The following is a 57,671-nucleotide window of genomic DNA, read 5'->3' on the forward strand; positions in this document are numbered from 1 at the left end:
TTCCTGTGCACTGCCCCCCGGCGCGCCGCCGTTGTAGATGTCGACGCGGATGTCGGACGCGGCCGAGCGCGAGCCCTTGAGGAGCTTGTCCGCCGCGGTCTTCTTCTGCTGCTGCTTCTGCTTGACCTCGGTGAAGGAGACGTCGCCTCTGATCGCCTCGAAGACCTGGGGGGCCGTGTTCGGATTGACGATGACCGTCTTCTTGACCACGCCGTCCGCCGGATTGTCGAGGACCGGCACCGTCGTGAAGGTCAGGTTCTTGGGGTTGAGCTTGCCCAGTTCCAGACCCAGGTCCTTGAGCTTGCCGATGCTGTTGATCTTGGAGTCGACGGTCAGCGCCTTGGTCGCGGCCTCCGCCACGTCCAGCATCTTGGTGGGGTTGGTGAGTGTGGAGTTGGACTTCAGCTTGCGCATCAGCGCGCTGAGGAACTGCTGCTGGAGCCCGATGCGGCTCAGGTCGCCGCCGAAGCCCACGGAATGCCGGGTGCGCACGAAGGCGAGGGCCTGCTCACCCTCGATGTTGTGCGTGCCCTTCGTCAGCTTGAGATGCGAGTCCGGGTCGTTTATGTCCTTGCCCAGACAGACCTCGACACCGCCGACCGCCGACGTCAGTGTCTTGACCGCGTTGAAGTCCGCGACCATGAAGTCGTCCGGGGTGATGCCGGTCAGCTCGGTGACCGTGCGCATGGTGCAGCTCGGTGTGCGGCCGTCCTGGCCGAGGCTCGTGTTGAAGCGGACATCCGGCGTCGCGGGGATGATCTTGGTGGAGCCGTCGGCCTGCTGCGTCGGGCAGTCCGGCACGTCCACGATCAGGTCGCGCGGGATGCTCAGCGCGGTCGCGTTCGAGCGGTCCTTGGAGACGTGGAGCAGGATGTTGGTGTCGGCGTGCCCGACGCTGCCCGTGTCGCCGTACCCCGTGTTGCCCTTGCCGGTGCGCTTGTCGGTGCCGATCAGCAGGATGTTGATGGCCTTGTCCTTCTGGAAGCCACCGGTGCCCGCGCCGTCGTCCGAGACCGACGTGATGTTGTCGTTGAGGTGCTTGATGTAGAGATATCCCGCCGCGGAGACCGCCACGAGGATGAACGCCATGCTGCCGCCGGTCCACAGCAGCACCTTCTTGGCCTTGCCCTTCTTGGGCTTCGTACGGCCGCGCCGCCGGCCCGGCGGCGGCTCCTCGGGTGCCCCCCGCCGGCGGCGCTGCCCGGGCAGGGCGTCGGGAGCGGGTCCGTCCGGTGCCGGCCTTCGTGGGCCGGGTGCCGTTCGCGTGCCTCCCTGAGGTCCCTGCGACGGGTTCGCCCGCCGCGGTCTCGGCACGGACGACTGCGGTGCGGAAGGGCTCAGTCGCAGTTCGTATTCGCCGGTGCTCGGGTTGAGTACCCATTGGTCTGCGGGGTCGATGTTCTCTGCCCGCCCACGGCCTTGCGCGTCCACGGTTGTCCGAATCCTCCGTCGGGGCCACGCGGCGCCTTCCCCCTCGAGGCGCTCGGGTCTCTTCAGTCAGTGCGCGAACCCAGATGGATCTCACGGGCATGGCACCGGGTCGCTCACACTATCCGCCCAGTTCAACGTCAAGCGACGGCGGTGACAAATTCCACTCCCATACAACCGGGCAATCTGCCCTAATTCCCAGTGAGTTCTTAGCTCACACGTCCCTCGCCTTGGTGTGCGCTTTACCCGCAGGCGTCCTGGGTGGCCGTGTTTCCCCGAAAAGTGGGCGGGGGTGTGGGAGGCCGATCGGGAAGGCCCGAGCCGGCGGCTGTCTTTCCATCGGACTTTCCGTCGCCGTACGAGTGCTCACCGTCACGGCCGTCGGCCGCCTTGCCGTTCGTGCCTGACGGCGAATCGGCGGTGACTTCCTTCGTGACCGCGACGGGCTGGTCCGCACGCAGCCGCGCGAAAAGTTCGTGCGCCTCGGGTTCGACGAGTTGGTCGCGATCGGTGTCGTACGGGTATGCGGTGCGCGGTGCCGTCAGGAACTGCACATCGTCCGTGGGAAGGTTCCGCAGCCCGTGGACGAGTTCGTAGAGCCTGCGCAGGTTCGCGAGGCCGGGGTCCGTGGTGAGGGACGACGTGGCCGCGTCCAGCATGGGATACAGCTTCACGGGATTCAGCAGGACGTCGTTGCTGCGCACCTTGCTGACCAGTGCGCCGAGGAAGCGCTGCTGGCGTTCCATCCGTTCCGTGTCGCTGCCGTCGCCGAGGCTCTTGCGGGCGCGGACATAGCCGAGCGCCTGCTCGCCGTCGAGCGTCACCCGGCCCGCGGGCAGCTTCAGGTCCGCGGCCCGGTCGTCGATCGGCTGCTTCAGGCACACCTCGACGCCGTCGACCGCGTCGACCATCTTCTTGAAGCCCTCGAAGTCGACGACCATGTGGTGATCGATCCGGATGTTCGTCAGCCTCTCGACGGTACGGATCGTGCACGCCGAACCGCCGTTCGCGAAGGCGTGGTTCAACATCGTGAAGGCCGCCTCGCTCTGGCTGCCGTCCCGCCGTCGGCAACTCGGCACGTCCACCATCAGGTCGCGGGGGAGGGAGACGGCGGTGGCGCTGCGCCGGTCGGCCGCGAGATGCAGAAGGATGGTGGTGTCGGACCGCTCGGTCCCCGAGTCCCGCCCGTAGCGGCTGTTGCCGGCACCCGACCGTGAGTCGGAACCGATGACGAGGATGTTCAGCGCGCCGGGCGCGATCACGGTGGGCCGTTCCTTCTCGTGGCGGGCGAGCTCGGAGGCGGCGTCGGTGTCCGCGGTGATGTTCGAGTCCAGCTTCTCGTACGCGAGCCATCCGGCCCCCGCGGCCCCGAACAGCAGCACGGCCAGGCCGAGGGAGCAGCGGCGTATCCGGCGCCGGCGCCGGCGGCGCCTGAGCCCGGTGCCGGTGGGGGTGGCGCCGGCGGGTTCGCGGCGGCCCGGTACGGCCGCCTTGGGTCGCCAGGGAGTGCTTTCGCTGGTCACGGGCGGATGCACCCCCTAGAGGCGTACGAGCGTGCTGGGCTCTTACGACCATGGCCCCGGGCCGGGGGCGGGGGTGGGCGGTGTTAGGCCGAACGGGGGACGGGGCGGTGCCCCGCGAAGGGTGCGCGCAGAGTGGCCGGACCGGGGCGGGACCCTGCCGGGAGTGCGGAAACGGGCGGGTGCCGGGCGCGTGCACCGGGCGGGCGCGAAGGTCTCCACCCGGTGCTCCCGGCGCCGCTCAGCGCAGCGCCGTCGCGCTGACCCGCTCGCTCTCGATCCGCTTCGCCAGAGAGTCCTCGCCGAGCCGCTCCACGTGGCGGCACAGGACCACGGAGGCCCCGACGGCCAAGGGGGCGTACAGGCCCGCGCTCAGTCCTTCCCAGGTGCCGTAGGGCAACCCGGACAGCAGACGTGAGCCGGGCCCCGTCAGGCCGAGATCGGGCGCGTCCCCACGAGCCCGCTCCACGACCTCCGCGGCCGTGTACTCCGCTCCGGCGACGATCAGCGCCGGCTCCTCCGCGGCGACGGGCGCGTAGGGCTGGAAGCGGTCGCCCTGGCTCGGCACCTCGACCGCGTAGTCGAGGAAGCCGTCCGGGGTCTGCGGGAAGCGACCGCCGAGGGGGCGCAGGGCGAGAGCGACACGCTCCCCGGGGCAGGCGCGCGCCGCGTCGAGCGTGTCGGGTCCGCTCACGACCATGTCGGCTGCGCCTGCATCGCCGCCGACATCCGCGACGACGCCCACCGACGCGCACGCGAGCAGCCACACGGCCGTCTGCCAGTGGGCGGGCAGCAGCAGTGCGACGCGGTCACCGGGCTCGGCCGCGAGATCGCCCTGAAGGAGGTTGGCGGTTTTGGCCACCCAATTGGCGAAGGTGGCCACGGAGAGTTCGACGCGTTCACCTGTGGCGTCGTCGTAGAAGGTCACCAGGGGGCGTGCGGGGTCCGCGGCGAGCGCGGATCGCAGCAGGTCGGCAGGGGTGCGGTCGGTGGCGTTCACGCGCGCAAGGGTACGCGGGGCCGGCCGGCGGGGCTCAGCGGCGGGCGGGTGAACGTGCCACCGGTTCGGACGAGCAAATCCGACGGTCCGTCAATTCCGGTATGGACATATATGTCTGACTATGTTCAAGATCAGCAGCATGCGTGGATACTTTGCTTCTTCGATCGGTGTCGCGTGCGCGACCGTTCTGACCCTGTCCGCCCCCCTTCCCGCCGCCGCCGCGGCGGCCGGGCCGGGCGTGCACCGTCCACCGTCCACCCGGCCCGTCACCGGAGCCGCGGTCCCCGGTAGCACCCAGTCGTTCCCCCTCGTCCCCCTCAACCCCGATCGTGCCGCCGGTACGGCGCCCGAGTTGGGGCTGGCCCCCAGGTCCGTGCGGTCCTTCTCACTGGTCGGTGTCGTCTGGGACGACCCGGCCGCCGAGTTGTACGGCCACGTCCAGATCCGTACCCGCGCGAGCGGCGCGGTCCGGTGGTCCGCCTGGCAGGACGTCGAGACGCACAACCACGGCCACGGCCCGGATCCGGCTTCGGACGAGGGCAGTTCGTACCGGATGCGCGGTTCGACCGCGCCGCTGTGGGTCGGCGCCTCGGACGGTGTGGAGGTGCGGGTCCGCGCGGAGGCGGGCCAGGTCGGCGGAACCCGGGTGCCCACCCTCCCCGACGGCCTGCGGGTCGAACTGGTCGACCCCGGAGCGGAGCCGGGGCAGGACGCCGTCGCCCCGTCCTCGCAGACCGACCCGGTGCAGCGGTCGGACGAGGACACGTCCTACGGCGGGAGTGCCGCGGACGCCATCGTCTCCGCCGTCGAGGCCGGACTCGCGTCCCTGAACGCCGCGATGGTCCCCGGGCCGTCCGACGGGACGACGAACGAGGCCGACGTCGAGCAGGCGGGGGAGGTGCGCGGTGGACCCTCGGCGGCCGCGAAGCCGTACGCCGCGCCGCGCCCCCGCATCGTCACGCGCAGCGGCTGGGGTGCCGACGAGAGCCTGCGCGAGTCGGGTTTCGTCTACACCGGCAGTGTGAAGGCGGCCTTCGTGCACCACACGGCCTCGGGCAACAACTACACCTGCGCGCAGGCGCCTTCCGTCATCCGCAGTATCTACCGCTATCACGTGGTGAGCAGCGGCTGGCGGGACATCGGCTACAACTTCCTCGTCGACAAGTGCGGAAACATCTACGAAGGGCGTGCAGGCGGCGTGGACAAGCCCGTGATGGGGGCCCACACCCTCGGTTTCAACACCAACACCACGGGGATCGCCGTCCTCGGCTCGTACACCGGCACCGCGCCGTCGGCCGCCGCCGTCAACTCCATCGCCGCACTCACCGCGTGGAAACTCGGCCTCACCGGCATCGATCCGCGTGGCACGACATACCTGACGTCCGGCGGTGGCAATCTCTACCCAAAGGGAGCGAACGTACGACTGAACGTGATCTCCGGCCATCGTGACGGGTTCGCCACTGAGTGCCCTGGAAAGCTGCTCTACGGCAAACTCGGCTCGATCCGTACCGCAGCGGCCCGTCTGCAGGGCCGCTGAGGTCGGGGGCCGCCGCCCGACGTCGTACCGACCACCCGCACGATGTCGTGCGGTGACCGCCACTCACCGCACGACCCCGGCACCAGCCGTACGAGTTCTTCCGCACGAAGGTGTGCGGAGGCGTCCCCACACCCAGCCGTCGAAGGACACCCCACTGTCATCGAAGGCGCCTCTAACGGTCCTCATAACGCCTTTAGCGGTCCTCATAACACGGTCTGCATACACTGGCCGGCCGATCGATCCGTTCGGCCGGTCCCGGCAGGAAGCAGAGACGACAGGTGACAGAAGCGATTCTCCTGGTCGGCGGCAAAGGCACCCGGCTGCGCCCGCTCACGGTGCACACGCCCAAGCCCATGGTCCCGGCGGCCGGGGTCCCCTTCCTCACACACCAGCTGGCGCGGGCGAGAGCGGCGGGCGTGGAGCACATCGTGCTCGCCACCTCGTATCTGGCCGAGGTCTTCGAGCCCCACTTCGGTGACGGCTCGGCCCTCGGACTCCGGCTCGAGTACGTCACGGAGGAGGAGCCGCTCGGCACGGGCGGGGCCATCCGCAACGTGGCGAGCCGTCTTCACTCGGGGCCGGACGAGCCGGTCCTGATCTTCAACGGCGACATCCTCACGGGCCTGGACATCCGCGCCCTCGTCCACACCCACCGGACGTCGGGCGCGGATGTGTCCCTCCACCTCACGAAAGTGGCGGACCCGAGGGCCTACGGCCTGGTCCCCACGGACGGGACGGGGCGGGTGACGGCGTTCCTGGAGAAGCCGCAGACGCCGGAGGAGATCGTCACCGACCAGATCAACGCCGGGGCGTACGTGTTCCGTCGCTCCGTGATCGACACCATTGCGGTGGGCCGCCCGGTCTCGGTCGAACGGGAGACCTTCCCGGACCTCCTGGCCGCCGGCGCCCATCTGCAGGGCATGGTGGACTCGACGTACTGGCTGGACCTGGGCACCCCGGCGGCCTTCGTCCGCGGTTCGTCGGACCTGGTCCTCGGGCGTGCCCCGTCGCCCGCCGTGCCCGGCCGCTGCGGCGACCGCCTGATCCTGCCGACGGCTTTGGTCGCCACGGACGCGAAGCTGACCGGCGGCACGGTGGTCGGCGAGGGAGCGTTCGTCGGGGAGGGCGCCCGGATCTCCGGCAGCACACTGCTCGCCGGCGCCGTCATCGAACCCGGCGCGGTCATCACGGACTCGCTGATCGGCGCCCGCTCCCGCATCGGTGAGCGCACCGTCCTCTCCGGCGCGGTCATCGGCGACGGCGCGGTCATCGGCGCGGACAACGAACTCCGCGACGGCGTACGGGTCTGGTGCGACGCACGGATCCCCGCGGGCGCGGTGCGCTTCTCGTCGGACCAGTAGGACACGGCCCCGGGCCGGGGCTCGTGCCCCGGCCCCTACAACCGCCCGATGTCCCCGCGCGGCATCCTCGGAGCACGTCGCGGCGGCACGCACCCGCTCAGCAGGATCAGCCGTGCCGCCCGATGCCGCTGTCCCGCATAGGGCTCCAGCAGCGACAGCATCACCTCGTCGTCCGCGTCCCGGTCGCCGGCGAGGGCGTATCCGACGATGCCCGGCAGATGCAGATCCCCGACGGTCACCGAGTCCGCCGCCCCGTGGCTGCGCTGCACGGTCTCCGCGGAGGTCCACGGCCCGATCCCCGACACCACCTCGAGCCGGGCCTGTGCCTGGGCCGGTTCCATCGCCGTCGCCTGCTCCAGGCGCGCGGCGACCCGTACCGCCCGAAGGATCGTCGAAGCCCGCTTGTTGTCGACCCCGGCCCGGTGCCACTCCCACGACGGAATCAGCGACCACGTCCGCGGCGCCGGCATCACATGCATCCGCCCCGGCGCGGGACCCGGCGCCGGTTCGCCGAACTTCCGAACGAGCAGGCGCCACGCCCGGTACGCCTCGTCCGTCGTGACCTTCTGCTCCAGGACCGACGGGATCAGCGACTCCAGGACCAGTCCGGAACGCATCAACCGCAGCCCCGGCCGACGGTGTTGCGCGAGCGCGACCAGCCGGTGCCGCGGTTCGAAGACGCCGGGGTCGTCCGATGCGCCGAGCATCTCGGGCAGTTGCTCCAGCAGCCACTCCGCACCCGGGCCCCACGCCTCCGCCTCGGCGGTTCCGGCCCGTAGCGCGACCCGCAGGGTGCCCGGGCCCACCGGGGTGAGGCTGGCCCGCCAGACGGAACCGTCCGGCGTCGCCCGGAACGTGGGATCGGCGGGGCCGCGCCGCAACGGCCCGAGCACCAGCCCCAGGTCGAGCGGCCCGGGCGGCGTCCAGGACCGTCGGCGGCCGGGGACGGTGCCCTGCCGCGGCACACCCGCGGGCACGACGACATGCCCACCGCGCGCGGTGGTGGGAGTGGAGCGCTGAGCGAATCGTCCGGCCACGGGTGACGTCCTGGTGATGCTGGGCTGTCCTACGAGGGTAGAGGGCGGGGTGCCGCGAGGGGCGGGAGTCCGCGTCATACAGGCCGGGCCGCGGCGCCGCGGCCCAGGGGTGTGCTCACCGCACTTCGATGAACGCCCGGGCGTCCCGCTCCGGCCGGGGCCTCGGCTCCTCGGCGGGGTGCCCCACGGCCACGGCGCCCATCGGCTCCCAGTTCCGCGGCAGGTCCAGCACCTCGCGGACGACGTCCCGGCAGAACATGGTCGACGACACCCAGGCCGAGCCCAGCCGCTCCCCGGCGAGCGCGACGAGCAGGTTCTGCACGCCGGCGCCGGTCGCGACCACGAACATCTCCCGCTCGGCCGCGTCCCGCCTGGCGTCGCCGTAGGTGTGGGAGCCGTCCGTCACCATGCACGGCACCACCAGGAAGGGCGCGTTGCGCAGTACGTCCCCGCGCCGGATCCGCTTGGCGATCGACTCCTCCGTCTTCCCGTCCCGCCGCAGGTCGGCGATCCAGGCGTCACGCATCGCGTCCAGCAGCCGTGTCCTCGACTCCTCGGACTCCAGGAGCACGAACCGCCACGGCGTCGTGTGGTGCGGTGCCGGAGCGGTCACGGCGGCGGCCACCGCGCGGCGCACGGCCCCGGGGTCGACGGGCTCGTCGGTGAAGGCCCGCACCGTCCGCCGCTGGGTCACCGCCTCCCGGACCGCCTCGGAGGTGCCCAGCCGGAACATGTCGTCGCGCGCGACGCGCACCATCGCGCGGGCCCCCTCGCCGTCGTCCCCGGCCACCACATGGGAAAGGCCGCGCACGACGGCGACCGGCAGCCCGGCGGCCTTGCCCTTGACCAGATCGCCGGCGGCGGCCAGTTCGTCCGCGGTGGCGACGACGGTCGCGCCGAGCGGATTGCCGTGCGCGTCCGTGCCGCCGCGCAGGTCGTCGAGGACCCGTACGCCCGCGGCACCGACGGCGACGTCGGTCAGCCCGGTGCGCCACGGCCTCCCGAAGGTGTCCGTCACGATCACGCCGACGTCGACGCCGAGTGTGTCCCGCAGCCCCTGCCGCAGGGTCCGCGCCGAGGCGTCGGGGTCCTCGGGCAGCAACAGCACGGTCCCCGCCGGGGTGTTGGAGGCGTCGACCCCGGCGGCGGCCATCACGAGTCCCTGGCGGTTCTCCACGATCCGCAGCGGCCCGCGCCGGGCCACGACGCGCACCGTCTCGGCGTCGATGGCGGCCTCCCGGTCGTCCGCACGGACGACGCGTCCCTCGGCCTTGGACACGATCTTCGAGGTGACGAGCAGGACGTCCCCGTCGACGAGACCGGGCTCGCAGGCCGCGATCAGCTTGGCGAGGTCGTCCCCGGGACGTACCTCGGGCAGCCCGGGCAGGGCCCAGATCCGGTAGCCGGGTGCTTCGCTCACGCCGTCCGCACCTCCTGCGCGAGGGCCAGCGCCTCGCGGGCCATCCGGGCCGTCGACTCGAGGTCGTTCATCATCAGCGGCACCGCGCGGCAGCGGATGCCCGCGGCCTCCACACGGTCCACGACGCCCGCGTCCACCGTGTCCACGAGCCAGCCGTCCAGCAGCCCCGAGCCGTAGTGCTCGGCGACCGCCGCGGCCGTCGACTCGACACCGACCGCCGCGAGCACCTTGTCGGCCATCCCGCGCACGGGTGCGTCGCCGACGATGGGGGACAGGCCCACCACCGGCACCCCGGCGTCCGCGATCGCCTCGCGGATCCCGGGCACCGCGAGGATCGTGCCGACGGAGACCACGGGGTTGGACGGCGGGAAGAGGACGACGTCCGCCTCCGCGATCGCCTCCAGGACACCCGGGGCGGGCTTCGCCTGCTCGGCGCCGACGGGTACCACCGCCTCGGCCGGCACGGAGGCCCGCAGCCGCACCCAGTACTCCTGGAAGTGGATCGCCTTGCGCTCGCCGTCCAACTCGACGGCGACATGGGTCTCGACACGGTCGTCCGACATGGGGATGAGCCGGACGCCCGGCTTCCAGCGGTCGCACAGCGCTTCGGTGACCGTGCTGAGCGGATAGCCGGCGCCCAGCATCTGGGTCCGCACGATGTGCGTGGCGAAGTCGCGGTCGCCGAGCCCGAACCACTCCGGCCCGACGCCGTAGGCCGCGAGCTCCTCCTTGAGGTGGAAGGTCTCGTCGGCCCGGCCCCAGCCCTGTTCCTCGTTGATGCCGCCGCCGAGGGTGTACATCACCGTGTCGAGGTCCGGGCAGACCTTCAGCCCGAAGAGGTGGATGTCGTCGCCGGTGTTGCCGATGACCGTGATGTCCGCGTCGGGCACCGCCCGCTTCAGACCACGAAGAAACCGGGCACCGCCGATGCCGCCTGCCAGAACCACAATGCGCATGGGAACCAGTCTTGCAGGCGGGCAGGACAGTGTGTGACCCGGTTGTGGAGGCTCGGCACACCCGGCGCGGCGCGGGGTCCCGTTCAGGCGGTGACCGCGTCCGCCGTCCCGCCGCGGTGGGCCGCGCACGCCGAGACCGGGGCCGCTCCGGTGCGCCGGAGCAGGGACGGAGTGAGCATCGGCATCTCGGTCAGCCCCGGGAAGTACACGTGCAGGCTCACGGCCGGCTCCAGCGTGTCGTTCACCACTTCGTGCACATATCCCGGCGCGAACACGCGTTGCGCCCCCGCACTCAACGCGCGGGTGGCGCGCTCCGTGCGCTCGGTGAGTGCGCCGTCCAGGACGGTCAGCACGCCGGACGAGTGCCCGTGGTCGTGCAGCCCGCTGCCCTGCCCGGGCACCCAGGACAGCAGCCAGACCTCGTAGCCCGGGCCGGTCTGCAGCCGGTGGTACCAGCGGGACGTGGCGTCGTACTGCACGAGGGAGGCCCACCGGGAGCGGTCGGCGGCGATGGCGCGGGCGAGACCGGCGAACTCGGCCACGGTGGAGGGGTGCTCGCGCGGCGGCTGGAGCAGATGCGGTACTTCGAGGATGTCGCCGGCGATCTGGAGGTCGCTGTCGCTGTTCATGGGTGCGGTGGTTCCTCGGCGGAAGAGTGCGGGGGGCTGGGTGTCATGTGCCGTCCGCCCGGGTCACGGGCGTGGCGCGGGCCCTGGTACGGGCGCGGGGAACAACAGCCGAGTCGTGTGGACTCAGGGGCGGCCGGAGCGGTGGGGCAGGCTCAACAGCCGGAACAGCAACAGCGAGCACGGGCAGCGCCGAGCAACCCGACGGGGCGGGTCGAGGCGGCAGCCGAGTTCGCGAGCATGCTCACTAGGACATCGGTTCACACCTTCGCTGTCAACTTCGGTCCCGGAATGTGGGAAGTGTTTCACCCCATCCGGTTCATCTGACAGATGAAAGGTTTGTGCAGGGGGAGTCAGGGACACATGGAGCGCACCGCCGGACGTGTGGACGCCGTTGCGATCTCGTGATCCGACTGTGATCCGTTTCGCTTCGCCGTTCGCGCCGGAACGAGATCGAACTTGTGGGCGTCCTTCCCTGTGGGGGCGGGCGGCTCGCGTGGACCCCCGATGGCTGTCAGGGTTTATGCCGATTTGAACACTTTCCGCAAAGCCTTGGTTCCGCAGAGTGAATAAGGGGCCCAATAGCAGATCTCGGCTTGACTGGCCCGGATCGGCACACTTGTAATTTCACTCGTGTCGTTCAGCCGAAATCGGTAACGGCTACATCACGGGGACGCGAAAGACTGACGAGGGGCGCACATGACCGAGCTGGTGCAGCAACTGCTGGTCGACGACGCGGACGAGGAACTCGGCTGGCAGGAGCGCGCGCTGTGCGCCCAGACCGACCCCGAGTCCTTCTTTCCCGAGAAGGGCGGCTCCACCCGCGAGGCCAAGAAGGTCTGCCTCGCCTGTGAGGTCCGCTCCGAGTGCCTCGAGTACGCGCTCGCCAACGACGAGCGGTTCGGCATCTGGGGCGGTCTGTCCGAGCGGGAGCGCAGGCGCCTGAAGAAGGCCGCGGTCTGACGCCCACGGATCGCGAACCGTCCTCGAGGACGTCCCGGGAAGAGCGCGAACACGGGCCGCTCGCCGGTCCTCCGGCGAGCGATGAAAGGCGCACATCCATACGTAACGAACGGCCCGGCGCCGAGGGGTTGTCCACAGGCGGCGGATGGTGATCTTGTCCAGCGGTTAGTGTGGGCCTCCGTCCGAGACGTCCCGCTGCCCCCTCGGGGCACAGGCGTCCACCGCAGTCCATCGAACCGGGGCCCGTACCTCGATGTCCGTGCACAGCCATACGGCGGCCCAACCCAACGCCGCCATGCCAGAGTTCCCGCGTCACGTGGTCACCGCGGTGCTCGTCGCCCACGACGGCGCCCGCTGGCTGCCCGACGCGCTCACCGGGCTGCTCGGCCAGGAGCGCCCCGTGCAGTACGCCGTGGCTGCCGACACCGGCAGCGCGGACGCCTCAGCACAGCTGCTCACCGAGGCCCTCGGCCCCGATCGCGTCCTGCACCTCGCCCGCCGTACCGGCTTCGGCCAGGCCGTCGAAGAGGCGAACCGCAGCGCGCCGGTGCTGAGCCCCGAAGATCTTCCCTATCTCAAACGCCCCAGCGGCTGGGACCCCGCCACCCGCACCTGGCGGGACGAGGCGTACGAGATGCCGGAGTTGCCGTACGGCGAGCCGGTGCACTGGCTGTGGCTTCTGCACGACGACTGCGCGCCCGAACCCGACGCCCTCGCCGAGATGCTCCGCCTCGTGGAGAACGAACTCGAACTGGGCCGGGACGACGTGGCCGTCGTCGGGCCCAAGCTCCGGGGCTGGTACGACCGCCGGCAGCTTCTCGAGGTCGGCGTGACCATCGCCAACTCCGGTCGCCGCTGGACCGGTCTGGACCGCCGCGAACAGGACCAGGGCCAGCACGACCACATCCGCCCGGTGCTGTCCGTCTCCACGGCCGGCATGCTCGTCCGGCGCGACGTCTTCGAGGAGCTCGGCGGGTTCGACCGGCATCTGCCGCTGATGCGCGACGACGTCGACCTGTGCTGGCGCGCCAACGCGGCGGGACACCGTGTCCTCGTCGCACCCGACGCGGTCGTGCGCCACGCCGAGGCGGCCTCCCGCGAGCGCCGCGCCGTCGACTGCGTCGGCCGCACCGCGGCCTCCCCGCACAAGGTCGACAAGGCGGGCGCCGTCTACACCCTCCTTGTCAACGCACGCACGGCACAGCTGCCCTGGATCCTGCTGCGGCTGGTGCTCGGCACCCTGCTGCGCACGGTGGCCTATCTCGTCGGCAAGGTGCCCGGACAGGCGCTCGACGAGATCCGCGGCCTGCTGGGCACGGCGCTGCGGCCCGAGCGGATCATCGCCGGCCGCCGAAGGCGCGGCCGCCCGCTGGTCGACAAGGACGAGCTGCGGCCCTTGTTCCCGCCGCGCGGAGCGACCGTCCGGGCCACCGTCGAACAGGTCGCGAGCAACCTGGTGGGTCGCTCCGACCCCGAGGTCTCCGCGGCCGGCAGGCACGGCGCGGGCCTGGAGTCCGGACCCGGCGGTGACGACGCCGACTTCCTGGAGGTCGAGCAGTTCGCCCGGCTCAAGCGCATCGGCCGCAAGCCCGGACCTGTGCTCTTCGTCGTCCTCCTGGTCTTCTCCCTCATCGCCTGCCGCGCCCTGCTGGGCGGTGGCGCGCTTGCCGGCGGAGCGATGCTGCCCGCGCCCGCCGACTCCTCCGAGCTGTGGTCGCGGTTTCTCGACGCCTGGCATCCGGTCGGTGCGGGCGGCACCCAGTCCGCGCCGCCCTACCTCGCCCTCGTCGCCCTGCTGTCGAGCATCCTGTTCGGCTCCACCGGACTCGCGGTCACGGTGCTGCTCGTCTGCTCCGTGCCGCTGGCCGGCCTCACGGCGTACTTCGCCTCGCGGCCGCTCGTCGAGTCGCGGCTGCTGCGTGCGTGGGCGTCCGTCGCCTACGCCTTCCTGCCCGCCGCCACCGGCGCGCTGGCGGGCGGCCGCATCGGCACGGCGGTCCTCGCGATCCTGCTGCCGCTCATCGCGCGCGCGGCCGTCGCCGCCGCAGGGCTCGCCCACGCCTCGGGCGCCCGCGGCAGCTGGCGCGCCACCTGGGCCTACGCCCTGCTGCTGACGATCACCACCGCGTTCACCCCCATCGTGTGGCCGATCGCCCTCGTGCTCGGCGTCGCGCTGCTCGCGGTGCGCAGGAGCGACATCGCCGCCTACGGCCTGCGTTTCCTCGTCCTGCTGGGCACCCCGCTGCTGCTCCTCGCCCCCTGGTCGCTGTCGCTGCTGCCCTTCGGCTTCTTCAAGGAAGCGGGTCTCGACTACGGCGGGAGCGCGGCCTCCGCCTCCGACCTGCTCGGTGCGAGTCCGGGCGGTCCCGGCACCGTCAGCGGGCTGATGCTGATCGGCATCGTGCTCGCCGCGCTGGCCGCCCTGATGCGCTCCGAGCGAGCGGCCGGCATCCGGACGGCGTGGGCGGTCGCGCTGGTGGCCCTCGTCTTCGCGGTCCTGTCCAACGGCTCCGCCTGGGCCGGACCCGCGACCCTCGTCTACGGTCTGGCCCTGCTGTCCGCCGCGGTCGTCGGCGCCGACGGCGCCCAGGAGCGCGTGGCCGAGCAGAGCTTCGGCTGGCGTCAGCCCGTCGCCGCGCTCATCGCGTTCGCCTCCGCGGCCGGTCCCCTGCTCATCGCCGCCGGCTGGATGATCCGCGGTGCCGACGGGCCTCTGGAGCGGCGCGACGCCGTGCAGGTGCCCGCATTCGTGGCCGAGGAGGGCGGCACCTCCGACCAGGCCCGGACCCTCGTCCTCGACAGCCCGTCCACCGCACGCGTCGGGTACACACTGGTCCGCGGTTCCGGCGCCCGCCTCGGCGACGGTGAACTCGCCACGCAGGACGGCGAGAACAGAAACCTCGACAAGGTCGTCGCCAATCTCGTCGCGGGTTCCGGCGCCGACCAGGCCGACGAGCTCGGCGGCTTCGCCGTGCGTTACGTCCTCGTCCGCAAGGGCGCTCCGCGCGAGATCAGCCGGGTGCTGGACGCCACGCCCGGCCTGACCCGGCTCAGCCAGCAGGACGGCAGCGCCCTGTGGCGGGTGGACCGGCAGGTCTCCCGGGCGGCGATCGTGAGCGGGTCCGCCGCGCCGGAGGCCGTCCCGGCCGGACCCGTCGACATCCACTCGAAGATCCCGTCCGGTGCCGAGGGCCGCGTGCTGCGGATCGCCGACACCGCGGACGCCGGCTGGACCGCGACCCTGGACGGCAGGCCGCTGACCCGCACCACGGTCGACGGCTGGGCCCAGGGCTTCGAACTGCCCTCCTCCGGCGGCACGTTGGACGTCACGTACGACACACCCATCGGCCACACCGCATGGCTGTGGGCTCAGGGCGCGCTCGCCGTCGTCGTGCTGGTGCTGGCGCTGCCCGGCCGCCGCCGCGATGTCGACGACGACCTCCCCGAGGAGCAGTTCGTGCCCGCCCAGGACACCACCGGCGAGGGCCGCCGTGCCCGCCGGCTGCGCGCCCAGGCCGAGGCGGAGGAACAGGCACAGGACGCCGACGCGCCACCGCCGCCTGAGGAGGAGCAGCCCGCGGAGGTCCCGCAGCAGCCGGTGTACGACGAGTGGGACACGGGCGGCTACGGGAACGGCGAGTACGGCACCTACGGCGGCGAGCAGTACCAGGGCGTTCCGCAGCAGTACGCGCAGGGCACCTACGAGCAGCAGCCGTACCAGGCCGACCCCTATCAGGGTGCCCAGTACGACCCCTACGCCTACGGGAACCCGGCGCAGTACGACCAGACGTACAACCAGGGCTACGCCATGCCGTACGACCCGGCGCACGGCACCGACCAGGAGCGCCCCGACGGGAGCCAGCAGTGAAGCGCACGACCCTGTCCCTGATCGCCGGCACGACCGCGCTCGCCGCGGTCACCGGCTTCGCGGCGCTCACGGCTCCGTCCGCGTCCGGCAACGGCGCCGCGAAGCCGGCTGCCCGGCTGCCCGTGGAGCAGACCCGGCTGCTGTGCCCCGAGCCGAGCACCTCCGACATCGCCGACACCACGTACACGTCCTTCACGCCGGTCGCGCAGGGCACGGACGGCGGCGGCAAGGCCGAACTCGTCGCAGCCGGCGAGCAGTCGGGGGACACCTCGGGCTCCTCCCAGAGCGGCAAGGGCGGCAAGGACGGAAAGAGCGGCAAGAGCAAGAAGAAGTCCGATGCGCCCACCGTGACCCCCAAGGCGCCCGGGACACCGGTCACCGGGGACGGCTCGGGCTCGGACACGCCCGCGCTGATCGGCACGGCCACGGGCCGGTTCGCACCCGGCTGGACGGTCCAGGAGACGACCCAGGTCGCCGCGGGCACCGGTCGTGGGCTGCTGGGCACCAACTGCACCGCCCCGGACACGGAGTTCTGGTTCCCGGGCGCCAGCACCGCCGCCTCCCGCACCGACTACGTGCACCTGACCAACCCGGACGACTCCGCCGCGGTCGTCGACATCGAGCTGTACGGCAAGGACGGCAACCTCAAGTCGGTGGTCGGCGAGGGCATCACCGTCCAGCCGCACTCCACCGAGCCGGTCCTGCTGTCCACGCTCAGCGCGGCCAAGGAGAACGACCTCACGGTCCACGTCAGCGTCCGCAGCGGCCGGGTCGCCGCCGCCGTTCTGGCCCTCGACGACAAGCTGGGCGGCGACTGGCTGCCCGCCTCCACGGACCCGGCGAGCTCGCTCGTGCTGCCCGGCATCCCCAAGGACGCCACGGACGTCCGCCTGATCGCCTTCGCGCCCGGGGACGCCGACGCCGATCTGAAGGTGCGTCTCGCCTCGCCCTCCGGGCAGATCACCCCTGCCGGGAACGAGACGCTGCACGTGAAGGGCGGCATGACCACGGCGGTGGATCTCGGCCCGCTCACGCGCGGCGAGGCGGGTTCCCTGGTGCTGTCCGCCGGCGACACCCCCGTCCCGGTGGTGGCCGCCCTGCGGGTGGTCCGGGGCAAGGGCGACAAGCAGGAGTCGGCCTTCATCCCGGCGACCGCCCCGGTCGGTACGCGTGCGTCGGTCGCGGACAACAGCGCCAAGGGCAGCACCCTCGCGCTGACCGCCGTGGGCGGCTCCGCCACGGTCAAGGTGACCGCCTCGGCGGGCAGCGAGGGCGGCACCGCGGCGACCAAGGAGTTCACGATCAAGGGCGGTACGACCCAGAACGTGGAGGCGCCCGTGCCGAGTGGCCTCAAGGGCACCTATGCGCTCACGGTCGAGCCGGTCTCGGGCGGGCCCGTCCATGCCGCCCGCATCCTCCAGACGACCATGGAGGGCGTGCCGGCGTTCACGGTGCAGACCCTTCCCGACGACCGGGGGACGGTCGCGGTGCCGCAGGCGGACGAGGACCTGTCGGTGCTGCTGAAGAAGTGACGGCGGGGCCTGCGGGCCCCGGCAGCCGGCCCGGCCCCGGTACGGCCCTGGATCAGTCCTCGCCGTAGCGCGGGTCGACCGTCTCCGGGGTCAGCCCGAGCAGCTCCGCCACCTGCTCCACCACGACCTCATGGACCAGGGCGGCGCGCTCGTCGCGGCCCTTCGTCCTGATCTCGACCGGGCGGCGGTAGACGACCACGCGCGCCCGGCGGCCCTCGCGGGCCGGGATCGTGCCCCCGAGCGGGACCGCCTCGTCGTCCCAGGCGCCGGGGGTGCCGTCGAGCCGCGGCACCTCCAGGACGAGGAAGTCGATGTCGGCGAGCTGCGGCCAGTGCCTTTCCAGACGCTCCACGGAGTCCTGCACCAGGTCCGCGAACACCTCGGCGCGGCTCGCCGAGAGGGGAACCTGGGGCGGGGCCACGGGGCCGCGCATGCCTCTGCCGTGACGATCGCGGCGGCGGGGCCCGGGTGCGGCGTCGCGGGGCGTTACAGGGGTGTCCATCACTGTCGAAGCGTAGTCCCAGCGGGGGCGCCGCGCCCTGCCCCACACACCTCGTGGCCCCCCGATGCCGATCTGTCCAACCGGCTCGCCGCGGCCGGGGTCACGAAGGTGTCCCGAGGCGCACCTCGTGTCGCATGATGACCATTCCAGCCAAGCTTGGGCTCGATTCGGTATCTCCCATGGACCGCCGACCTCATGAGAATTGTCGAGGTTTGCACTAAGTGGTGACCGGTTCCCCGGGCGCCCGGCGGCCGCACGCGGCGGGTCCGCGCAGGTCAGACCGTACGAGACGAGAGGGTCTGTGGGCCGCCTCACAGCACGACACGGTGGAGTGACCTGGGGGAGAGTCGTCGCGGCCCGCTCAAGAGTGCGGTACCGTCCAACGTCGTGAGCCCTGTACGTCGCTGTTCGCGCACCGCTTGCGGCCGTCCTGCCGTAGCGACGCTGACGTACGTCTACGCCGACTCGACCGCGGTCCTCGGCCCGCTCGCCACCTACGCCGAACCCCACTGCTACGACCTGTGCGCCGAGCATTCCGAGCGCCTGACCGCACCGCGCGGCTGGGAGGTCGTCCGCCTTCTGGACGGCTCGACCCCGGCCCGCCCCAGCGGCGACGACCTCGAAGCACTCGCCAACGCCGTACGGGAGGCCGCCCGTCCGCAACAGCGCGCGGCCGAGGCGGGCGGCGGCGGTGGCCGTACGGCGGATCCGATGGAGGTCGCGCGGCGCGGCCATCTGCGGGTGCTGCGCTCGCCGGACAACTGACCGGCCCTCGCCCGGCGTTCCGTCTCCGGCGACAGCTCCCCGTGCGCGGTGCCGACCGCGCCGTTCTCCCGTCCCCGCCTCCCCGGGGATTGCGTGTCCCCCGGGTTCCGGTGCCGATGCGCCCCGGTGTCGGGTGAGCCTTGGTGTGAACTCCGTGGGAACTGTTCGCCAGGGAGGCGGACCGCTTCGCCCGGCCCCGGTCCCAGCGGGTAGTTTGGGGCCCATTGTTCAGACCTCAGGAGGGTTGGTCGTGGCTGCTGATCTGTCGCAGATCGTGAAGGCGTATGACGTACGCGGTGTCGTTCCCGACCAGTGGGACGAGTCGCTCGCCGAGCTCTTCGGGGCCGCCTTCGCACAGGTGACCGGTGCGGGAGCCATCGTCGTCGGCCATGACATGCGTCCCTCGTCCCCGGGGCTGTCGCGGGCGTTCGCGCGCGGTGCGGCCGCACGCGGCGTGGACGTGACCGAGATCGGGCTGTGCTCGACGGACCAGCTGTACTACGCGTCGGGGGCGTTCGGGCTGCCGGGCGCGATGTTCACCGCCTCGCACAACCCGGCGAAGTACAACGGCATCAAGATGTGCCGCGCCGGCGCCGCCCCGGTCGGCCAGGACACGGGCCTGACCGAGATCCGCGAACTGGTCGAGCAGTGGCTGGACTCGGGCGCACCGGAGCCCGCGCAGACGCCGGGGGCGATCACACAGCGCGAGACCCTGGACGACTACGCGGCGTACCTGCGCTCCCTCGTCGACCTGACGTCCATCCGCACCCTGAAGGTCGTCGTGGACGCGGGCAACGGCATGGGCGGGCACACCGTGCCCACCGTCTTCGCCGGGCTGCCGATCGACCTGGTCCCCATGTACTTCGAACTGGACGGCACGTTCCCCAACCACGAGGCCAATCCGCTCGACCCGGCCAACATCGTCGACCTGCAGAAGCGGGTACGCGAGGAGGGTGCCGACATCGGCATCGCCTTCGACGGCGACGCCGACCGCTGCTTCGTCGTGGACGGGCAGGGCAACCCGGTCTCCCCGTCCGCGATCACGGCTCTGGTCGCCGCGCGGGAACTCGGCAAGAACGGCGGCAAGGGCACGGTCATCCACAACCTGATCACGTCGTGGTCGGTGCCCGAGGTCGTGCGGGAGCACGGGGGGACGCCGGTCCGCACGCGCGTGGGCCACTCCTTCATCAAGGCGGAGATGGCGCGCACGGGCGCGATCTTCGGCGGCGAGCACTCGGCGCACTACTACTTCAAGGAGTTCTGGAACGCGGACACGGGCATGCTGGCCGCCCTGCACGTGCTCGCGGCGCTGGGCGGCCAGGACCAGCCGCTCTCCCGGCTGGTCGCCGAGTACGACCGTTATGTGGGCTCCGGAGAGATCAACTCCACGGTCGACGACCAGAAGGCCCGCCTCGCGGCGGTCAAGGCGGCCTACCAGGGCGTCGAGGGCCTGGAGTTGGACGAGCTGGACGGACTGACCGTCTCCGCCGCCGACTGGTGGTTCAACGTCCGCCCCTCCAACACCGAACCGCTGCTCCGCCTGAACGCGGAGGCGAAGGACGAGGCGGCCATGGCGAAGATCCGGGACGAGGTACTGGCGATCATCCGCGGCTGACATCCGGGGCCGCCGGCCTCCCCTCCTGCGCGGAAGGGAGGCCGGACCTGCCCAACCACCGCATGCAGGCCCCCGCAGCGGTAGTCTGACCAGGCACAGCGCCTCCGCCCGAAGGGACCTTTCATGCCGCTCGAAGCCGGCCTCCTGGAGATCCTCGCCTGCCCGGCGTGCCACGCCCCCCTCAAGGAGGAGGAGAGCGAGCTGGTCTGCACCTCGCAGGACTGCGGCCTCGCCTACCCGGTGCGGGACGGCATTCCGGTCCTGCTCGTCGACGAGGCCCGCCGCCCCGCGTAACGGCCCGCCGATCGGAGGCTGTCGCCCATGCTGGACGAAACGCTGCTCGACGACCCCGAGGCGCTGGCGCGTGCCGACCGGCGCGCACTGCTGCGCGGCGCCGCCGAGGCCGGTGCGCGCGTGCGTACCGCCGTACGGCACGCCGTCGAGGCGGGGGTCAACGACCTGAAGCCCGACGGCCGTCCCCGCGCCCTCCTCATCGCGGGCCCGGGCACCGCCTCCGTGGGCGTCGCCGAACTGCTCGGCACCCTCGCGGGCGCCGCCTGCCCGGTCACCCGGATCCACCCCACGGGCGTCGCCCCGGCGGCCGGGGCCCTGCGCTGGGACCTCCCCGGCTGGGCGGGCCCCGTGGACCTGCTGCTGATCGCCACGCCCGACGGCACCGAGCCGGGCCTGTCGATCCTCGTCGAGCAGGCCTACCGCCGTGGCTGCACGGTCGTCGCCGTCGCCCCCGACCGCTCGCCGATCACGGACGCGGTGGTCGGTGCCCATGGCCTGTTCGTCCCGATGGCCACCGCCCCGTACGAGCAGGACCAGCCCCTCACCGCGTCCGCGCCGGGTGTGCTCTGGGCCCTGCTCACCCCGCTGCTCGCCCTCCTCGACCGCACCGGGCTGCTGTCCGCTCCGGCCGACGCCCTGGGGAAGGTGGCCGACCGGCTCGACCAGGTCGCCGAGCGCTGCGGTCCGGCCATCGCCACCTACAGCAACCCCGCGAAGAACCTCGCCGCCGAGCTGGCCGAGTCCCTCCCCGTGATCTGGACGGAGGGCGTCTCCGCCGCACCGGCCGGCCAGCGCTTCGCCGCCGCGCTCGCAGAGCTCGCCGGCCGCCCCGCGCTCACCGCACAACTGCCGGAGGCGCTCGGCTCGCACAGCGTCCTGCTGTCCGGCGCACTCGCGGCCGGAGCCGACCCCGACGACTTCTTCCGCGACCGCGTCGAGGAGGCCCAGGCCCTGCACGCCCGCGTGGTGCTCCTGCGTGACCGCCCGATCGGCGGCCTGAGCGCGGCCCCCGCCGCACGCGAACTGGCCCTCAGCCACGACACGGCGATCAGCGAGCTCGAACCCGAGGACGGCAGCGAACTGGAGACCCTCGCCGAGCTGATCGCCATCACCGATTTCGCCGCTGTTTACGTGGCGCTCGCCTCAGGGGCCTGACCTGGGCTCACGCCTGCTGGACCAGCGCCGCCGAACAGTGCACGTACGGAGAAAAGACACCCATGGATCGCCTCGAGAACACCGTCCGCCCCTACGCCTGGGGCTCGACCACCGCCATCCCCCGGCTCCTGGGCGAGGAGCCGACCGGTGAGCCGCAGGCGGAGATGTGGATGGGCGCCCACCCGGGCGCGCCCTCGCGCACCCCGCGCGGCCCCCTGAACGAGGTGATCGACAAGGCGCCGGAGGAGGAGCTGGGCAGCAGAACCGTCGCCCGGTTCGGTCCCCGGCTGCCCTTCCTGCTGAAGATCCTCGCCGCGGGCGCCCCGCTGTCCCTCCAGGTGCATCCCGACCTGGAGCAGGCGAAGGAGGGCTACGCCGATGAGGAGCGCCGCGGCATCCCGGTCGACGCCCCCCACCGCAACTACAAGGACGCCAACCACAAGCCCGAGCTGATCTGCGCGCTCACCGAGTTCGACGGGCTGTGCGGCTTCCGCGCGCCCGACGAGGCCGCCGAGCTGCTCGCGGGCCTCGGCGTGGACTCCCTCAAGCCCTATGTGGACCTGCTGCACGCGCACCCCGAGGAGGACGCCCTGCGGGAGGTCCTCACGGCCGTCCTGAGCGCCGACCCCGAGGCCATGGCCCACACGGTCGGCGAGGCGGCGACCGCCTGCGCCCGCCTCGGCGGTGCCTACGCCCCGTACGCCGACATCGCCCACCACTACCCCGGCGACCCGGGCGTGATCGCGGCCATGCTCCTCAACCATGTGCAGCTCCAGCCCGGCGAGGCCCTGTACCTCGGCGCCGGCGTCCCGCACGCCTACCTCAACGGCCTCGGCGTCGAGATCATGGCCAACTCCGACAACGTCCTGCGCTGCGGACTGACCCCCAAGCACGTCGACGTCCCCGAGCTGCTGCGCATCGTCCGCTTCGAGGCGAGCGACCCGGGCGTGCTGCGCCCGGAGGCGTCCGACGACGGCGAGGAGGTCTACGAGACCCCCATCGACGAGTTCCGCCTCTCCCGGTACGTCCTGGCGGAGGGTGCCGCCCCGCGCGAGCTGACCCGTGCGACCCCTCAGATCCTGCTGTGCACCGCGGGTACCGTTCGCGCCGGGGAACTCCTGCTCGCCGCCGGCCAGTCGGTCTTCGTACCGGCCGGCGAAACGGCCGAGGTGTCCGGCGCCGGCACGGTCTTCCGGGCCACGGTCGTCGCCTGACCCGGGCGGTGGGCCGTCGTCATGCCGGTCCGGCGCAGTGCCGCCCGACCCGGCTGCAACAATGGCCCACCGGCAAAGGACGGGCAAAGCCCAGGGCGGCGTACGCAAGGATGCGAGGGTCCGGGGTGGGACGGCTACGAAGGGACAACGCGAACATATGAGCGCGTCAGGCGGCACCAGGGCGATCGTGGCGGCACTCGGCGCCAACCTCGCGATCGCGGCATCGAAGTTCGTGGCGTTCGCCTTCAGTGGCTCATCGTCGATGCTCGCCGAGGGCGTCCACTCGCTCGCCGACTCCGGAAACCAGTTCCTGCTGCTGATCGGCGGCAAGCGGGCCCAGCGTGAGGCCACCCCGCAGCATCCCTTCGGCTACGGACGCGAGCGCTACATCTACGCCTTCCTCGTCTCGATCGTCCTGTTCACGGTCGGTGGCATGTTCGCCATCTACGAGGGCATCGAGAAGATCAGCCACCCGCACGAGGTCGAGCACTGGTACTGGCCGGTGGGCGTGCTCGTCTTCGCGATCATCGCCGAGGGGTTCTCCTTCCGTACCGCGATAAAGGAATCCAACGAACTGCGCGGCAAGCTGTCCTGGGCGCAGTTCATCCGCCGGGCCAAGGCGCCCGAGCTTCCGGTCGTCCTCCTGGAGGACTTCGGTGCGCTGATCGGTCTGGTCCTCGCCCTCGGCGGTGTCGGTATCTCGCTGCTCACCGGCGACGGCGTCTGGGACGGCATCGGCACCGTCTGTATCGGCGTGCTGCTGGTGCTGATCGCCCTCGTGCTCGCCGCCGAGACCAAGTCGCTGCTCCTGGGTGAGGCCGCGGGCGCAGAGGTGGTCAAGGAGATCGAGGCCGCGATCGTCGACGGCGACACGGTCCCCCGCATCATCCACATGCGCACGCTCCACCTCGGCCCCGAGGAACTGCTGGTGGCCGCCAAGATCGACGTCAAGCACGACGACACGGCGGCGGAGATCGCCTCCGCGATCAACGCCGCCGAGGCCCGCATCCGCGCCGCCGTTCCGATCGCCCGCGTCATCTATCTGGAACCCGACATCTACAGCGAGGCGGAGGCCGCCAAGGGCGCGGATCCCGATGCGACGCCCGGCGGCCCGGGCCAGTCCGCGGGTCACTGAGTCGGCCGCCGTGACGGCACGGGATCCGGACGTCTTTGGAGGCGGACTGGGGAGCCCGGGGCCGCCCGGTGTAGCTTGGGAGCCGAGCCAGACGTCGCTGCTGATGGCGGTCGGGCGGTCCCTCCGGGGACCGGCCGAGGGAGAGAGGGCCTCCGACGGACTGCGCTGCGCGCACGTGGGCATGCCTGTGTCCTCTTCGGGCACCCCTGTGTCCGCCGCCGCGCAGACCAGCCGTACCCACCTCGCCCCAACCCCGAGGAGCAGCTCGTAATGACGACTGTCGACAACCGACAGGACTTCAAGGTCGCCGACCTCTCCCTGGCCGAGTTCGGCCGCAAGGAGATCACCCTCGCCGAGCACGAGATGCCCGGCCTGATGGCGATCCGCAAGGAGTACGCCGAGACGCAGCCGCTGGCCGGCGCCCGCGTCACCGGCTCCCTGCACATGACCGTCCAGACCGCCGTGCTCATCGAGACGCTGGTGGCCCTGGGTGCCCAGGTCCGCTGGGCCTCCTGCAACATCTTCTCCACCCAGGACCACGCGGCCGCCGCCATCGCCGTCGGCCCGAACGGCACCCCCGACAACCCCCAGGGCATCCCCGTCTTCGCCTGGAAGGGCGAGACGCTGGAGGAGTACTGGTGGTGCACCGAGCAGGCGCTGACCTGGCCGGACAGCCCCACCGGCGGCCCGAACATGATCCTCGACGACGGCGGTGACGCCACCCTCCTCGTCCACAAGGGCGTCGAGTACGAGAAGGACGGCAAGGTCCCGGCGATCGACACCGCCGAGTCCGACGAGCACCGCGTCATCCTCCAGCTGCTCCACCGCACCCTGGGCGAGGCCCCCCAGAAGTGGACCCAGCTGGCGTCCGAGATCCGCGGCGTCACCGAGGAGACCACGACCGGCGTCCACCGCCTGTACGAGATGCAGCGCGACGGCGTCCTGCTGTTCCCGGCGATCAACGTCAACGACGCCGTCACCAAGTCGAAGTTCGACAACAAGTACGGCTGCCGCCACTCCCTGATCGACGGCATCAACCGCGCCACCGACGTCCTCATCGGCGGCAAGACCGCCGTCGTCTGCGGCTACGGTGACGTGGGCAAGGGGTGCGCCGAGTCCCTGCGCGGACAGGGCGCCCGTGTGATCGTCACCGAGATCGACCCGATCTGCGCGCTGCAGGCGGCCATGGACGGCTACCAGGTCACGACCCTCGACGAGGTCGTCGACAAGGCCGACATCTTCGTCACCACGACCGGCAACAAGGACATCATCATGGCCGCGGACATGGCCAAGATGAAGCACCAGGCGATCGTCGGCAACATCGGCCACTTCGACAACGAGATCGACATGGCGGGTCTCGCCAAGGTCCCCGGCATCGTCAAGGACGAGGTCAAGCCGCAGGTCCACACCTGGACCTTCCCCGACGGCAAGAAGATCATCGTCCTGTCCGAGGGCCGCCTGCTGAACCTGGGCAACGCCACCGGTCACCCGTCGTTCGTGATGTCCAACTCCTTCGCGGACCAGACGCTGGCCCAGATCGAGCTGTTCACCAAGCCCGACGAGTACCCCACCGGTGTGTACACGCTGCCCAAGCACCTCGACGAGAAGGTCGCCCGGCTCCACCTGGACGCGCTCGGCGTGAAGCTCACCGAGCTCCGCCCCGAGCAGGCGGCGTACATCGGCGTCGACGTCGAAGGCCCCTTCAAGTCGGACCACTACCGCTACTGATCACGGACGCCGCCGGCAGGCGCGCACGCCACCGACCGGCGGTGTGCGCGCACCAGCGACGCGCCACGGGGTGAGCACGTCCGTGCACTGACGCGCCCCACCAGCAGCAGGTACCGAGGCAGGCCCCCGCACCCCCGTGCCGGGGGCCTGCCCCTTTGGTCCGACCAGGCAGACTGGCCGGACCAGCCCGTCACGACCCAGGACGTCCATGCCCCGCGGCCGATATTCGCTTCACGACCCGCACGACCACACCCTCCTCGCCGAGGAACACTTCCACTGCGCGCCCGGCCCGTCCGGATGGCGCTATGTCTCCCAGCTGACGTATCCCTCCGGCGACCACGCCGGCTCCGTCGACCTCGCCCTGGACGAACTCGGCCGTCCCATCCGCCTCGAACTGCACGCCGCGAGCTGGCAGGTACGGGGCGCCGCCCTCGACGGCGTGACCTGGGTCCGCACCGACCCCACCGGCACCCAGGCAACCGAAGGCAACGTCAGCGCCCACGCCTTCACCGGCACGTCTCCGGCCTTCCTCGTCGCCACCGCCCGACTGCTGCGCCTCACCCCCTCGTCCCCCGCGACACGCGTACGCCTCGTCGCCTTCACGGATCCGGTCCTCGCCCCCCGCACCGTGGACCAGTCCTGGGCTCTGGTCGAAAGAGAAACACACGCCACTGACAACGCCCCGCTGATCGTGGACGAATACCAGGTCACGGCCCTGGACACGGGGGAGCGGCACACCGTCCACATCTCCGGCGACGTGGTGCTCGCGGCGCCCGGCATCGAGCTGGAACATCTCGAGTCGCCGCCGTCCGAGTCCATGTGACGGGAAGGGCGCCGCGGCGGTCGGTGAGGGCGGGCGCGGCGGAACCGGGCGCGTCGAGGGCCGGGGCCGGGCACGTCGAGGGCGGGGGCGGGCATACGAACCCCCGAGCCGGGCGACCGGTCCGGGCAACCGCCCGGCGGCCGGCTACGCGGGGGGCGCGAATCCCGTGCCGCGGTGCCCCGACGGATCGGCACGCACCACCGAGGGCTCCCCGTCCCGCGAGGTGTCGGGAGCCGGGGGAACTGGCCCGGGGTGGGCGTACGGCCGGGCCTGTCCCGGTGCCCCGAGCCGGTCGTCACCGGCGGTCGTCCCCGGAGCCGACCAAGGGCACCCCGCGGCCGTGGGCGGCGGCCGATGCTCGCCTCCTGACGAAGGAGCGGGCGCCCACTGCTGAGGCGGCGGGTACCCGCCGTCGACGACGGGGACCGACGGATCTCCGCCGGCTGCCGGGGTCCCGAACGCCCGGCGCGCCTCCCGTACCTGTCGCTCCTGCATGACCGCCGCCAGATACGCCGCCGCGGGAATCCCGTGCGGCGCAGGCGTCCCCGTGTACGCGGTGAGGTCCGAGGCGAGACGTTCCCCCATCGACCAGCCGACCTGCGGATCCAGCTGCTGCATCCGCGTCAGGTACTGCCGGATCGCCAGCCACAGCCCGTCCGGCACCGCCGAGAGGTCCAGCTGGGAGAACCGTCCGGCCAGCCACGGCGGCGGCGGGGGGACGAGGCCCGCGCGTCCCGCAGGAACCCGCTCCCGCACCACCAGCGTGCCCGCGAACACGTCACCGAGGCGTCGGCCCCGCGCGGACACGAGGGAGGCGATGCACGCGATGACCCCGAAGGTCATCAAGATCTCGATCACACCGACCGCGCCCCGGACCAACGCGTGCCGGAACCTGATCGGCCCGCCGTCGTCCCGCACCACCCGCAGCCCGCATGCCAGCTTGCCGAGCGAACGACCGTGGCTGAGCGTCTCCACCGCGATGGGACCGCCCACGAGCAGGAGGACGAAGGTCGCGATCGACAGCGCGGTCTGAGCGGCGTCGTCCAGACCCGATGTGGCCGTGACCAGCCCGATCGTCACGAGGATGTAGACGGTCATCGCCACTGCCAGGTCGAGCAGCACCGCCAGCACCCGGCTCGGCAGCTTCGCAGGGCGCAGTTCCAGCGCCACCGCCTCGCCCGTCACTAGCTCACTCACGCTCGTTGTCCTTCCCCTGGCCTGCCCCGAGGTACGCCAGTCTGCCAAGCTGAGGGCGCATCGCGCCGCAGTACGACAAGCTGACACACAGTACGAGAGGACGAGGAGCAGCCCATCCCATGGACCTCGACGTGTTCGTGTCCACCCACCGCGCCGAGTGGGACCGTCTCGACACCCTGCTCCGACGCCGGCGACGGCTGAACGGAGCCGAGGCGGACGAACTCGTCGTCCTCTACCAGCGCACCGCCACCCATCTCTCCGTGATCCAGTCCAGCGCACCCGACCCGCAGCTCACGGGCCGGCTCAGCCGGCTGGTGGCTCGTGGGCGCAGTGCCGTCACCGGCACACGCCAGGCCTCGTGGCGCGATGTCACCCGGTTCCTCGCCCACGGCTTCCCCGCCGCGGTCTACCGTTCGCGGCACTGGTGGATACCCACGGCACTGATCTCCACGGCGGTGGCGGCGCTCCTCGGCTGGTGGATCGGCACCCACCCCGAGGTCCAGGCGGCGATCGGGGCACCCGCCAACCTGCGCGCCATGACGCGTCCCGGCGGTGAGTACGAGACGTACTACTCCAGCCATCCCGCGGCCTCCTTCGCGGCGCAGGTGTGGACGAACAACGCCCAGGCCACCGCGTTGTGCCTGGTCCTCGGGATCTTCCTGGGGCTTCCGGTCCTGTACATCCTGCTCGAGAACATGCTGAACCTGGGGGTGGGCATCGGCCTGATGTCCTCCGCGGGCCGCCTGGACCACTTCCTGGGCCTCCTCCTTCCCCACGGCCTGCTGGAACTGACGGCGGTCTTCGTGGCCGCCGGAACGGGCCTGCGGCTCGGCTGGACCGTGATCGACCCGGGACCCCGCTCCCGGCGTACCGCGCTCGCCGAGGAAGGCCGGGCGGCCCTGGGCATGGCGATCGGCCTGGCACTGGTCCTGTTCGTGTCGGGAGCCATCGAAGGCTTCGTGACCCCGTCCGGTCTTCCGACCTGGGCCCGCATCGGCATCGGCATCGTCGCCGAGCTGGCCTTCCTCACATACGTCTTCGTCCTCGGCGGCCGGGCGGCACGTGCAGGGGACACCGGCGATCTGGCGGCGGCCGAGCGCAGCGCGACGGTGCCGACGGCGGCGTGAGGCGATCAGCCGGGTGACCGGCGCCGCCGGATGTGCGTCTCCCCGCGTTGGCCTGCTAGTCTCCTCTTCGCCCCACGAGAGCTGTTGACACGGCACGAGTGGGGAGGTAGATTCGAACAGTTGCCTAGAGGTGGCCTGGTCCACCGGCGACAGTGAGCGTCTAGCTGCTTCCGGGGCATCGATCCCGGGAAGCCAATCCCGATGATTCAGAAAAGGTCGCCGGTTAATCGGCTCCGAAAACTCTGATAAAGTCGGGTCCGCCGGAAAGGGAAACGCGAGAGCGTAAACCTGGAAAGCACCGAGGAAATCGGATCGCGAAATGGTCTGATAGAGTCGGAAACACCGAAGGGAAGCGCCCGGAGGAAAGCCCGAGAGGGTGAGTACGAAGGAAGCGTCCGTTCCTTGAGAACTCAACAGCGTGCCAAAAGTCAACGCCAGATATGTTGATACCCCGTCTCCAGCGTCTGCTGGGGCGAGGTTCCTTTGAAATAACACAGCGAGGACGCTGTGGACCGGGGGGATTATTCCTCCTCCTGGTCCCGCTCTCGTGGTGTTCGACCGGATATCCGGTAAACATTCACGGAGAGTTTGATCCTGGCTCAGGACGAACGCTGGCGGCGTGCTTAACACATGCAAGTCGAACGATGAAGCCCTTCGGGGTGGATTAGTGGCGAACGGGTGAGTAACACGTGGGCAATCTGCCCTGCACTCTGGGACAAGCCCTGGAAACGGGGTCTAATACCGGATACGAGCCTCCTGGGCATCTGGGAGGTTGGAAAGCTCCGGCGGTGCAGGATGAGCCCGCGGCCTATCAGCTTGTTGGTGAGGTAACGGCTCACCAAGGCGACGACGGGTAGCCGGCCTGAGAGGGCGACCGGCCACACTGGGACTGAGACACGGCCCAGACTCCTACGGGAGGCAGCAGTGGGGAATATTGCACAATGGGCGCAAGCCTGATGCAGCGACGCCGCGTGAGGGATGACGGCCTTCGGGTTGTAAACCTCTTTCAGCAGGGAAGAAGCGAGAGTGACGGTACCTGCAGAAGAAGCGCCGGCTAACTACGTGCCAGCAGCCGCGGTAATACGTAGGGCGCAAGCGTTGTCCGGAATTATTGGGCGTAAAGAGCTCGTAGGCGGCTTGTCGCGTCGATTGTGAAAGCCCGGGGCTTAACTCCGGGTCTGCAGTCGATACGGGCAGGCTAGAGTGTGGTAGGGGAGATCGGAATTCCTGGTGTAGCGGTGAAATGCGCAGATATCAGGAGGAACACCGGTGGCGAAGGCGGATCTCTGGGCCATTACTGACGCTGAGGAGCGAAAGCGTGGGGAGCGAACAGGATTAGATACCCTGGTAGTCCACGCCGTAAACGGTGGGCACTAGGTGTTGGCGACATTCCACGTCGTCGGTGCCGCAGCTAACGCATTAAGTGCCCCGCCTGGGGAGTACGGCCGCAAGGCTAAAACTCAAAGGAATTGACGGGGGCCCGCACAAGCGGCGGAGCATGTGGCTTAATTCGACGCAACGCGAAGAACCTTACCAAGGCTTGACATACACCGGAAACATCCAGAGATGGGTGCCCCCTTGTGGTCGGTGTACAGGTGGTGCATGGCTGTCGTCAGCTCGTGTCGTGAGATGTTGGGTTAAGTCCCGCAACGAGCGCAACCCTTGTCCCGTGTTGCCAGCAGGCCCTTGTGGTGCTGGGGACTCACGGGAGACCGCCGGGGTCAACTCGGAGGAAGGTGGGGACGACGTCAAGTCATCATGCCCCTTATGTCTTGGGCTGCACACGTGCTACAATGGCCGGTACAATGAGCTGCGATACCGTGAGGTGGAGCGAATCTCAAAAAGCCGGTCTCAGTTCGGATTGGGGTCTGCAACTCGACCCCATGAAGTCGGAGTCGCTAGTAATCGCAGATCAGCATTGCTGCGGTGAATACGTTCCCGGGCCTTGTACACACCGCCCGTCACGTCACGAAAGTCGGTAACACCCGAAGCCGGTGGCCCAACCCCTCGGGGAGGGAGCTGTCGAAGGTGGGACTGGCGATTGGGACGAAGTCGTAACAAGGTAGCCGTACCGGAAGGTGCGGCTGGATCACCTCCTTTCTAAGGAGCACTTCTCACCGACTTCGGTTGGTCAGAGGCCAGTACATCGGCGAACGTTCGATGCTGGTTGCTCATGGGTGGAACGTTGACTATTCGGCACACTTCGGATGGATGAGGGCGTTAGTACTGCTTCGGCGTGGAACGCGGATCTTGTCGGCGAGTGTGTCGGGCACGCTGTTGGGTGTCTGAGGGTGCGGCCGTTTGGTCGTCCTTCGGCGCCGGCCCCAGTGAACTCGGATTTTGGTCCGGGGTGATGGGTGGTTGGTCGTTGTTTGAGAACTGCACAGTGGACGCGAGCATCTGTGGCCAAGTTTTTAAGGGCGCACGGTGGATGCCTTGGCACCAGGAACCGATGAAGGACGTGGGAGGCCGCGATAGTCCCCGGGGAGTCGTCAACCAGGCTTTGATCCGGGGGTTTCCGAATGGGGAAACCCGGCAGTCGTCATGGGCTGTCACCCGCTGCTGAACTCATAGGCAGTGTGGAGGGAACGAGGGGAAGTGAAACATCTCAGTACCCTCAGGAAGAGAAAACAACCGTGATTCCGGGAGTAGTGGCGAGCGAAACCGGATGAGGCCAAACCGTATACGTGTGAGACCCGGCAGGGGTTGCGTGTGCGGGGTTGTGGGTTCTTTCTTCTGCGGTCTGCCGGCCGTGGGACGAGTCAGAAACCGTTGATGTAGACGAAGGACATGCGAAAGGTCCGGCGTAGAGGGTAAGACCCCCGTAGTCGAAACGTCAGCGGCTCGTTTGGAAGATACCCAAGTAGCACGGGGCCCGAGAAATCCCGTGTGAATCTGGCGGGACCACCCGCTAAGCCTAAATATTCCCTGGTGACCGATAGCGGATAGTACCGTGAGGGAATGGTGAAAAGTACCCCGGGAGGGGAGTGAAATAGTACCTGAAACCGTGTGCCTACAAGCCGTGGGAGCACTTTGGTGTGACTGCGTGCCTTTTGAAGAATGAGCCTGCGAGTTTGCGGTGTGTTGCGAGGTTAACCCGTGTGGGGTAGCCGTAGCGAAAGCGAGTCCGAATAGGGCGTTGGAGTAGCACGCTCAAGACCCGAAGCGGAGTGATCTAGCCATGGGCAGGTTGAAGCGGAGGTAAGACTTCGTGGAGGACCGAACCCACCAGGGTTGAAAACCTGGGGGATGACCTGTGGTTAGGGGTGAAAGGCCAATCAAACTCCGTGATAGCTGGTTCTCCCCGAAATGCATTTAGGTGCAGCGTCGTGTGTTTCTTGCCGGAGGTAGAGCACTGGATAGGCGATGGGCCCTACCGGGTTACTGACCTTAGCCAAACTCCGAATGCCGGTAAGTGAGAGCGCGGCAGTGAGACTGTGGGGGATAAGCTCCATGGTCGAGAGGGAAACAGCCCAGAGCATCGACTAAGGCCCCTAAGCGTACGCTAAGTGGGAAAGGATGTGGAGTCGCACAGACAACCAGGAGGTTGGCTTAGAAGCAGCCACCCTTGAAAGAGTGCGTAATAGCTCACTGGTCTAGTGATTCCGCGCCGACAATGTAGCGGGGCTCAAGCGTACCGCCGAAGTCGTGTCATTGCAGCATATAGCCCTAACGGGTGTTGTGATGGGTAGGGGAGCGTCGTCTGCCGGGTGAAGCAGCACCGGAAGGTAGTTGTGGACGGTTGACGAGTGAGAATGCAGGCATGAGTAGCGATTCACACGTGGGAAACGTGTGCGCCGATTGACTAAGGGTTCCTGGGTCAAGCTGATCTGCCCAGGGTAAGTCGGGACCTAAGGCGAGGCCGACAGGCGTAGTCGATGGATAACCGGTTGATATTCCGGTACCCGCTGTGAAGCGTCAAACATCGAGCCCATTAATGCTAAGGCCGTGAAGCCGCCCCGGAGCCTTCGGGCAAAGGGGAGTGGTGGAGCCGCCGGCCCAAGGTGGTAGTAGGTGAGTGATGGGGTGACGCAGGAAGGTAGTCCATCCCGGGCGGTGGTTGTCCCGGGGTAAGGGTGTAGGACGTCAGGTAGGTAAATCCGCCTGGCAATAGTCTGAGACCTGATGCCGAGCCGATTGTGGTGAAGTGGATGATCCTATGCTGTCGAGAAAAGCCTCTAGCGAGTTTCATGGCGGCCCGTACCCTAAACCGACTCAGGTGGTCTGGTAGAGAATACCGAGGCGTTCGGGTGAACTATGGTTAAGGAACTCGGCAAAATGCCCCCGTAACTTCGGGAGAAGGGGGGCCACGCTTGGTGAGAGCATTTGCTGCTCGAGCTGGGGGTGGCCGCAGAGACCAGCGAGAAGCGACTGTTTACTAAAAACACAGGTCCGTGCGAAGCCGTAAGGCGATGTATACGGACTGACGCCTGCCCGGTGCTGGAACGTTAAGGGGACCGGTTAGCTCACTTTCGGGTGGGCGAAGCTGAGAACTTAAGCGCCAGTAAACGGCGGTGGTAACTATAACCATCCTAAGGTAGCGAAATTCCTTGTCGGGTAAGTTCCGACCTGCACGAATGGCGTAACGACTTCTCGACTGTCTCAACCATAGGCCCGGTGAAATTGCACTACGAGTAAAGATGCTCGTTTCGCGCAGCAGGACGGAAAGACCCCGGGACCTTTACTACAGTTTGATATTGGTGTTCGGTTCGGCTTGTGTAGGATAGCTGGGAGACTTTGAAGCTTGGACGCCAGTTCAGGTGGAGTCGTCGTTGAAATACCAGTCTGGTCGTGCTGGATGTCTAACCCGGGTCCGTGATCCGGATCGGGGACAGTGTCTGATGGGTAGTTTAACTGGGGCGGTTGCCTCCTAAAGGGTAACGGAGGCGCCCAAAGGTTCCCTCAGCCTGGTTGGCAATCAGGTGTTGAGTGTAAGTGCACAAGGGAGCTTGACTGTGAGACCGACGGGTCGAGCAGGGACGAAAGTCGGGACTAGTGATCCGGCGGTGGCTTGTGGAAGCGCCGTCGCTCAACGGATAAAAGGTACCCCGGGGATAACAGGCTGATCTTCCCCAAGAGTCCATATCGACGGGATGGTTTGGCACCTCGATGTCGGCTCGTCGCATCCTGGGGCTGGAGTCGGTCCCAAGGGTTGGGCTGTTCGCCCATTAAAGCGGTACGCGAGCTGGGTTTAGAACGTCGTGAGACAGTTCGGTCCCTATCCGCTGTGCGCGTAGGAGTCTTGAGAAGGGCTGTCCCTAGTACGAGAGGACCGGGACGGACGAACCTCTGGTGTGCCAGTTGTTCTGCCAAGGGCATGGCTGGTTGGCTACGTTCGGGAGGGATAACCGCTGAAAGCATCTAAGCGGGAAGCCTGCTTCGAGATGAGGACTCCCACCCACTTGATGGGGTAAGGCTCCCAGTAGACGACTGGGTTGATAGGCCGGATCTGGAAGCACGGTAACGTGTGGAGGTGACCGGTACTAATAGGCCGAGGGCTTGTCCATAGAGGCTCGCGTCCACTGTGTTGGTTCTGAAACCACGAACAGCCCCGCCCGGATTTTTTCGGGTGGTGTGGCGTTCTGTTTCATAGTGTTTCGGTGGTCATAGCGTGAGGGAAACGCCCGGTTACATTCCGAACCCGGAAGCTAAGCCTTTCAGCGCCGATGGTACTGCAGGGGGGACCCTGTGGGAGAGTAGGACACCGCCGAACAAATTGTGAGGGAAACCCCGTACCGTTGGTACGGGGTTTTCCGCATTTCCGGACCATTTTGGTGCCGGGTTTCAGGGGAGTCAGACTCCCCTTCCGCCCCTGATGCGAAATCAGTTCAGAGCCGACCCGCGGCCTTGAGCGCGAGATAGGCGTCCGCGAGTGCCGGCGCCAGCTCCGCGGGAGTCGCGTCCACGACGGTGACCCCCCGGCGGCGCAGCTGCTCGGCCGTCCGTGTGCGTTCCGCCTGGGCCTGGGCCGCCGCTGCCGCCTCGTACACCGCGTCCGTGTCACCCCGGGCCGTCGCCATGCCGGCGATGTGCGGATCGGCCACCGACGCAAGCAGCACCGTGTGGCGCTGAGTGAGTTGCGACAGCACGGGGAGGAGCCCCTCCTCGACGGGTGCCGCGTCGAGGGTGGTCAGGAGAACGATCAGAGAACGGCGTGGCGCGCTGCGGAGAGCGGTGGCCGCGAGACCCCGTGCATCCGTCTCCACGAGTTCCGGCTCCAGTGTCGCCATGGCGTTGACCAGGGACGGCAGGACTTCGCGCGCGGCGCGGCCCTGCACCAGTGCGCGTACCCGGCGGTCGTAGGCGAGAAGGTCCACGCGGTCGCCGGCACGGGACGCCAGGGCGGCCAGCAGCAGTGCCGCGTCCATGGCGGCGTCCAGGCGCGGGGCGTCACCGACCCGTCCGGCCGAGGTGCGGCCCGTGTCCAGGACCAGCAGGATGTGACGGTCCCGCTCCGGGCGCCAGGTGCGTACCGCGACGGTCGACTGGCGCGCTGTCGCACGCCAGTCGATGGAGCGGGTGTCGTCCCCGGGAACGTAGTCGCGCAGACTGTCGAACTCGGTGCCCTCGCCGCGGGTCAACACACTTGTGCGACCGTCCAGTTCGCGGAGGCGGGCCAGCTTGGAAGGAAGGTGCTTGCGGCTGGTGAACGGCGGCAGGACCCGGACCGTCCAGGGGACCTTGTGGGTGCCCTGGCGGGCGAAGAGGCCGAGCGGACCGTAGGAGCGGATCGTGACGCGGTCCGCCTGCCGGTCGCCGCGGCGGGTGGGCCGCAGACGGGTCGTCAGACGACGGCGCTCCCCCGGAGGGACCGTCAGACTGTGGCGGGACGCGGCCTTCTCGGTCCCCCGTTCCCAACTGCTGGGCGGCCAGGCGTCCCGCACCCTGGCCCGCAGCGGGCGGCCCGAGGGGTTGGTGACGGTCAGCGTCACGTCGACGGATTCGCCCAGACGTACCGATGTGTCGCCGGAGCGGGTCAGACCGAGCCGGCGCACCGGTGCGGCCAGCGCGAAGTCGCAGGCGCACGCCAGTGCGAGCGGGGCGTTGACGGCGAGGATGCCCGTCCAGCCCGGTTCCCAGATGCCTACCGGGAGGGTGCCCAGTGCCGCAAGCAGGGCGGCGCGTCCGGTGAGCGCCATCAGCGGGGCACGGGAACGTGGGTGAGGATCGCGTTGATGATCGAGTCGGCGGTCACGCCCTCCATCTCCGCCTCCGGGCGCAGCTGGATCCGGTGACGGAGCGTCGGGAGGGCCAAGGCCTTCACGTCGTCCGGGGTGACGTAGTCACGGCCCGTCAGCCAGGCCCAGGCGCGTGCGGTGGACAGCAGCGCCGTCGCGCCTCGGGGCGACACCCCGAGGGTGAGGGACGGGGACTCTCGGGTGGCGCGGCAGATGTCCACGACGTAGGCGGCGATTTCCGGGGAGACCGTCGTCTTCGCGACGGCGGCGCGTGCGGCCTCGAGATCGGCCGGGCCCGCCACGGGGCGTACGCCGGCGGCGTGCAGATCACGGGGGTTGAAGCCCGCGGCGTGCCGGGTGACGACGTCGATCTCGTCCTGCCGGGAGGGCAGCGGCACGGTCAGCTTGAGCAGGAAGCGGTCCAGCTGGGCTTCCGGCAGCGGATACGTGCCCTCGTACTCGACGGGGTTCTGCGTCGCCGCCACCAGGAACGGCTCCGGGAGGGGGCGCGCGGTGCCGTCGACCGTGACCTGGCGCTCCTCCATCGCTTCCAGGAGGGACGACTGGGTTTTCGGCGGCGTGCGGTTGATCTCGTCGGCGAGCAGCAGGTTGGTGAAGACCGGCCCGGGCTGGAACGAGAACTCGGCGGTCCTGGCGTCGTAGACGAGGGAGCCCGTGATGTCGCTCGGCATCAGGTCGGGCGTGAACTGGACGCGCTTGGTCTCGATTTCGAGGGCGGACGCGAGGGCACGGACGAGCAGCGTCTTGGCGACTCCGGGCACTCCCTCGAGGAGGACGTGGCCACGGCACAGGAGTGCGACGACGAGACCGGTCACGGCGGGGTCCTGGCCGACCACGGCTTTGGCGATCTCGGCGCGCAGGGCCTCCAGCAAAAAAAAAAAAAAAAAAAAAAAAAAAAAAAAAAAAAAAAAAAAAAAAAAAAAAAAAAAAAAAAAAAAAAAAAAAAAAAAAAAAAAAAAAAAAAAAAAAAAAAAAAAAAAAAAAAAAAAAAAAAAAAAAAAAAAAAAAAAAAAAAAAAAAAAAAAAAAAAAAAAAAAAAAAAAAAAAAAAAAAAAAAAAAAAAAAAAAAAAAAAAAAAAAAAAAAAAAAAAAAAAAAAAAAAAAAAAAAAAAAAAAAAAAAAAAAAAAAAAAAAAAAAAAAAAAAAAAAAAAAAAAAAAAAAAAAAAAAAAAAAAAAAAAAAAAAAAAAAAAAAAAAAAAAAAAAAAAAAAAAAAAAAAAAAAAAAAAAAAAAAAAAAAAAAAAAAAAAAAAAAAAAAAAAAAAAAAAAAAAAAAAAAAAAAAAAAAAAAAAAAAAAAAAAAAAAAAAAAAAAAAAAAAAAAAAAAAAAAAAAAAAAAAAAAAAAAAAAAAAAAAAAAAAAAAAAAAAAAGAGGCGCGGGCCGTGCCCGCGTCCCCTGTGTACCCGGCGTTGTCAGTGGTCGGGTCCATCATGGACGGCGTACCTCACTTTCGAGGGCGTCGAGTTGGTCGGCGAGGGAGATCAGGGCCGCGTCGTCGCCGGGCGGCGGGCCGAAGAGCAGGGAGTGCAAGGACGGTCCGTCGCCGTGGAGGTGAGCGGACAGCGCGGGGAGCAGGACCTCAGGCGTGTGCGCCTGGGAGAGCGGGACGCCCACGAGAGGGGCGAGGCGGGCGCGGGTGGCGGAGCGCAGGGCGGTGGCCGCGCGGTCGCGGGCATTCGCCTTGCGGTAGAGGCGGGCGCGGCCTTCGACGGCTTCGGAGGCGCGGATCGCCACGGGGAGTTTCTCGGGGACCAGCGGGCCGAGTCGGCGTGCCCGCCAGAGAGCGGCCAGGGCCGCGGCGACGAACAACTGCAGCGTGCCCCAGAGCCAGCCCGAGGGCAGCAGGTCGAAGAAGCTCTTGCGCCCGGAATCCGTGGCCGAGGGGTCGGAGAACGAGGGGAGGTACCAGACCACATGCGGGCGGGAACCGAGCAGTTGGAGGGCGAGCGAAGCGTTGCCCTCCTCGTCGAGACGGTTGTTGTAGAGGATGTCCGGCGATCCGAGGACGACGGTGTCGCCGCCCCCCGAGGCGGCCGGGAGGCGCACCAGAGTGGGCAGCCCTTCGCTGGGGTAGCAGGTGTCGGCGCCGACCGCGATCGTTTCGTAGCGGACTCCGCCCGTGTCGGCGGTGCCCGCTCGCCGGGCCGCGGGCAGTGCGCAGTCCGGTTCCAGCGTCGAGGCGAAGGCGACGGCGGGGTCGGGCGAGATCCCGGGGGCGAGCGTGCGGACCGAGGCCGTGGGGGTGACGAGGACCGTTCGGCCGCCGGAGCCCTCCATCGCCTCGTGTACCAGTCGCTGTTGACGGCTCGTCAACTGATCGGGCACGGCGACCAGGAGCGTGGTGTCGGCGCCGGCCGCGTCGCGCGCCTCGGCGAGGGTGGTGACGACGCGGGTGGACACCCCCCGGTCGGCGAGCAGGGCGGCGACGGCCCGGCTGCCGTACGGGTCGGTGGACCGGGGGTCCAGGCGGCCGTGATGGGCGTCGGAGCGGACGACGGCGATCACGACCGCGCCGACCAGGAGCAGCACGACGGCGAGCAGGACACCGCGGGCCCGGGTCCACACCTGACGGGTGGTCGGCGAGGCCGAGGTGGACGCGGGTGGGGCCTCGACGGTCATCCGGCGGCTCCCTGGCGGGCGTCGAGGGCCGTGGCGGCGAGCGCGGGCCGGGTGCGCTCGAGGTCGGCGTCGAGGTCGGCGAGCCGGCCGTACGTTCCTTCGCCGGCGGCCCGTCCGCCGTACGTGACGTCGTCGAAGTCGCGGGCCGCGGCGCGCAGCCGGTCTGCCTGGCCGGGCAGGGTGCGGCCGGCCTCGGAGGCGGCTTCGTCGGCGGTGCGGCCGGGCCGTACGTCGAGCAGGGCGCGTTCCTCCAGGGAGCGAACGATGGCGCGCATGCGTTCCTGGACGGCCTGGCTCCAGTGGCCCTGGGCGGCATGCGCCTCGGCGGCCGCGCGATGTTCGGCGGCACTGCGGGGCCGGTCGTCGAAGAGCGTCGCGGAGGCCGTGGGTGTGCGCTGTGGGGTGCCCAGGCGCCACCACAGGGCCCCGAGGACCGCCAGCACCGCCAGGACGATGACGACCAGGCCCAGCGTTCCACCGGGCGTCGCGGTCGAGGCGGCGGTGAAGAGCCGTTCGACCCAGTCCCAGAAGGCGTTCAGAGCACGCTGCAGCAGCCCCGGGTCGTTCTCGTGGTACATCCGCTTGGCCAGCTCACGCCGGGCCGCCTCCCGCGCCGGATCCCGTGGGATCGTCACCGGTGGCTCGTCGCCCGAGCGCCACAGCACCGGCACGACGTTGAGCACTCCCCCCGTCGGGCTCACCGCATCAGCTCCCGGGGGTGGCGCCGGGGGCCGCGGAGCCGTGCTCCGGGACGCCGGCCGCACGGGCCAGGTCGAGGTCGAGGGCCTCGCGCCGGATGCGCTGGTCGATGTAGAGCAGCACGGTCACGCCCGCGGTGATCGGGAAGGAGAGCGTACGCCCGATCACCGAGCCGATCCCGCTGACGATGAGGAACGTCCAGCCGATGCCCGTGTCGGTGCCGTCGAGGAAGCCGCCGAAGCCGCCGCCGCCGAGCGCGCCGGCGAGGATGGCGAAGGGGACCACGACGAGCGACGACACGATGCTCGCGATGATCTGGGCGAGCACCTGTATGCCGGTGACCCGCCACCAGGAACCGCGCACCAGCTTCGCGGAGCGGCTCATCGACTTGCGGATGCTCTGCTTCTCCAGCATCAGCGCGGGCGAGGCGAGCGAGAAGCGCATGACGAGCCACAGGGCGACCACACCGCCGGCGACTCCGCCGACGACGGCCAGCGTCACGCCCGCGGGCACCGACGCGGTGACCGCGACGATGATGCCCGGCAGTGCGCCCACGGCGATGATGACGACGGCGATGAGCGGCAGCAGCAGTGTCAGGCCCAGCAGCCGCAGCAACTGCGGGCGGGCGTCCCGCCAGGCCTCCGCGGTGGTCACCGCCCTGCCGAGGACGGCTCGGCTGGTGACGGTGGTGAGCAGGGCCGTGGCGATGATCGTCCCGAGCAGGGCGATGATCGAGACGACGGCGGAACTCACCAGCACGCCGCCCAGAGTGCGGCTCACCTCGCTGAAGGAGGCGTTGGGGTCGTTGAGGGTGTCCGTGGTGGCGCTGTCGTTCAGGACGAGCTTCTGCAGCAGGATGACCAGCGTCTCCGTGAGCACGGCGACGGCCAGCGAAATGCCGAGCACCGTGCGCCAGTGGGTGCGCATGGTCGAGACGGCACCGTCGAGGATCTCGCCGACGCCGAGCGGGCGCAGCGGTATCACGCCGGGCTTGGCGGCGGGGGGCGGACCCCAGTTGCCTCCCCAGGCCCCGTGGCCGCCGCCGTAGCCCTGCTGGGGACCGCCCCAGCCGCCGTATCCGCCGCCCTGGCCTCCGTAGCCGCCGGGAGCGGCGGGCGGGTAGCCGCCCCAGCCCGGGCCGGGGGGCGGCGGCGGAGGCGCCTGGCCGGCCCCCTGGGGCTGGCCCTGAGGCTGGGGAGCGGTCCACTGGGCGGGCGGGGGCTGCTCCTTGGACCAGTTCGGGCCGTGCGGCTGATCGCCGCCCTGGTCCGAGGGCTGCCTCGGGGGCTGCGCGCCGGAGGCGTCCGGCTGCTGCCCGTCGGAGGGGGCGGATCCGGGCGAGGCCCAGCCCGGAGTGTCTTCCATCATCGCTCCTTCACGGTGCCCGTCCGCGGGGCGCGGCGGCCGGTAGGCAGCCATCGTGCCACGCTGCGTTCGTCAGGGGACCGGGGGGAGAGCCCGCTGTATACCTTCAATTGTCGGCAGGGTACGGGGCAGACTGACCGCATGGCTGATCAGTACGCGCAATTCGGCGAGGACAAGCAGTCGGCGGGGATACCCGTGATCCGCTGGGACGAGCCGCCCGAGGGGCCCGTGCTGGTGCTTCTCGATCAGAGAAGGCTGCCCACGGACGAGGTCGAACTCGTATGCACGGATGCGCCCGCCCTGGTGGAGGCGATCCGCACGCTCGCGGTCCGCGGTGCACCGCTGCTCGGGATCGCCGGGGCGTACGGGGTCGCGCTGGCCGCGGTACGCGGCTTCGACGTGGACGAGGCCGCCGCCGCGCTGGCGGGCGCGCGGCCCACCGCGGTGAACCTGGCCGTCGGCGTGCGCAGGGCCCGTGAGGCGTACCGGGCGGTGCTCGCCGACGGTGGTGGCCGGGAGGAGGCCGCCGCAGCGGCGCTCACCGCGGCCAGGGCACTGCACCGCGAGGACGCCGAGGCCAGCGCCCGGATGGCGCGGCACGGCATGGCCCTGCTGGACGAGCTGCTGCCGGGCGGCGGGCACCGGGTGCTCACGCACTGCAACTCCGGAGCACTGGTGTCCGGCGGTGAGGGCACGGCGTTCGCGGTGGCGCTCGAGGCGCATCGCGCGGGCCGGCTGCGCAGGCTCTGGGTGGACGAGACGCGTCCTTTGCTGCAAGGCGCTCGCTTGACGGCGTACGAGGCGGCCCGCAACGGGATGGCGTACACCTTGCTCACGGACAACGCGGCGGGCTCGCTGTTCGCGGCCGGGGAGGTGGACGCCGTACTGATCGGGGCGGACCGGATCGCCGCCGACGGTTCGGTGGCGAACAAGGTCGGGAGCTATCCGCTCGCGGTGCTGGCCCGCTATCACCATGTGCCGTTCATCGTGGTGGCGCCCGTGACGACCGTGGATCCGGATACGCCGGACGGGGCGTCCATCGAGGTCGAGCAGCGGGCCGCACACGAGGTGACGGAAGTCGCCGCACCCCGGGCGCCGATGGCGGGAGCCGAAGCGGGAGGCGGGATACCGGTGGCACCGCTGGGGACCCAGGCGTACAACCCGGCCTTCGACGTGACGCCTCCCGAACTGGTGACGGCGATCGTCACCGAAGAGGGTGTCGTGTCGCCCGTGACCTCGGAGGCACTGGCCGCGCTGCGGGACGGTGCACGTCAGACGCTCTGAGTGACAGGGCTCGCGGGTCCGGCCCCCAGTGATCGGCCGTCGGCAGACGGATGGGCTTGAGTCTCCCGTGAGGGGAGACGCCAAGGTGGGGGCATGGACGGCGACACGCTCTACTCGATCGGTGAACTGGCCCGGCGGACCGGCCTGACGGTCAAGACGATCCGGTTCTACTCCGATCGCGGAATCGTGCCGCCCACGGACCGCAGCCCGGCCGGCTACCGCCGCTACAACGTCGACGCCGTCGCGCGCCTGGACCTGGTACGGACCCTGCGGGACCTGGGGCTGGACCTGCCCACGATCCGCAGAATCGTGGAGCGGGAGCTCGCGCTTCCCGAGGTCGCCGCGGCACACGCCGGAGCTCTGGCCGTACAGATCCGCGTGCTGCGCCTGCGGCATGCGCTGCTGACGGCGGTGGCCGAGCGGGGACTGACCGCTGAGGAGACGGATCTCATGCACACACTGGCCCAGCTCTCCGACGACGAGCGTCGGCGTCTGATCGGGGATTTCCTCGATGCCGCCTTCGGTGGTCTCGGCGCAGGCTCCGCGTTCGCGGGAGTCAGGCGCTCGATGACACCCGAGATACCCGACAGTCCCGAGCCGGAGCAGGTGCGGGCGTGGGTGGAGTGGGCCGAACTGGCCATGGACCCGGATTTCCGCGCCGGCATGCGGCGGATGGCCGAGGAGCATGCGGCCGAACAGGCACGGGGCGACACCACTACCCCGCGCCGCGGCCTCGCCGCCGTCGTCCGTGACCGGGTCGGCCCCGCCCTGGCGGCAGGTATCGATCCCGCCTCCCGCCGAGCCGATCCGATCGTCGCGGCACTGGCGGCTCACCAGGCGCATGTCCTCGGCCGCCCCGACGACGCCGAGCTGCGCCGCCTGCTGCTGGCCCGGCTGGAGAGCGTGAGCGACCCGCGCCGGGATCGGCACCTCGAGCTGCTGGCGGTGATCAACGGCTGGCCTGCCCCGGAGAGCCTGGCACCGGCGCTCAGGTGGTCGGTCCAGGCCGTGCGGGTCCGCATGGAGCGGTGAGGGGCCGGGACCGTCGGCGGTGGGGCGGAACGCCGGCGCATACGATCCGCCGGTGGACGGCTCCGTCATCCTGCATGCGGGCGCCCTGCCGTCCGCTCCCGCCCGCGTCCTCCGCCCCTGACGCACGGATGAGGTCGTCGCCCTCGTCGAAGTGTTCCGGGACCCCGTACTGCGCCACCGGACCAGTTCGGTCGTGGAGAACGAGGCCGATACCGACGGTGTGGGCGCGGGGCCAGGAGCGGGGCCGGCCGGTGGGGGACCGGTTCGCTATCGCGGTCCTCGAGGCGCAGTCCGATGCGGCCGACGGGCAGGTGGTGGGCCATGTGGTCCTCAAGGAAGCCGCTGCCTGCCGGCCGTCGGCCGAGGTGGGCTGCTGGACCGCGGCACACGCCCGGGGGCGGGGGGCGCGGCCGCGCGCTCCGGAGGCTGTTTCCGGCCGGGCCTTCGACGCCCTGGGAGCCGACGGGCCGGAGCGTCTGAAGCTGCTGCACCAGGTGGACAACCCGGCCTCGTGCCGCGTGGCGCCCAAGATCGGACACGGACTCGACAGCTTCCTGCCCGCGGCGCCGCCCTTGCTTCCCCGCGAGGGTCATCCGCACATACGGCGCAGTGGTGACGGTGCGCCGTACCGGTGCCGCCCCTGATCAGGAGCAGATACGGCGGCCGTACCTGTCCGCGAAGTCGCACAACCGTGCGTACTGACCGCGGATCAAGCCAGTACTCTCAGCTCATGGCCGACAACACATCGCCGCGACGTCGACCTGCCGTCACCGTGCTCGTCGTCTGGCCGGCGCTGTCGCTGGCAGCGTGGGGCATGGCCCATGTTCTCGGAGGGCCGGAAGGTCTCGCCGACTCCGCCGTGACGGTGGGAGCTCTCATGGCGGCCGTAGCGGTGCTGGAGCGGGCGCGTCAGTGGCGGAAACGCGGTCGCCGGGGCGGGCCCTCGGCACAGCGGTGAGGCCGTCCTTCGCGCCCGGCGGCGGCCGTCCGGACCGCGGGGCGAACAGGGCCGACAACCGGCACTGACATCGGCGTCGGCGAACGAGGGCAGACAGTGATGGCCGCGTACGACTATCGTCACAGGCCAGTGACCTTGTTCACCAGCGCCCCGGTCGCCGTTATGAGAATGGGATGATGTCGTTTATGAAGGGACGAGTCCTTGTCGTCGACGACGACACAGCACTGGCCGAGATGCTCGGCATCGTGCTGCGAGGTGAAGGTTTTGAGCCGTCTTTCGTAGCCGACGGCGACAAGGCGCTGGCCGCCTTCCGCGAGGCCAAGCCCGATTTGGTGCTGCTCGACCTGATGCTGCCCGGGCGGGACGGCATCGAGGTGTGCCGCCTGATCAGGGCCGAGTCGGGTGTGCCGATCGTGATGCTCACGGCCAAGAGCGACACCGTCGACGTGGTGGTGGGGCTCGAGTCGGGAGCGGACGACTACATCGTGAAGCCGTTCAAGCCGAAGGAGCTGGTCGCCCGCATCCGGGCCCGGCTGCGCAGGTCGGAGGAGCCCGCACCCGAGCAGCTCGCCATCGGTGACCTCGTCATCGACGTGGCCGGTCACTCCGTGAAGCGGGACGGGCAGTCGATCGCCCTGACGCCGCTGGAGTTCGACCTCTTGGTGGCCCTGGCCCGCAAGCCGTGGCAGGTGTTCACCCGCGAGGTCCTGCTGGAGCAGGTCTGGGGCTACCGCCATGCTGCGGACACCCGTCTTGTCAATGTTCACGTGCAGAGGCTGCGCTCGAAGGTCGAGAAGGACCCGGAGCGGCCGGAGATCGTGGTGACCGTTCGTGGTGTCGGTTACAAGGCCGGACCCAGCTGACATGTCCCGCGACAGCGCCGCTTCGGCGCCCGGTCGGGCGGGCGCCCTGCCGGGGCGGCCTGTCGGCCGGGGACGGGTCTTCGAGGGTGGGCTGCTCCAGGGCGGAGTCCAGGGCAGCCCGGTCCTCCGGCTCCTGATGCGCTGGGTGCGTCGCCCACTGCTGCCCGTGATGCGGCTGTGGCGACGCAACATCCAGCTCAAGATCGTCGTCACGACGCTGCTCATGTCGCTCGGCGTGGTGTTGCTGCTCGGCTTCGTCGTCATCGGACAGGTCCGCAACGGTCTGCTGGACGCCAAGGTGAAGGCGTCGCAGAGCCAGGCGGCGGGCGGCTTCACGGTCGCCGGGCAGAAGGCCGACAGCGCCGCCAGTGCGAGCGGCGGCGACGACAACTCGGGTGGCGACAACCCCGTCCAGAACGTCAGCGGCTGGATGGGCGACCTCGTCGAGTCGCTCTCCAGCGGCGGCCAGGGCGCCTTCGACGTCGTCACGCTGAGTACGTCCGCCGCGGACCACGACAATCCCGGACTCGGACCGCGCGCCTCGGGCGGGGTGGACCCGAGCCGGAGCGTTCAGGAGGATCTGCGCCGGCGTCTGGACGCCGGTCTCGGCGTGGCCCAGAGCTACACCCGCATCTTCTACACGGACAGCCACCGCGATCCGCAGCCGGGGCTCATCATCGGCAAGCAGATCAACGACCCGAACGGGGATCCGTACCAGCTGTACTACCTCTTCCCGCTCACGCAGGAGGAGAAGTCCCTGAGCCTGGTCAAGGGGACGCTCGCGACGGCCGGGCTCTTCGTGGTCGTGCTTCTCGGGGCCATCGCCTGGCTCGTGGTGCGCCAGGTCGTCACGCCCGTACGGATGGCCGCGGGCATCGCCGAACGCCTCTCCGCCGGCCGGCTGCAGGAACGTATGAAGGTCACCGGCGAGGACGACATCGCCCGCCTGGGTGAGGCCTTCAACAAGATGGCGCAGAACCTGCAGCTGAAGATCCAGCAGTTGGAGGACCTGTCGCGGATGCAGCGGCGGTTCGTGTCCGACGTCTCGCACGAGCTGCGCACACCGCTGACGACCGTGCGGATGGCGGCCGACGTCATCCATGAGGCGCGTGTCGACTTCGACCCGGTGACCGCGCGTTCGGCGGAACTGCTCGCCGACCAGCTGGACCGGTTCGAGTCGCTGCTCGCCGACCTGCTGGAGATCAGCCGCTTCGACGCGGGCGCCGCGGCGCTGGAGGCGGAGGCGATCGATCTGCGGGACGTCGTGCGCCGGGTGGTGAGCGGTGCCGAGCCGCTCGCGGAGCGCAAGGGCACGCAGATCCGCATGGTCGGTGACCAGCAGCCGGTCGTGGCCGAGGCCGACGCCCGGCGCGTCGAGCGTGTGCTGCGCAACCTCGTGGTCAACGCGGTCGAGCACGGCGAGGGCAGGGACGTCGTCGTCAAGCTCGCCACGGCGGGCGGCGCGGTTGCGATCGCGGTCCGGGACTACGGCGTGGGACTCAAGCCCGGCGAGGCCACCCGGGTCTTCAGCCGCTTCTGGCGAGCCGACCCGGCACGGGCCCGGACCACCGGCGGCACCGGCCTGGGACTGTCCATCGCGCTGGAGGACGCACGTCTGCACGGCGGCTGGCTGCAGGCGTGGGGGGAGCCCGGTGGGGGCTCGCAGTTCCGGCTGACCCTGCCGCGCACCGCCGACGAGCCCCTGCGCGGCTCGCCCATACCGCTGGAACCCATGGACTCCCGGCGCAACCGCGGGCTCAGCGACGCCGGCCTGCCCCACGGCGGTTCGGACGGCAAGCTCGCCACGGTGCCGAGGCAGGCCACCGGGGAGTCGACACCGCCGCGTGATCCGATCGCCTCGCGGTCGGCCACGGCGACGCCCACGGCCGACCCGACCGCGCTGCCCGGCAACGGCGCGCGGGTGGTGCCGCGCCCGTCCGGGCCCGTGCGGCCCCACGACGACAGGACACAGGAGCCTCCGCGCGGCGGCGGGCCCGACGAGCGGAAGCAGGGGGAGGCGTTTCGTGGGCGCTGAGGGGGGCGGCCGGCGGCGAGCGCTGCGCATGGGGATGTTCGCCGGTTGCGGTGCCCTGCTGCTGGTGGGGTGTGCGTCCATGCCGGACAGCGGGGGACTGAGCGGGGTCGAGTCCACGCCGCGGCAGGACGCCCAGGTGCGGGTCTTCGCCGTGCCGCCGCGGGAGGACGCCGGGCCCGGGGAGATCGTGCGGGGCTTCCTGGAGGCACTGACCAGCGACGACCCGAAGTACGAGACAGCCCGCGAGTATCTGACCGACAGCGCGCGCCGCGGCTGGAACCCGGACGCGTCCACCACCGTGCTCTCCGACGGACCGAACCTCGAGGGCGTGCACAGCAGGAGCGGGGAGGCGCAGGACGACTACGCGTACACGCTGGGCGGCAGCAGGCTCGCCGTTGTGGACTCGCAGCACGCGTACGCGCCGGAATCGGGTGCGTACAGCGCATCGATGCATCTCACGCTGGAGAAGAAGACCAAGCAGTGGCGCATCGACTCGCTGCCGCAGGGCGTGGTGATGGGCAAGTCCGACTTCCAGCGCAACTACGTGTCGGTCAACAAGTACTTCTACGCCTCGAACGTGCCCGCGGCCGTGACCGGACAGCTGAGCACCGTCGCGGACCCGGTGTACGTGCGCGGCAAGGTGGATCCGGTGACGTCGATGGTCCGCTCGCTGCTGGCCGGGCCGACGCGCTGGCTGAATCCCGTGGCGACGTCGAGCTTCCCCTCGGGCACGACGCTCGGCAAGGGCGTCACCTCGCTGTCGCCGGACGACCAGAACAGGCTGACGGTGCCGCTCAGCGGCAAGGCCGACCGGGTCGGGCCGACGCAGTGCAGCAGGATGGCGGCGCAGCTGCTGTTCACGCTCCGGGACCTGACGCCCACCGGCGTGAGCCAGGTCGAGCTGCAGCGGTCGAACGGCAGGAAGCTGTGCGACCTGAACGAGAACCGCGCCGAGATCATCGCCTCGCACAGCACGGGCGGGGGAGCGGACGAGTACTTCCTCGACGGCAAGCAGCGCCTCGTCAGTCTGTCGAGCACCTCCAAGGACCCCGAGCCGGTACCGGGCGCGCTGGGCGACGGGGGGAAGAAGCTGCGGGCGGCCGCGATCTCGCTGGACGAGGAGAGGGCGGCCGGGGTCTCCGACGACGGGCGGGATCTGTACGTGGGGTCCCTGGTCTCGGGTTCCTCGCTCGGTGACGCGGTACTGACCAGCCAGGGTGCGCTGCCGGGCGACCGGCTGACGACGCCGAGCTGGGACGGCGGGGGCGACCTGTGGGTGGCCGATCGCGACCCGAAGCGGTCCCGGCTGGTGATGCTGCAGCAGGGCGCCGGCGAACCGGTGGTGGTGAGCACGCCGGGCCTCGACGGGCGTATCGACGCGGTGCGGGTGGCCGCGGACGGTGTGCGGATCGCACTGGTCGTGGAACAGGGCGGAAAGACGTCGCTGCAGATCGGGCGTGTCGAGCGGGACGAGGGGAGTGACGGACGGCGATTCGCGTCGATCCTGGAACTCCACTCGGTGACTCCGCAGCTGGAAGAGGTCAAGGCCATGTCGTGGGCCGGGGACAGCCGGCTCGTGGTGGTCGGGCGCGAGTCCGGCGGTGTGCAGCAGCTGCGGTATGTGCAGGTCGACGGCTCCACGCCGACGGTCACCGCGCCGGCCTCGCCCACGGGCGTCCAGCAGATCGCGGCGTCCGAGGACGAGCGGCTGCCGCTCGTGGCCTACTCCGAGGACGGCATCGTGCGTCTGTCGGCCGGGGCCCAGTGGCAGAAGGTGGTCAAGGAGGGAACGGCGCCCATCTACCCGGGGTGAGCGGCCGCGCACATCCCGGGCAGGGGTGTCCGGCCGCGGGCTGCGCGCCCTGTTGTCCACAGGCGGTTGTCCACAGGCCTGGCACACCGCCGCGGGCGTTGGCACAGTGGTGGACATGCGGGCGTGGTGGCAGGACCTCACCGACCTGGTGCTGCCGGCGGACTGCGGCGGCTGCGGCAGGCCGCGCACGGTGCTGTGCCCGGAGTGCCGGACGGCACTCCACGGAAGGGCGCCGCGCCGGGTGCGACCCGCGCCGGAGCCGGCGGGACTGCCGGTGGTGCACGCGGCGGCCGCGTACGAGGGCGCCGTACGCGCCACGCTCCTGGCGCACAAGGAGCGCGGTGCACTGATGCTGGCGCGCCCCCTCGGGACGGCCCTGGCCGGGGCCGTACGGACGGGGTTGGTCACGGGCGGGACCGGGGCCGCGGTGGCGGCAGTCCGCGCGGCGTCCTCCGGGACCGGCAGCGGTCGGGTGCCCGTGCTGCTCGTGCCCGTGCCCTCCGCTCGACGCGCCGTGCGGGCGAGAGGCCATGACCCGGCACGGCGGATCGCGCTCGCGGCGGCGGGGGAACTGCGCAGGAGCGGGACGACGGCCCGGGTCGCGGCGGTGCTGCGTCATCGACGAGCCGTGGCCGACCAGGCAGGACTCGGCGCACGGCAGCGGCTGGCCAATCTCGCGGGAGCCCTGGAGGTGGCCGGCGCGGGCACGGCGCTGCTCACGGGCGGCCGGATCGTCCTCGTCGACGACCTGATGACCACGGGCGCCTCCCTGGGAGAGGCGGCGCGTGCGGTCCGTACGGCGCTCGCGGACGCACGGACGGGGGACACGGAGGTGTATGCGCGTGTGGCCGGGGAAGCAAGGGGGGAACGGAGAGCAATACGGACGGCGGCACGCTCGCACCGGGCGCCGGCGCCGCAGGGAATGGCCGCTGGGAACGGCCTCGAAGACCGGATCTGTGCGGCGGTGGTCGCCGCCTCGCCGGAATCTTTCGAAATGAACCGGAACTGACTGAGAACTTACATTGCCGCAGGTCATGGCTAGGCCAATTCACCTGAATGGAGGTACCCCGCAGTAGAGGGTGACGACATCCGGCCGGGCGAGATATGTTCGGTTGTGAGGGAAAGGCGCAGGCCATCCCTCGCTTATTCCATTGCCGTGCTGCGGGTTTTCTGCAATCACCCGTAGCGGTGAGGTGGAGATCTCGCCCACGGGGAGGAGGAGGTGGACGTCACCGAGTCCGGGGTTCCGGTGGTCACCGGAGCCTGGTGCACAAGGGAGATGCTCCGCCAGGGATGCGGAGCGATCCGGGAACGGAGTTCTGCGTGGACATCGTCGTCAAGGGCCGCAAGACCGAGGTGCCTGAGCGGTTCCGGAAGCACGTGGCCGAGAAGCTGAAGCTGGACAAGATCCAGAAGCTCGATGCCAAGGTGATCAGCCTCGATGTCGAGGTGTCCAAGGAGCCCAACCCCCGGCAGGCCGACCGCTCCGACCGAGTGGAGATCACCCTCCGCTCGCGCGGTCCGGTGATCCGGGCGGAGGCCGCGGCCAACGATCCGTACGTGGCGCTCGATCTCGCCGCGGAGAAGCTCGAGGCCCGGCTGCGCAAGCAGCACGACAAGCGTCACACCCGCCGCGGGGTCCGCAGGCTCACGGCAGCCGAGGTGCCCGACCACGTCCCGGGTGCCGTGACCCTGAACGGCAACGGCGGGCTCGTGTCGGAGGAAGAACCGGACGGGGTGCCGACCAAGAAGATCGGATCGCTCGAGGTGAAGGGCGAAGGCCCCCTCGTCGTCCGCGAGAAGACCCACGTCGCCGCTCCGATGTCGCTCGACCAGGCGCTCTACGAGATGGAGCTGGTCGGGCACGACTTCTACCTGTTCGTCGACTCCGAGACCAAGCAGCCCAGCGTCGTCTACCGACGACATGCCTACGACTACGGCGTCATCCATCTGAGCACGGACCAGATGGTGGCTCAGGCGCAGATGGCCGCCGCAGGTGGAGCACTCGGCGGCTGATCCCGCCGGGGTGAACGTGATGACCGGTGCCTCTGGTGGGCCTGTGCGCCCCCAGGGGCACCGGTGTGCGACCAGTTCGCGCCGTGCTCCGGCACCGGAGTGTCGCCCGGGCATGGAATCATGGCGGCAACGGCCCAACCGGTGGGCCGTTGCCTTGGGTTGGCGATGGCACAGGACCACAGGCCACAGCCTTCAGGGGGAGGAACGATGGCGGACAGCTTCGGACCGATGCGAGACGGGGATGCCCACGACGGCGTCGTCGGCATGGGCCCGGAGGAGGGCTCTGCACGCAAGGAGCCCATCCGTGTCCTCGTCGTGGACGACCACGCCCTCTTCCGTCGCGGCCTGGAGATCGTGCTCGCGGCCGAGGAGGACATCCAGGTCGTCGGCGAGGCAGGGGACGGCGCGGAAGCCGTCGACAAGGCGGCCGACCTGCTTCCCGACATCGTGCTGATGGACGTGCGGATGCCCAAGCGCGGCGGGATCGAGGCGTGCACCTCCATCAAGGAGGTGGCGCCCAGTGCGAAGATCATCATGCTGACGATCAGCGACGAAGAGGCCGACCTCTACGACGCGATCAAGGCCGGCGCGACCGGCTATCTCCTCAAGGAGATCTCCACGGACGAGGTCGCCACCGCAATTCGCGCCGTCGCCGACGGGCAGTCGCAGATCAGCCCGTCCATGGCGTCCAAACTCCTCACCGAGTTCAAGTCGATGATCCAGCGGACCGACGAACGGCGGCTGGTCCCTGCGCCGCGGCTCACCGACCGGGAGCTGGAAGTCCTCAAACTCGTCGCCACGGGGATGAACAACCGGGACATCGCCAAGGAGTTGTTCATCTCCGAGAACACCGTGAAGAACCATGTGCGCAACATCCTGGAGAAGCTGCAACTGCACTCCAGGATGGAGGCCGTGGTCTACGCGATGCGGGAGAAGATCCTCGAGATCCGCTAGCGGGACGGGTCCGTGGCGATCCGCCGCTACCGCGGGTCAGCCCACGGCACGCGCCAGCTCCCGGACCAGCGGCTCGCGCAGAGCCGGGGAGTCCACCCGCTCCACGCGTACGTCCGTGCAGTCCACCCATGTCGCCGCCTCGAGCAGGGCCTGGGCCACACCCGGAACCGCCCTGGGGTCCTCGAGCGTGACCTGCCTGGCGACCAGCGTGCGGCCCTCGCGCGCGGGGTCCACACGGCCGACCAGCCGACCGCCGGCGAGGACCGGCATCGCGAAGTAGCCGTACACCCGCTTCGGTTTGGGCACGTACGCCTCCAGGCGATGGGTGAAGCCGAAGATGCGCTCCGTGCGTGCCCGCTCCCAGACCAGGGAGTCGAAGGGCGACAGCAGCGTCGTCCGGTGTCGGCCGCGTGGCGGGGCGGCCAGCGCCTCCGGGTCCGCCCAGGCCGGCTTGCCCCAGCCCTCGACCGTCACCGGGACCAGACCCGAGTCCGCGATCACCGCGTCCACCTGCTCGCCCTTGAGGCGGTGGTAGTCCGCGATGTCTGCGCGCGTACCGACGCCGAGGGACTGGCCGGCCAGGCGGACGAGACGGCGCAGGCACTCGGCGTCGTCCAACTCGTCGTGCAGCAGCCGCTCGGGGACGGCGCGCTCGGCGAGGTCGTACACCCGCTTCCAGCCGCGCCGCTCGACGCACACCACCTCGCCGTACATCAGCGCGCGCTCCACCGCGACCTTGGTGCCGGACCAGTCCCACCATTCGCTGGTCCTCTTGGCGCCGCCCAAGTCGGTGGCTGTCAGCGGGCCTTCGCTGCGCAACTGCTTGATGACCTGGTCGTAGACACCGTCCGGGAGGCTGTGGTTCCAGTGCGGGCGGGAGCGGTAGGCGCGGCGGCGGAAGGCGAAGTGGGGCCACTCCTCGATCGGGAGGACGCACGCGGCGTGGGACCAGTACTCGAACGCATGGGGCCGGGGTGCGGACGCGCCGTCGGACGCGGGTGTCCAGTACGCCGAGTCCACCGTCTTGCGGCCTATGGCGCCCAGGCGGGCGTACGGGATCAGCTCGTGGGACCGGGCGAGGACGGAGATGGTGTCGAGCTGGACCGCGCCGAGGCGGCGGAGCACGCCGCGGACCCCGGCCCTGCGGTCGGGGGCGCCGAGGAAGCCCTGGGCGCGCAGGAAGATGCGGCGGGCTTCGTCGGCGGTCAGTTCGGTGACGGGACGCGGAAGACTCGGCATGGTCACACGGTAAGGCCCGGCACTGACAAAGCGGCCTGAGCTGGTCTTTTGTCCTGAACAGGCCGACGGGACGACGGCCCGCTAGGGCGTCCGGGAGGGGGCCGGCAGATAGGGGGCCGTCGAGGGCAGTCCCAGGTCCGAGGGCAGCAGTGAGCCCACCCAGCAGTCCCGGCGCACCCCCTTGTTGTTGATCGCGGAGCGCAGGACGCCCTCGACGGTGAAGCCCGCGCGTTCCGCGACCGCCCGGGAGCCGGCGTTGCCCACCTCCGCGCGCCATTCCACGCGGTCCACCGACAGGCGGATGAAGGCCCAGCGCGACGCGCCGAGCGTGGCCTCCGTGATGTAGCCGTTTCCCCGGTGCTCCTTCGCCGTCCAGAAGCCCACCTCGGCGACGCCCAGTGAACGCATCGTGAGGCCGAGCATGCCCACCAGGGTCCCCGCGGGAAGGAACACGCCGAAGGTGAACATCGAGGCGTCGGCCCAGCCGTCGGGCGCCATCTGCCCGACGAACCCTTCCGCGTGCTCACGCAGATACGGCGACGGGATCGTGGTCCAGCGCTGGATGTCCGGATCCTGCGCGGCCGCGTACACCGCGTCCGTGTCCTGCGCACCCACGGTGCGCAACAGGAGACGTTCGGTGGTCAGGGTGACGGGGTCCATCGCCCGATTCTGCTCGGCCCCCCGCCGCGACGCCATGATTTTTCACACCCGGTCGCCGTCGCCCCGGCATCCGCTGCCCGGTCCCGCCACGCCGTTGTGCCCGCGGGCTCGTCACTGCGTGAATGGACGGTTACTTTTCGTGGCACGGACTCGGCACCTTCCGCAACGCCCGTCCGTTGTCCTAGTGGCTGTCACCGGCAGACCTCCCGGCGCGGTGGGGTCCTCGCTTACGATGGCCGTTGCTCAAGCTGTCCTACGTAACCGACCGTCCCAGGCCCGACCGGCAAGGAGACAAACCCCCGTGTCCGTCCTCTCGAAGATCATGCGTGCAGGCGAAGGCAAGATCCTGCGCAAGCTGCACCGCATCGCGGACCAGGTCAACTCCATCGAAGAGGACTTCGTCGACCTCTCCGACGCCGAGCTGCGGGCCCTCACCGATGAGTACAAGCAGCGGTACGCCGACGGCGAAAGCCTCGACGACCTGCTGCCCGAGGCGTTCGCGACCGTCCGTGAAGCGGCCAAGCGCGTCCTCGGCCAGCGTCACTACGACGTGCAGATGATGGGCGGCGCCGCGCTCCACCTCGGCTACGTCGCGGAGATGAAGACCGGTGAGGGCAAGACGCTCGTCGGCACCCTGCCCGCGTACCTGAACGCCCTGTCCGGAGACGGCGTCCACATCGTCACGGTCAACGACTACCTCGCCGAGCGCGACTCCGAGATGATGGGTCGCGTCCACAAGTTCCTCGGTCTGAGCGTCGGCTGCATCCTCGCCAACATGACGCCGGCCCAGCGCCGTGAGCAGTACGGCTACGACATCACCTACGGCACGAACAACGAGTTCGGCTTCGACTACCTGCGCGACAACATGGCCTGGGCCCAGGACGAGCTCGTCCAGCGCGGTCACAACTTCGCGATCGTCGACGAGGTCGACTCCATCCTGGTCGACGAGGCCCGTACGCCGCTGATCATCTCCGGCCCGGCCGACCAGGCCACCAAGTGGTACGGCGACTTCGCCAAGCTGGTCACGCGCCTGAAGAGGGGCGAGGCGGGCAACCCGCTGAAGGGCGCCGAGGAGACCGGCGACTACGACGTCGACGAGAAGAAGCGCACGGTCGCCATCCACGAGTCCGGCGTCAGCAAGGTCGAGGACTGGCTGGGCATCGACAACCTCTACGAGTCGGTGAACACCCCGCTGGTGGGCTACCTCAACAACGCGATCAAGGCCAAGGAGCTCTTCAAGCGCGACAAGGACTACGTCGTCATCGACGGCGAAGTCATGATCGTCGACGAGCACACCGGCCGTATCCTCGCCGGCCGCCGCTACAACGAGGGCATGCACCAGGCGATCGAGGCGAAGGAAGGGGTGGACATCAAGGACGAGAACCAGACGCTCGCCACGATCACCCTCCAGAACTTCTTCCGCCTCTACAACAAGCTCTCCGGCATGACCGGTACGGCGATGACCGAGGCCGCCGAGTTCCACCAGATCTACAAGCTCGGCGTGGTCCCGATCCCGACCAACAAGCCGATGATCCGCAATGACCAGTCGGACCTGATCTACCGCACCGAGGTGGCCAAGTTCGAGGCGGTCGTCGACGACATCGCCGAGAAGCACGAGAAGGGCCAGCCGATCCTCGTCGGCACCACCTCGGTAGAGAAGTCCGAGTACCTCTCGCAGCAGCTCGCCAAGCGCGGTATCCAGCACGAGGTGCTCAACGCGAAGCAGCACGACCGCGAGGCCATCATCGTCGCCCAGGCGGGCCGCAAGGGTGCCGTCACCGTGGCCACCAACATGGCCGGCCGCGGTACGGACATCAAGCTCGGCGGCAACCCCGAGGACCTCGCCGAGGCCGAGCTGCGCCAGCGCGGGCTCGACCCCGAGGAGCACATCGAGGAGTGGGCCTCGGCCCTGCCCACCGCCCTGGAGCGGGCCGAGCTCGCGGTCAAGGCCGAGAAGGACGAGGTCGAGGAGCTCGGCGGGCTGTACGTGCTGGGCACCGAGCGGCACGAGTCGCGCCGTATCGACAACCAGCTGCGCGGTCGCAGCGGACGTCAGGGCGACCCCGGCGAGTCCCGCTTCTACCTCTCCCTGGGCGACGACCTGATGCGCCTGTTCAAGGCCCAGATGGTTGAGCGCGTCATGGCGATGGCCAATGTGCCGGACGACGTGCCGATCGAGAACAAGATGGTCACGCGCGCGATCGCGTCGGCCCAGTCGCAGGTCGAGCAGCAGAACTTCGAGACCCGGAAGAACGTCCTCAAGTACGACGAGGTCCTCAACCGGCAGCGCGAGGTCATCTACGGCGAGCGGCGCCGCGTCCTGGAGGGCGAGGACCTGCAGGAGCAGATCCAGCACTTCATGGACGACACGATCGACGCCTACGTGGCCGCCGAGACCGCCGAGGGCTTCTCCGAGGAGTGGGACCTGGACCGGCTGTGGGGCGCCTTCAAGCAGCTCTACCCGGTGCGGGTCACCGTCGACGAGCTCGAGGAGGCCGCCGGCGACCGGGCCGGGCTGACCGCCGAGTTCGTGGCCGAGTCCATCAAGGACGACATCCACGAACAGTACGAGCAGCGTGAGGCTCAGCTCGGCTCCGAGATCATGCGTGAGCTGGAGCGCCGGGTCGTGCTGTCGGTCCTGGACCGCAAGTGGCGCGAGCACCTCTACGAGATGGACTACCTCCAGGAGGGCATCGGCCTGCGCGCCATGGCGCAGAAGGACCCGCTGGTCGAGTACCAGCGCGAGGGCTTCGACATGTTCACCGCGATGATGGAGGGCATCAAGGAGGAGTCCGTCGGCTACCTGTTCAACCTGGAGGTCCAGGTCGAGCAGCAGGTCGAGGAGGTCCCCGTCGAGGACGCCAAGCCGTCCCTGGAGAAGGAAGAGGCGGTGGCGGCACAGGCCGCCCGCCCGGAGATCCGTGCCAAGGGCCTCGACGCCCCCCAGCGCCGCGAGCGGCTGCACTTTTCCGCGCCGACCGTGGACGGCGAGGGCGGTGTCATCGAGGGCGACTTCGTCGGCGACGACGAGCCGGTGCGCTCGGAGGCGGACGGCCTCACGCGCGCGGAGCGCCGCAAGCAGGCGAAGGGCGGACGGCGCCGCAGGAAGTGACGCTGCCGCCGGCGACACGGCCGTGGTGAGGGGCCGGGCACCCGAGGGTGCCCGGCCCCTCGTGTCGTTGCTGTCAGTCGCCGTCCGCCCGTGGCATCCGCGGCCCGCCCAGTTCCACCGCCGTGCAGCGCCAGCGCTGGTCGGGACCGCACTCCAGGCGGAACGCCATGGCGCGCAGGCTGCCGCCCGCGCCGATGCGGGCGAACGCCTCGATGGCGCCCGGGCGCGGGACGTAGTAGCCGATGTCGCGGACGACCGGGTGGCTGCCGTGGGTGCGCAGCGGGCCGCGTTCGGCGAGCCACGCCAGTTCGTCGTAGGCCCGGCCGGCCGTGTGGCGGAGCATGCTGTGCACCGGCCGCCGGCCGCTCAGCACGGACACCAGACGGTCGGCGAAGAGGTCGGTCGGGCGGGGCTGGGGCACGACCGGGCCGGACGGGTCCGGCGCGGCGGGAGCGGACGCCGTACGGGACGTGCCGCGGCCCGGTGCGGAGCGGCGAGGTGCGGGGCCCGGTCGGCGGGTGTCGTGCCGGACCGGTGGACGGCCGCCCGGGTGCCGCCTGGCCCCGGTCGTCGGCTTGTTCCTGGTCATCACCTTGTTCATCTGGGAATCCCCGTTTCGCGGGACCGGCGGATACCGGTCGGTAACTTCTTGGTGGGGATCTTGTACGAGGTGGAGGACCCCGTCCGCAAGGAGGACGGGAGCGCGCCGGGACCGCCCGCGGGTTCACCTATCAGGATGAGCAGCAGGGCGGGAATCCTTGGAACCGCTGGGGCGCACCGGGTGATCCACGGGCACCCCGGTTGACGTTCGGGAAGGCTGCGGCCGAGACCCGATGGGGGACACCCGCACGTATCCTGGGGTGACCCGCCGGAGGCGCGCGGGCGATCTCCACAGGGTCCTCGCACAAGCCCTCCGGCCGCCCTCTCCGACTACGAAAGCGGCTCGCCATGCGCGTCTACGTCCCCCTGACCCTCCACGGTCTCGCCGAGGCGTACAAGACGGGTGAGCTGGGCGCGGGA

At 69.6% G+C, this 57,671-nt stretch carries 43 protein-coding genes and 3 rRNA genes (2 of these 46 only partly in view); 29 read left to right on the plus strand and 17 right to left on the minus strand.

From position 1 onward, the window contains the following. The 3 genes from ACSHXN_RS24520 to ACSHXN_RS24530 all read right to left on the minus strand — a co-directional run. Positions 1 to 1,431: the 5' portion of an LCP family protein gene (locus tag ACSHXN_RS24520; protein WP_355137729.1), read on the minus strand. Its footprint begins 315 nt before the window's first position; 1,431 of the gene's 1,746 nt are visible here — the first part of the coding sequence; it begins with the start codon at positions 1,429 to 1,431; its stop codon lies beyond the left edge, outside the window. A gap of 239 nt (positions 1,432 to 1,670) precedes the next feature. Then, the gene (locus tag ACSHXN_RS24525) at positions 1,671 to 2,951 is read right to left on the minus strand and encodes an LCP family protein (protein ID WP_383351727.1); all 1,281 of its coding nucleotides are present in this window, start codon (positions 2,949 to 2,951) and stop codon (positions 1,671 to 1,673) included. A gap of 238 nt (positions 2,952 to 3,189) precedes the next feature. After that, entirely contained in the window at positions 3,190 to 3,948 is a 759-nt protein-coding gene (locus ACSHXN_RS24530; protein WP_438303702.1) for a TIGR03089 family protein, read from the minus strand. A gap of 139 nt (positions 3,949 to 4,087) precedes the next feature. Here ACSHXN_RS24530 and ACSHXN_RS24535 point away from each other — a divergent pair, with 139 nt between their 5' ends. Both ACSHXN_RS24535 and ACSHXN_RS24540 read left to right on the plus strand, forming a co-directional pair. Beyond that, positions 4,088 to 5,485, plus strand: a complete 1,398-nt coding sequence (locus ACSHXN_RS24535) for a peptidoglycan recognition protein family protein (RefSeq protein ID WP_438303703.1) — start codon at positions 4,088 to 4,090, stop codon at positions 5,483 to 5,485. Between the two features lie 278 nt (positions 5,486 to 5,763). Next, complete coding sequence (locus ACSHXN_RS24540; protein WP_355137723.1) at positions 5,764 to 6,846, plus strand: NDP-sugar synthase; 1,083 nt, start codon at positions 5,764 to 5,766, stop codon at positions 6,844 to 6,846. Positions 6,847 to 6,881: 35 nt separating this feature from the next. Here ACSHXN_RS24540 and ACSHXN_RS24545 read toward each other — a convergent pair whose 3' ends face one another. The 4 genes from ACSHXN_RS24545 to ACSHXN_RS24560 all read right to left on the minus strand — a co-directional run bounded on the left by ACSHXN_RS24545 (position 6,882) and on the right by ACSHXN_RS24560 (position 10,888). Further along, complete coding sequence (locus ACSHXN_RS24545; protein WP_438303704.1) at positions 6,882 to 7,883, minus strand: DNA-3-methyladenine glycosylase family protein; 1,002 nt, start codon at positions 7,881 to 7,883, stop codon at positions 6,882 to 6,884. Positions 7,884 to 7,998: 115 nt separating this feature from the next. After that, on the minus strand, positions 7,999 to 9,303 hold the full coding sequence (locus tag ACSHXN_RS24550; RefSeq protein WP_355137719.1) for a coenzyme F420-0:L-glutamate ligase: 1,305 nt from the start codon (positions 9,301 to 9,303) through the stop codon (positions 7,999 to 8,001). After that, positions 9,300 to 10,259: a 2-phospho-L-lactate transferase gene (gene cofD, locus ACSHXN_RS24555; protein ID WP_355137717.1), complete on the minus strand. Its 960-nt coding sequence runs from the start codon at positions 10,257 to 10,259 to the stop codon at positions 9,300 to 9,302. Before cofD ends, ACSHXN_RS24550 begins: the two co-directional genes overlap by 4 nt. An 83-nt stretch (positions 10,260 to 10,342) precedes the next feature. Further along, a complete protein-coding gene (locus ACSHXN_RS24560) occupies positions 10,343 to 10,888 on the minus strand; it encodes a cysteine dioxygenase (protein WP_355137715.1) in 546 nt (181 codons plus the stop codon). A 696-nt stretch (positions 10,889 to 11,584) separates the two neighbouring features. Here ACSHXN_RS24560 and ACSHXN_RS24565 point away from each other — a divergent pair. From ACSHXN_RS24565 to ACSHXN_RS24575, 3 genes are all read left to right on the plus strand, one after another. Next, positions 11,585 to 11,848: a WhiB family transcriptional regulator gene (locus ACSHXN_RS24565; RefSeq protein WP_003975777.1), complete on the plus strand. Its 264-nt coding sequence runs from the start codon at positions 11,585 to 11,587 to the stop codon at positions 11,846 to 11,848. A 253-nt stretch (positions 11,849 to 12,101) separates the two neighbouring features. Next, complete coding sequence (locus ACSHXN_RS24570) at positions 12,102 to 15,716, plus strand: glycosyltransferase (RefSeq protein WP_361156831.1); 3,615 nt, start codon at positions 12,102 to 12,104, stop codon at positions 15,714 to 15,716. Then, positions 15,713 to 17,248, plus strand: a complete 1,536-nt coding sequence (locus ACSHXN_RS24575; RefSeq protein WP_355137711.1) for a DUF5719 family protein — start codon at positions 15,713 to 15,715, stop codon at positions 17,246 to 17,248. The genes ACSHXN_RS24570 and ACSHXN_RS24575 overlap by 4 nt, the downstream gene beginning before the upstream one ends. A 52-nt stretch (positions 17,249 to 17,300) precedes the next feature. On the opposite strand, the gene ACSHXN_RS24580 is transcribed toward ACSHXN_RS24575, so the two are convergent. Beyond that, on the minus strand, positions 17,301 to 17,750 hold the full coding sequence (locus ACSHXN_RS24580) for a metallopeptidase family protein (protein ID WP_438303705.1): 450 nt from the start codon (positions 17,748 to 17,750) through the stop codon (positions 17,301 to 17,303). Positions 17,751 to 18,137: 387 nt separating this feature from the next. On the opposite strand from ACSHXN_RS24580, the gene ACSHXN_RS24585 reads away from it, so the two are divergent. The 8 genes from ACSHXN_RS24585 (at position 18,138) to ACSHXN_RS24620 (ending at position 26,479) form a co-directional block, all read left to right on the plus strand. Next, positions 18,138 to 18,515: a DUF3499 domain-containing protein gene (locus ACSHXN_RS24585; RefSeq protein ID WP_059130798.1), complete on the plus strand. Its 378-nt coding sequence runs from the start codon at positions 18,138 to 18,140 to the stop codon at positions 18,513 to 18,515. Positions 18,516 to 18,765: 250 nt separating this feature from the next. Further along, positions 18,766 to 20,130, plus strand: a complete 1,365-nt coding sequence (locus ACSHXN_RS24590) for a phosphomannomutase/phosphoglucomutase (RefSeq protein WP_355137707.1) — start codon at positions 18,766 to 18,768, stop codon at positions 20,128 to 20,130. Between the two features lie 123 nt (positions 20,131 to 20,253). Then, positions 20,254 to 20,424: a Trm112 family protein gene (locus ACSHXN_RS24595; RefSeq protein ID WP_079050632.1), complete on the plus strand. Its 171-nt coding sequence runs from the start codon at positions 20,254 to 20,256 to the stop codon at positions 20,422 to 20,424. Positions 20,425 to 20,451: 27 nt separating this feature from the next. Next, entirely contained in the window at positions 20,452 to 21,579 is a 1,128-nt protein-coding gene (locus ACSHXN_RS24600; protein WP_355137705.1) for an SIS domain-containing protein, read from the plus strand. 62 nt (positions 21,580 to 21,641) lie between these two features. Next, positions 21,642 to 22,793 carry a mannose-6-phosphate isomerase, class I gene (manA, locus tag ACSHXN_RS24605; protein WP_438303706.1) on the plus strand — a complete coding sequence of 384 codons (1,152 nt, stop codon included), beginning with the start codon at positions 21,642 to 21,644 and terminating at the stop codon, positions 22,791 to 22,793. Positions 22,794 to 22,950: 157 nt separating this feature from the next. Beyond that, positions 22,951 to 23,928, plus strand: a complete 978-nt coding sequence (locus tag ACSHXN_RS24610) for a cation diffusion facilitator family transporter (protein WP_438303707.1) — start codon at positions 22,951 to 22,953, stop codon at positions 23,926 to 23,928. 270 nt (positions 23,929 to 24,198) lie between these two features. Beyond that, on the plus strand, positions 24,199 to 25,656 hold the full coding sequence (ahcY, locus tag ACSHXN_RS24615) for an adenosylhomocysteinase (protein WP_355137699.1): 1,458 nt from the start codon (positions 24,199 to 24,201) through the stop codon (positions 25,654 to 25,656). Positions 25,657 to 25,864: 208 nt separating this feature from the next. After that, positions 25,865 to 26,479: a hypothetical protein gene (locus tag ACSHXN_RS24620; RefSeq protein WP_355137697.1), complete on the plus strand. Its 615-nt coding sequence runs from the start codon at positions 25,865 to 25,867 to the stop codon at positions 26,477 to 26,479. Positions 26,480 to 26,623: 144 nt separating this feature from the next. On the opposite strand, the gene ACSHXN_RS24625 is transcribed toward ACSHXN_RS24620, so the two are convergent. Further along, positions 26,624 to 27,676 carry an RDD family protein gene (locus tag ACSHXN_RS24625; RefSeq protein ID WP_438303708.1) on the minus strand — a complete coding sequence of 351 codons (1,053 nt, stop codon included), beginning with the start codon at positions 27,674 to 27,676 and terminating at the stop codon, positions 26,624 to 26,626. 119 nt (positions 27,677 to 27,795) lie between these two features. On the opposite strand from ACSHXN_RS24625, the gene ACSHXN_RS24630 reads away from it, so the two are divergent. The 4 genes from ACSHXN_RS24630 (at position 27,796) to rrf (ending at position 34,516) form a co-directional block, all read left to right on the plus strand. After that, a complete protein-coding gene (locus ACSHXN_RS24630) occupies positions 27,796 to 28,803 on the plus strand; it encodes a stage II sporulation protein M (RefSeq protein ID WP_355137693.1) in 1,008 nt (335 codons plus the stop codon). 576 nt (positions 28,804 to 29,379) lie between these two features. After that, positions 29,380 to 30,903: ribosomal RNA gene (locus ACSHXN_RS24635) — 16S ribosomal RNA — on the plus strand. 304 nt (positions 30,904 to 31,207) lie between these two features. Continuing rightward, positions 31,208 to 34,310 (plus strand): 23S ribosomal RNA (locus ACSHXN_RS24640). A gap of 89 nt (positions 34,311 to 34,399) precedes the next feature. Continuing rightward, positions 34,400 to 34,516 (plus strand): 5S ribosomal RNA (gene rrf, locus ACSHXN_RS24645). The 16S, 23S and 5S rRNA genes sit together here, the layout of an rRNA operon. A 115-nt stretch (positions 34,517 to 34,631) precedes the next feature. Here rrf and ACSHXN_RS24650 read toward each other — a convergent pair. The 5 genes from ACSHXN_RS24650 to ACSHXN_RS24670 form a co-directional block, all read right to left on the minus strand. Then, the gene (locus ACSHXN_RS24650; protein ID WP_355128946.1) at positions 34,632 to 35,942 is read right to left on the minus strand and encodes a DUF58 domain-containing protein; all 1,311 of its coding nucleotides are present in this window, start codon (positions 35,940 to 35,942) and stop codon (positions 34,632 to 34,634) included. Further along, complete coding sequence (locus ACSHXN_RS24655) at positions 35,942 to 36,874, minus strand: AAA family ATPase (protein ID WP_438303709.1); 933 nt, start codon at positions 36,872 to 36,874, stop codon at positions 35,942 to 35,944. Before ACSHXN_RS24655 ends, ACSHXN_RS24650 begins: the two co-directional genes overlap by 1 nt. A 556-nt stretch (positions 36,875 to 37,430) precedes the next feature. Beyond that, positions 37,431 to 38,621: a DUF4350 domain-containing protein gene (locus ACSHXN_RS24660; RefSeq protein WP_355128948.1), complete on the minus strand. Its 1,191-nt coding sequence runs from the start codon at positions 38,619 to 38,621 to the stop codon at positions 37,431 to 37,433. Further along, the gene (locus ACSHXN_RS24665; RefSeq protein WP_355128950.1) at positions 38,618 to 39,322 is read right to left on the minus strand and encodes a DUF4129 domain-containing protein; all 705 of its coding nucleotides are present in this window, start codon (positions 39,320 to 39,322) and stop codon (positions 38,618 to 38,620) included. The genes ACSHXN_RS24660 and ACSHXN_RS24665 overlap by 4 nt, the downstream gene beginning before the upstream one ends. A gap of 4 nt (positions 39,323 to 39,326) precedes the next feature. Continuing rightward, complete coding sequence (locus tag ACSHXN_RS24670) at positions 39,327 to 40,685, minus strand: glycerophosphoryl diester phosphodiesterase membrane domain-containing protein (protein WP_355129357.1); 1,359 nt, start codon at positions 40,683 to 40,685, stop codon at positions 39,327 to 39,329. 141 nt (positions 40,686 to 40,826) lie between these two features. Between ACSHXN_RS24670 and mtnA the strand changes: the two genes are divergently transcribed. The 10 genes from mtnA (at position 40,827) to ACSHXN_RS24720 (ending at position 51,640) form a co-directional block, all read left to right on the plus strand. Further along, positions 40,827 to 41,969, plus strand: coding sequence for an S-methyl-5-thioribose-1-phosphate isomerase (gene mtnA, locus ACSHXN_RS24675; RefSeq protein WP_355128952.1), 1,143 nt, complete (start codon positions 40,827 to 40,829; stop codon positions 41,967 to 41,969). Between the two features lie 93 nt (positions 41,970 to 42,062). Continuing rightward, entirely contained in the window at positions 42,063 to 43,001 is a 939-nt protein-coding gene (locus ACSHXN_RS24680; protein WP_355128954.1) for a MerR family transcriptional regulator, read from the plus strand. Positions 43,002 to 43,252: 251 nt separating this feature from the next. Continuing rightward, the gene (locus tag ACSHXN_RS24685; RefSeq protein WP_356114675.1) at positions 43,253 to 43,645 is read left to right on the plus strand and encodes a GNAT family N-acetyltransferase; all 393 of its coding nucleotides are present in this window, start codon (positions 43,253 to 43,255) and stop codon (positions 43,643 to 43,645) included. 86 nt (positions 43,646 to 43,731) lie between these two features. Further along, positions 43,732 to 43,959, plus strand: coding sequence for a hypothetical protein (locus tag ACSHXN_RS24690; protein WP_355128956.1), 228 nt, complete (start codon positions 43,732 to 43,734; stop codon positions 43,957 to 43,959). Positions 43,960 to 44,132: 173 nt separating this feature from the next. Continuing rightward, complete coding sequence (gene mtrA / locus ACSHXN_RS24695; RefSeq protein ID WP_187283109.1) at positions 44,133 to 44,822, plus strand: two-component system response regulator MtrA; 690 nt, start codon at positions 44,133 to 44,135, stop codon at positions 44,820 to 44,822. A gap of 1 nt (position 44,823) precedes the next feature. After that, positions 44,824 to 46,857, plus strand: coding sequence for an MtrAB system histidine kinase MtrB (gene mtrB / locus ACSHXN_RS24700; protein WP_355128958.1), 2,034 nt, complete (start codon positions 44,824 to 44,826; stop codon positions 46,855 to 46,857). Further along, a complete protein-coding gene (locus ACSHXN_RS24705) occupies positions 46,847 to 48,670 on the plus strand; it encodes an LpqB family beta-propeller domain-containing protein (protein ID WP_438303710.1) in 1,824 nt (607 codons plus the stop codon). Before mtrB ends, ACSHXN_RS24705 begins: the two co-directional genes overlap by 11 nt. 115 nt (positions 48,671 to 48,785) lie before the next feature. Further along, a complete protein-coding gene (locus tag ACSHXN_RS24710) occupies positions 48,786 to 49,679 on the plus strand; it encodes a ComF family protein (RefSeq protein WP_355128962.1) in 894 nt (297 codons plus the stop codon). Between the two features lie 314 nt (positions 49,680 to 49,993). Further along, positions 49,994 to 50,686, plus strand: coding sequence for a ribosome hibernation-promoting factor, HPF/YfiA family (gene hpf, locus ACSHXN_RS24715; protein ID WP_374203022.1), 693 nt, complete (start codon positions 49,994 to 49,996; stop codon positions 50,684 to 50,686). 207 nt (positions 50,687 to 50,893) lie between these two features. Then, positions 50,894 to 51,640, plus strand: a complete 747-nt coding sequence (locus ACSHXN_RS24720; protein WP_355128964.1) for a response regulator transcription factor — start codon at positions 50,894 to 50,896, stop codon at positions 51,638 to 51,640. Positions 51,641 to 51,676: 36 nt separating this feature from the next. Here the strand turns inward: ACSHXN_RS24720 and ACSHXN_RS24725 are convergent, their stop codons facing one another. Both ACSHXN_RS24725 and ACSHXN_RS24730 read right to left on the minus strand, forming a co-directional pair. Beyond that, positions 51,677 to 52,879 (minus strand): winged helix-turn-helix domain-containing protein, encoded by a 1,203-nt coding sequence (locus ACSHXN_RS24725; RefSeq protein WP_355128966.1) that lies wholly within the window; start codon positions 52,877 to 52,879, stop codon positions 51,677 to 51,679. Positions 52,880 to 52,960: 81 nt separating this feature from the next. Then, entirely contained in the window at positions 52,961 to 53,539 is a 579-nt protein-coding gene (locus ACSHXN_RS24730) for a GNAT family N-acetyltransferase (RefSeq protein WP_355128968.1), read from the minus strand. Positions 53,540 to 53,840: 301 nt separating this feature from the next. Between ACSHXN_RS24730 and secA the strand changes: the two genes are divergently transcribed. Further along, the gene (gene secA, locus ACSHXN_RS24735) at positions 53,841 to 56,651 is read left to right on the plus strand and encodes a preprotein translocase subunit SecA (RefSeq protein ID WP_355128970.1); all 2,811 of its coding nucleotides are present in this window, start codon (positions 53,841 to 53,843) and stop codon (positions 56,649 to 56,651) included. A 73-nt stretch (positions 56,652 to 56,724) separates the two neighbouring features. On the opposite strand, the gene ACSHXN_RS24740 is transcribed toward secA, so the two are convergent. Further along, positions 56,725 to 57,252, minus strand: a complete 528-nt coding sequence (locus ACSHXN_RS24740; RefSeq protein ID WP_438303711.1) for an Rv3235 family protein — start codon at positions 57,250 to 57,252, stop codon at positions 56,725 to 56,727. A gap of 347 nt (positions 57,253 to 57,599) precedes the next feature. Between ACSHXN_RS24740 and ACSHXN_RS24745 the strand changes: the two genes are divergently transcribed. Then, positions 57,600 to 57,671 carry the 5' end (the start) of a DUF6912 family protein gene (locus ACSHXN_RS24745; protein ID WP_438303712.1) on the plus strand. It continues 444 nt past the right edge of the window, so the window shows 72 of its 516 coding nt (coding positions 1–72); it begins with the start codon at positions 57,600 to 57,602; its stop codon lies beyond the right edge, outside the window.

Source organism: Streptomyces sp. HUAS TT11 (genome assembly GCF_051553595.1).
In the GTDB taxonomy this organism is placed as follows: domain Bacteria; phylum Actinomycetota; class Actinomycetes; order Streptomycetales; family Streptomycetaceae; genus Streptomyces.

What these genes read in the sequence shown, in the direction of transcription:
- ACSHXN_RS24535 (WP_438303703.1), top strand. Translation starts at nt 4,088, where the DNA reads ATGCGTGGATACTTTGCTTCTTCGATCGGTGTCGCGTGCGCGACCGTT.
- cofD (WP_355137717.1), bottom strand. Translation starts at nt 10,259, where the DNA reads ATGCGCATTGTGGTTCTGGCAGGCGGCATCGGCGGTGCCCGGTTTCTT.
- ACSHXN_RS24560 (WP_355137715.1), bottom strand. Translation starts at nt 10,888, where the DNA reads ATGAACAGCGACAGCGACCTCCAGATCGCCGGCGACATCCTCGAAGTA.
- ACSHXN_RS24565 (WP_003975777.1), top strand. Translation starts at nt 11,585, where the DNA reads ATGACCGAGCTGGTGCAGCAACTGCTGGTCGACGACGCGGACGAGGAA.
- ACSHXN_RS24570 (WP_361156831.1), top strand. Translation starts at nt 12,102, where the DNA reads ATGTCCGTGCACAGCCATACGGCGGCCCAACCCAACGCCGCCATGCCA.
- ACSHXN_RS24580 (WP_438303705.1), bottom strand. Translation starts at nt 17,750, where the DNA reads ATGGACACCCCTGTAACGCCCCGCGACGCCGCACCCGGGCCCCGCCGC.
- ACSHXN_RS24595 (WP_079050632.1), top strand. Translation starts at nt 20,254, where the DNA reads ATGCCGCTCGAAGCCGGCCTCCTGGAGATCCTCGCCTGCCCGGCGTGC.
- ACSHXN_RS24600 (WP_355137705.1), top strand. Translation starts at nt 20,452, where the DNA reads ATGCTGGACGAAACGCTGCTCGACGACCCCGAGGCGCTGGCGCGTGCC.
- manA (WP_438303706.1), top strand. Translation starts at nt 21,642, where the DNA reads ATGGATCGCCTCGAGAACACCGTCCGCCCCTACGCCTGGGGCTCGACC.
- ACSHXN_RS24610 (WP_438303707.1), top strand. Translation starts at nt 22,951, where the DNA reads ATGAGCGCGTCAGGCGGCACCAGGGCGATCGTGGCGGCACTCGGCGCC.
- ahcY (WP_355137699.1), top strand. Translation starts at nt 24,199, where the DNA reads ATGACGACTGTCGACAACCGACAGGACTTCAAGGTCGCCGACCTCTCC.
- ACSHXN_RS24620 (WP_355137697.1), top strand. Translation starts at nt 25,865, where the DNA reads ATGCCCCGCGGCCGATATTCGCTTCACGACCCGCACGACCACACCCTC.
- ACSHXN_RS24630 (WP_355137693.1), top strand. Translation starts at nt 27,796, where the DNA reads ATGGACCTCGACGTGTTCGTGTCCACCCACCGCGCCGAGTGGGACCGT.
- ACSHXN_RS24650 (WP_355128946.1), bottom strand. Translation starts at nt 35,942, where the DNA reads ATGGCGCTCACCGGACGCGCCGCCCTGCTTGCGGCACTGGGCACCCTC.
- ACSHXN_RS24660 (WP_355128948.1), bottom strand. Translation starts at nt 38,621, where the DNA reads ATGACCGTCGAGGCCCCACCCGCGTCCACCTCGGCCTCGCCGACCACC.
- ACSHXN_RS24670 (WP_355129357.1), bottom strand. Translation starts at nt 40,685, where the DNA reads ATGGAAGACACTCCGGGCTGGGCCTCGCCCGGATCCGCCCCCTCCGAC.
- mtnA (WP_355128952.1), top strand. Translation starts at nt 40,827, where the DNA reads ATGGCTGATCAGTACGCGCAATTCGGCGAGGACAAGCAGTCGGCGGGG.
- ACSHXN_RS24680 (WP_355128954.1), top strand. Translation starts at nt 42,063, where the DNA reads ATGGACGGCGACACGCTCTACTCGATCGGTGAACTGGCCCGGCGGACC.
- ACSHXN_RS24690 (WP_355128956.1), top strand. Translation starts at nt 43,732, where the DNA reads ATGGCCGACAACACATCGCCGCGACGTCGACCTGCCGTCACCGTGCTC.
- mtrA (WP_187283109.1), top strand. Translation starts at nt 44,133, where the DNA reads ATGATGTCGTTTATGAAGGGACGAGTCCTTGTCGTCGACGACGACACA.
- mtrB (WP_355128958.1), top strand. Translation starts at nt 44,824, where the DNA reads ATGTCCCGCGACAGCGCCGCTTCGGCGCCCGGTCGGGCGGGCGCCCTG.
- ACSHXN_RS24710 (WP_355128962.1), top strand. Translation starts at nt 48,786, where the DNA reads ATGCGGGCGTGGTGGCAGGACCTCACCGACCTGGTGCTGCCGGCGGAC.
- ACSHXN_RS24720 (WP_355128964.1), top strand. Translation starts at nt 50,894, where the DNA reads ATGGCGGACAGCTTCGGACCGATGCGAGACGGGGATGCCCACGACGGC.
- ACSHXN_RS24725 (WP_355128966.1), bottom strand. Translation starts at nt 52,879, where the DNA reads ATGCCGAGTCTTCCGCGTCCCGTCACCGAACTGACCGCCGACGAAGCC.
- ACSHXN_RS24730 (WP_355128968.1), bottom strand. Translation starts at nt 53,539, where the DNA reads ATGGACCCCGTCACCCTGACCACCGAACGTCTCCTGTTGCGCACCGTG.
- ACSHXN_RS24740 (WP_438303711.1), bottom strand. Translation starts at nt 57,252, where the DNA reads ATGAACAAGGTGATGACCAGGAACAAGCCGACGACCGGGGCCAGGCGG.